Annotated in this window: 61 protein-coding genes and 1 riboswitch; of the genes, 28 read left to right on the top strand and 33 right to left on the bottom strand. The window is 30.2% G+C overall.

Annotated elements, in window-relative coordinates; genetic code table 11:
- Positions 1 to 334: 334 nt before the first annotated feature.
- The 7 genes from Q4Q35_RS08525 to Q4Q35_RS08495 form a co-directional block, all read right to left on the bottom strand.
- The gene (locus Q4Q35_RS08525; protein WP_303277545.1) at positions 335 to 958 is read right to left on the bottom strand and encodes a JAB domain-containing protein; all 624 of its coding nucleotides are present in this window, start codon (positions 956 to 958) and stop codon (positions 335 to 337) included.
- Between the two features lie 44 nt (positions 959 to 1002).
- The gene (locus tag Q4Q35_RS08520; protein WP_303277544.1) at positions 1003 to 1779 is read right to left on the bottom strand and encodes a DUF5995 family protein; all 777 of its coding nucleotides are present in this window, start codon (positions 1777 to 1779) and stop codon (positions 1003 to 1005) included.
- A gap of 582 nt (positions 1780 to 2361) precedes the next feature.
- Entirely contained in the window at positions 2362 to 2598 is a 237-nt protein-coding gene (locus Q4Q35_RS08515) for a DUF6804 family protein (protein WP_303277543.1), read from the bottom strand.
- Positions 2599 to 2638: 40 nt separating this feature from the next.
- On the bottom strand, positions 2639 to 3106 hold the full coding sequence (locus Q4Q35_RS08510; RefSeq protein ID WP_303277542.1) for a tellurite resistance TerB family protein: 468 nt from the start codon (positions 3104 to 3106) through the stop codon (positions 2639 to 2641).
- Positions 3103 to 5595 carry an Hsp70 family protein gene (locus Q4Q35_RS08505; RefSeq protein WP_303277541.1) on the bottom strand — a complete coding sequence of 831 codons (2493 nt, stop codon included), beginning with the start codon at positions 5593 to 5595 and terminating at the stop codon, positions 3103 to 3105. The genes Q4Q35_RS08510 and Q4Q35_RS08505 overlap by 4 nt, the downstream gene beginning before the upstream one ends.
- Positions 5596 to 5605: 10 nt before the next feature.
- Positions 5606 to 5974 carry a hypothetical protein gene (locus Q4Q35_RS08500; RefSeq protein ID WP_303277540.1) on the bottom strand — a complete coding sequence of 123 codons (369 nt, stop codon included), beginning with the start codon at positions 5972 to 5974 and terminating at the stop codon, positions 5606 to 5608.
- Between the two features lies 1 nt (position 5975).
- The gene (locus tag Q4Q35_RS08495) at positions 5976 to 7412 is read right to left on the bottom strand and encodes a hypothetical protein (RefSeq protein WP_303277539.1); all 1437 of its coding nucleotides are present in this window, start codon (positions 7410 to 7412) and stop codon (positions 5976 to 5978) included.
- 534 nt (positions 7413 to 7946) lie between these two features.
- On the opposite strand from Q4Q35_RS08495, the gene Q4Q35_RS08490 reads away from it, so the two are divergent.
- Complete coding sequence (locus Q4Q35_RS08490; protein ID WP_303277538.1) at positions 7947 to 8723, top strand: carboxypeptidase-like regulatory domain-containing protein; 777 nt, start codon at positions 7947 to 7949, stop codon at positions 8721 to 8723.
- Between the two features lie 39 nt (positions 8724 to 8762).
- On the opposite strand, the gene Q4Q35_RS08485 is transcribed toward Q4Q35_RS08490, so the two are convergent.
- The 3 genes from Q4Q35_RS08485 to Q4Q35_RS08475 are packed head-to-tail and all read right to left on the bottom strand — an operon-like array spanning position 8763 to position 10368.
- The gene (locus tag Q4Q35_RS08485) at positions 8763 to 9140 is read right to left on the bottom strand and encodes a VOC family protein (RefSeq protein WP_303277537.1); all 378 of its coding nucleotides are present in this window, start codon (positions 9138 to 9140) and stop codon (positions 8763 to 8765) included.
- Between the two features lie 5 nt (positions 9141 to 9145).
- The gene (locus Q4Q35_RS08480) at positions 9146 to 9673 is read right to left on the bottom strand and encodes an SRPBCC family protein (protein ID WP_303277536.1); all 528 of its coding nucleotides are present in this window, start codon (positions 9671 to 9673) and stop codon (positions 9146 to 9148) included.
- A gap of 38 nt (positions 9674 to 9711) precedes the next feature.
- A complete protein-coding gene (locus tag Q4Q35_RS08475; RefSeq protein ID WP_303277535.1) occupies positions 9712 to 10368 on the bottom strand; it encodes a TrmH family RNA methyltransferase in 657 nt (218 codons plus the stop codon).
- Positions 10369 to 10438: 70 nt separating this feature from the next.
- Here Q4Q35_RS08475 and Q4Q35_RS08470 point away from each other — a divergent pair, with 70 nt between their 5' ends.
- Both Q4Q35_RS08470 and Q4Q35_RS08465 read left to right on the top strand, forming a co-directional pair.
- Positions 10439 to 11119 (top strand): SIR2 family NAD-dependent protein deacylase, encoded by a 681-nt coding sequence (locus tag Q4Q35_RS08470; protein ID WP_303277534.1) that lies wholly within the window; start codon positions 10439 to 10441, stop codon positions 11117 to 11119.
- A 394-nt stretch (positions 11120 to 11513) separates the two neighbouring features.
- Complete coding sequence (locus Q4Q35_RS08465) at positions 11514 to 12110, top strand: hypothetical protein (RefSeq protein WP_303277533.1); 597 nt, start codon at positions 11514 to 11516, stop codon at positions 12108 to 12110.
- On the opposite strand, the gene Q4Q35_RS08460 is transcribed toward Q4Q35_RS08465, so the two are convergent.
- From Q4Q35_RS08460 to Q4Q35_RS08450, 3 genes are all read right to left on the bottom strand, one after another.
- A complete protein-coding gene (locus Q4Q35_RS08460) occupies positions 12107 to 12526 on the bottom strand; it encodes a cupin domain-containing protein (protein WP_303277532.1) in 420 nt (139 codons plus the stop codon). The genes Q4Q35_RS08465 and Q4Q35_RS08460 overlap by 4 nt on opposite strands.
- A 10-nt stretch (positions 12527 to 12536) precedes the next feature.
- The gene (locus Q4Q35_RS08455; RefSeq protein WP_303277531.1) at positions 12537 to 13769 is read right to left on the bottom strand and encodes a glycosyltransferase; all 1233 of its coding nucleotides are present in this window, start codon (positions 13767 to 13769) and stop codon (positions 12537 to 12539) included.
- A 144-nt stretch (positions 13770 to 13913) separates the two neighbouring features.
- Positions 13914 to 14387, bottom strand: a complete 474-nt coding sequence (locus Q4Q35_RS08450) for a heme-binding domain-containing protein (protein ID WP_303277530.1) — start codon at positions 14385 to 14387, stop codon at positions 13914 to 13916.
- 44 nt (positions 14388 to 14431) lie between these two features.
- On the opposite strand from Q4Q35_RS08450, the gene Q4Q35_RS08445 reads away from it, so the two are divergent.
- From Q4Q35_RS08445 to Q4Q35_RS08435, 3 genes are all read left to right on the top strand, one after another.
- Complete coding sequence (locus Q4Q35_RS08445) at positions 14432 to 14998, top strand: adenylosuccinate lyase (protein ID WP_303277529.1); 567 nt, start codon at positions 14432 to 14434, stop codon at positions 14996 to 14998.
- Between the two features lie 116 nt (positions 14999 to 15114).
- A complete protein-coding gene (gene purB / locus Q4Q35_RS08440) occupies positions 15115 to 16458 on the top strand; it encodes an adenylosuccinate lyase (protein WP_303277528.1) in 1344 nt (447 codons plus the stop codon).
- 10 nt (positions 16459 to 16468) lie between these two features.
- The gene (locus tag Q4Q35_RS08435; RefSeq protein ID WP_303277527.1) at positions 16469 to 16678 is read left to right on the top strand and encodes a hypothetical protein; all 210 of its coding nucleotides are present in this window, start codon (positions 16469 to 16471) and stop codon (positions 16676 to 16678) included.
- Between the two features lie 308 nt (positions 16679 to 16986).
- On the opposite strand, the gene Q4Q35_RS08430 is transcribed toward Q4Q35_RS08435, so the two are convergent.
- From Q4Q35_RS08430 to Q4Q35_RS08415, 4 genes are read right to left on the bottom strand one after another with little or no spacing between them, the layout of a single operon-like run.
- On the bottom strand, positions 16987 to 17529 hold the full coding sequence (locus Q4Q35_RS08430) for a GFO_1091 family lipoprotein (protein ID WP_303277526.1): 543 nt from the start codon (positions 17527 to 17529) through the stop codon (positions 16987 to 16989).
- Positions 17530 to 17544: 15 nt separating this feature from the next.
- Positions 17545 to 18105, bottom strand: coding sequence for a GFO_1090 family protein (locus tag Q4Q35_RS08425; protein WP_496559757.1), 561 nt, complete (start codon positions 18103 to 18105; stop codon positions 17545 to 17547).
- 50 nt (positions 18106 to 18155) lie between these two features.
- Positions 18156 to 18656, bottom strand: a complete 501-nt coding sequence (locus Q4Q35_RS08420; RefSeq protein ID WP_303277524.1) for a PG0215 family putative anti-sigma factor — start codon at positions 18654 to 18656, stop codon at positions 18156 to 18158.
- The gene (locus Q4Q35_RS08415) at positions 18643 to 19152 is read right to left on the bottom strand and encodes a GFO_1088 family ECF-type sigma factor (RefSeq protein WP_303277523.1); all 510 of its coding nucleotides are present in this window, start codon (positions 19150 to 19152) and stop codon (positions 18643 to 18645) included. Before Q4Q35_RS08415 ends, Q4Q35_RS08420 begins: the two co-directional genes overlap by 14 nt.
- Before the next feature lie 280 nt (positions 19153 to 19432).
- On the opposite strand from Q4Q35_RS08415, the gene Q4Q35_RS08410 reads away from it, so the two are divergent.
- Both Q4Q35_RS08410 and Q4Q35_RS08405 read left to right on the top strand, forming a co-directional pair.
- Positions 19433 to 20908: a GFO_1087 family putative carboxy terminal peptidase gene (locus Q4Q35_RS08410; protein ID WP_303277522.1), complete on the top strand. Its 1476-nt coding sequence runs from the start codon at positions 19433 to 19435 to the stop codon at positions 20906 to 20908.
- 13 nt (positions 20909 to 20921) lie between these two features.
- Positions 20922 to 21635 (top strand): Dph6-related ATP pyrophosphatase, encoded by a 714-nt coding sequence (locus tag Q4Q35_RS08405; RefSeq protein WP_303277521.1) that lies wholly within the window; start codon positions 20922 to 20924, stop codon positions 21633 to 21635.
- Positions 21636 to 21886: 251 nt separating this feature from the next.
- On the opposite strand, the gene Q4Q35_RS08400 is transcribed toward Q4Q35_RS08405, so the two are convergent.
- Complete coding sequence (locus Q4Q35_RS08400; protein WP_303277520.1) at positions 21887 to 23749, bottom strand: TonB-dependent receptor plug domain-containing protein; 1863 nt, start codon at positions 23747 to 23749, stop codon at positions 21887 to 21889.
- A gap of 66 nt (positions 23750 to 23815) precedes the next feature.
- A riboswitch (cobalamin riboswitch) is annotated at positions 23816 to 24128 on the bottom strand.
- 89 nt (positions 24129 to 24217) lie between these two features.
- Between Q4Q35_RS08400 and Q4Q35_RS08395 the strand changes: the two genes are divergently transcribed.
- The 4 genes from Q4Q35_RS08395 (at position 24218) to cobC (ending at position 27282) form a co-directional block, all read left to right on the top strand.
- A complete protein-coding gene (locus tag Q4Q35_RS08395) occupies positions 24218 to 24721 on the top strand; it encodes a bifunctional adenosylcobinamide kinase/adenosylcobinamide-phosphate guanylyltransferase (protein WP_303277519.1) in 504 nt (167 codons plus the stop codon).
- Entirely contained in the window at positions 24722 to 25765 is a 1044-nt protein-coding gene (gene cobT / locus Q4Q35_RS08390; RefSeq protein ID WP_303277518.1) for a nicotinate-nucleotide--dimethylbenzimidazole phosphoribosyltransferase, read from the top strand.
- Positions 25766 to 25963: 198 nt separating this feature from the next.
- Positions 25964 to 26725 carry an adenosylcobinamide-GDP ribazoletransferase gene (locus Q4Q35_RS08385; protein WP_303277517.1) on the top strand — a complete coding sequence of 254 codons (762 nt, stop codon included), beginning with the start codon at positions 25964 to 25966 and terminating at the stop codon, positions 26723 to 26725.
- The gene (gene cobC, locus Q4Q35_RS08380; protein ID WP_303277516.1) at positions 26710 to 27282 is read left to right on the top strand and encodes an alpha-ribazole phosphatase; all 573 of its coding nucleotides are present in this window, start codon (positions 26710 to 26712) and stop codon (positions 27280 to 27282) included. Before Q4Q35_RS08385 ends, cobC begins: the two co-directional genes overlap by 16 nt.
- A gap of 114 nt (positions 27283 to 27396) precedes the next feature.
- Here the strand turns inward: cobC and Q4Q35_RS08375 are convergent, their stop codons facing one another.
- Complete coding sequence (locus Q4Q35_RS08375; RefSeq protein ID WP_303277515.1) at positions 27397 to 27708, bottom strand: GIY-YIG nuclease family protein; 312 nt, start codon at positions 27706 to 27708, stop codon at positions 27397 to 27399.
- A gap of 88 nt (positions 27709 to 27796) precedes the next feature.
- Positions 27797 to 28453 (bottom strand): Dph6-related ATP pyrophosphatase, encoded by a 657-nt coding sequence (locus Q4Q35_RS08370; RefSeq protein ID WP_303277514.1) that lies wholly within the window; start codon positions 28451 to 28453, stop codon positions 27797 to 27799.
- Positions 28454 to 28544: 91 nt separating this feature from the next.
- Here Q4Q35_RS08370 and Q4Q35_RS08365 point away from each other — a divergent pair, with 91 nt between their 5' ends.
- The 7 genes from Q4Q35_RS08365 to Q4Q35_RS08335 all read left to right on the top strand — a co-directional run bounded on the left by Q4Q35_RS08365 (position 28545) and on the right by Q4Q35_RS08335 (position 35101).
- Positions 28545 to 29687 carry an ABC transporter substrate-binding protein gene (locus Q4Q35_RS08365; RefSeq protein ID WP_303277513.1) on the top strand — a complete coding sequence of 381 codons (1143 nt, stop codon included), beginning with the start codon at positions 28545 to 28547 and terminating at the stop codon, positions 29685 to 29687.
- Positions 29688 to 30719: a FecCD family ABC transporter permease gene (locus Q4Q35_RS08360; RefSeq protein ID WP_303277512.1), complete on the top strand. Its 1032-nt coding sequence runs from the start codon at positions 29688 to 29690 to the stop codon at positions 30717 to 30719.
- A gap of 81 nt (positions 30720 to 30800) precedes the next feature.
- The gene (locus Q4Q35_RS08355) at positions 30801 to 31595 is read left to right on the top strand and encodes an ABC transporter ATP-binding protein (protein ID WP_303277511.1); all 795 of its coding nucleotides are present in this window, start codon (positions 30801 to 30803) and stop codon (positions 31593 to 31595) included.
- Between the two features lie 180 nt (positions 31596 to 31775).
- Complete coding sequence (locus Q4Q35_RS08350) at positions 31776 to 33095, top strand: DNA recombination protein RmuC (protein WP_303277510.1); 1320 nt, start codon at positions 31776 to 31778, stop codon at positions 33093 to 33095.
- Between the two features lie 143 nt (positions 33096 to 33238).
- Positions 33239 to 33871, top strand: coding sequence for a transcriptional regulator (locus tag Q4Q35_RS08345; RefSeq protein ID WP_303277509.1), 633 nt, complete (start codon positions 33239 to 33241; stop codon positions 33869 to 33871).
- Entirely contained in the window at positions 33868 to 34560 is a 693-nt protein-coding gene (locus tag Q4Q35_RS08340) for a DUF3307 domain-containing protein (protein ID WP_303277508.1), read from the top strand. The genes Q4Q35_RS08345 and Q4Q35_RS08340 overlap by 4 nt, the downstream gene beginning before the upstream one ends.
- Positions 34561 to 34564: 4 nt before the next feature.
- Positions 34565 to 35101: an acyl-CoA thioesterase gene (locus Q4Q35_RS08335; RefSeq protein ID WP_303277507.1), complete on the top strand. Its 537-nt coding sequence runs from the start codon at positions 34565 to 34567 to the stop codon at positions 35099 to 35101.
- Here Q4Q35_RS08335 and Q4Q35_RS08330 read toward each other — a convergent pair.
- The 3 genes from Q4Q35_RS08330 to Q4Q35_RS08320 are packed head-to-tail and all read right to left on the bottom strand — an operon-like array spanning position 35098 to position 39066.
- The gene (locus Q4Q35_RS08330; protein WP_303277506.1) at positions 35098 to 37614 is read right to left on the bottom strand and encodes a TonB-dependent receptor; all 2517 of its coding nucleotides are present in this window, start codon (positions 37612 to 37614) and stop codon (positions 35098 to 35100) included. The two genes, Q4Q35_RS08335 and Q4Q35_RS08330, sit on opposite strands and share 4 nt — an antisense overlap.
- On the bottom strand, positions 37598 to 38509 hold the full coding sequence (locus tag Q4Q35_RS08325) for a FecR family protein (RefSeq protein ID WP_303277505.1): 912 nt from the start codon (positions 38507 to 38509) through the stop codon (positions 37598 to 37600). The genes Q4Q35_RS08330 and Q4Q35_RS08325 overlap by 17 nt, the downstream gene beginning before the upstream one ends.
- A 32-nt stretch (positions 38510 to 38541) precedes the next feature.
- Positions 38542 to 39066: an RNA polymerase sigma factor gene (locus Q4Q35_RS08320; RefSeq protein WP_303277504.1), complete on the bottom strand. Its 525-nt coding sequence runs from the start codon at positions 39064 to 39066 to the stop codon at positions 38542 to 38544.
- A 106-nt stretch (positions 39067 to 39172) separates the two neighbouring features.
- Between Q4Q35_RS08320 and Q4Q35_RS08315 the strand changes: the two genes are divergently transcribed.
- From Q4Q35_RS08315 to Q4Q35_RS08285, 7 genes are all read left to right on the top strand, one after another.
- Positions 39173 to 40246: a hypothetical protein gene (locus Q4Q35_RS08315; RefSeq protein ID WP_303277503.1), complete on the top strand. Its 1074-nt coding sequence runs from the start codon at positions 39173 to 39175 to the stop codon at positions 40244 to 40246.
- 146 nt (positions 40247 to 40392) lie between these two features.
- Positions 40393 to 40773, top strand: coding sequence for an OB-fold protein (locus Q4Q35_RS08310; protein WP_303277502.1), 381 nt, complete (start codon positions 40393 to 40395; stop codon positions 40771 to 40773).
- The gene (locus tag Q4Q35_RS08305; RefSeq protein ID WP_303277501.1) at positions 40770 to 41294 is read left to right on the top strand and encodes an ankyrin repeat domain-containing protein; all 525 of its coding nucleotides are present in this window, start codon (positions 40770 to 40772) and stop codon (positions 41292 to 41294) included. Before Q4Q35_RS08310 ends, Q4Q35_RS08305 begins: the two co-directional genes overlap by 4 nt.
- Positions 41291 to 42052, top strand: coding sequence for a T9SS type A sorting domain-containing protein (locus Q4Q35_RS08300; RefSeq protein WP_303277500.1), 762 nt, complete (start codon positions 41291 to 41293; stop codon positions 42050 to 42052). Before Q4Q35_RS08305 ends, Q4Q35_RS08300 begins: the two co-directional genes overlap by 4 nt.
- Positions 42053 to 42271: 219 nt before the next feature.
- On the top strand, positions 42272 to 43120 hold the full coding sequence (locus Q4Q35_RS08295) for a DUF5777 family beta-barrel protein (RefSeq protein WP_303277499.1): 849 nt from the start codon (positions 42272 to 42274) through the stop codon (positions 43118 to 43120).
- A 43-nt stretch (positions 43121 to 43163) separates the two neighbouring features.
- On the top strand, positions 43164 to 43526 hold the full coding sequence (locus Q4Q35_RS08290; RefSeq protein WP_303277498.1) for a hypothetical protein: 363 nt from the start codon (positions 43164 to 43166) through the stop codon (positions 43524 to 43526).
- 142 nt (positions 43527 to 43668) lie between these two features.
- Positions 43669 to 44217 (top strand): YceI family protein, encoded by a 549-nt coding sequence (locus tag Q4Q35_RS08285; protein WP_303277497.1) that lies wholly within the window; start codon positions 43669 to 43671, stop codon positions 44215 to 44217.
- A 288-nt stretch (positions 44218 to 44505) separates the two neighbouring features.
- On the opposite strand, the gene Q4Q35_RS08280 is transcribed toward Q4Q35_RS08285, so the two are convergent.
- Entirely contained in the window at positions 44506 to 45357 is an 852-nt protein-coding gene (locus Q4Q35_RS08280; protein WP_303277496.1) for a glycosyltransferase family 2 protein, read from the bottom strand.
- Between the two features lie 344 nt (positions 45358 to 45701).
- On the opposite strand from Q4Q35_RS08280, the gene Q4Q35_RS08275 reads away from it, so the two are divergent.
- On the top strand, positions 45702 to 46733 hold the full coding sequence (locus Q4Q35_RS08275; RefSeq protein ID WP_303277495.1) for a hypothetical protein: 1032 nt from the start codon (positions 45702 to 45704) through the stop codon (positions 46731 to 46733).
- The gene (locus Q4Q35_RS08270) at positions 46726 to 47394 is read left to right on the top strand and encodes a sulfotransferase family protein (protein ID WP_303277494.1); all 669 of its coding nucleotides are present in this window, start codon (positions 46726 to 46728) and stop codon (positions 47392 to 47394) included. The genes Q4Q35_RS08275 and Q4Q35_RS08270 overlap by 8 nt, the downstream gene beginning before the upstream one ends.
- Positions 47395 to 47414: 20 nt before the next feature.
- Here Q4Q35_RS08270 and cysC read toward each other — a convergent pair whose 3' ends face one another.
- The 9 genes from cysC to Q4Q35_RS08225 form a co-directional block, all read right to left on the bottom strand.
- Positions 47415 to 48011 (bottom strand): adenylyl-sulfate kinase, encoded by a 597-nt coding sequence (gene cysC, locus Q4Q35_RS08265; RefSeq protein WP_303277493.1) that lies wholly within the window; start codon positions 48009 to 48011, stop codon positions 47415 to 47417.
- Positions 48012 to 48272: 261 nt separating this feature from the next.
- A complete protein-coding gene (locus tag Q4Q35_RS08260; protein ID WP_303277492.1) occupies positions 48273 to 49037 on the bottom strand; it encodes a glycosyltransferase family protein in 765 nt (254 codons plus the stop codon).
- A complete protein-coding gene (locus tag Q4Q35_RS08255; protein ID WP_303277490.1) occupies positions 49027 to 49938 on the bottom strand; it encodes a hypothetical protein in 912 nt (303 codons plus the stop codon). Before Q4Q35_RS08255 ends, Q4Q35_RS08260 begins: the two co-directional genes overlap by 11 nt.
- A gap of 81 nt (positions 49939 to 50019) precedes the next feature.
- Complete coding sequence (locus Q4Q35_RS08250; RefSeq protein ID WP_303277489.1) at positions 50020 to 51039, bottom strand: sulfotransferase; 1020 nt, start codon at positions 51037 to 51039, stop codon at positions 50020 to 50022.
- Positions 51036 to 51590, bottom strand: a complete 555-nt coding sequence (locus Q4Q35_RS08245) for a hypothetical protein (protein WP_303277488.1) — start codon at positions 51588 to 51590, stop codon at positions 51036 to 51038. The genes Q4Q35_RS08250 and Q4Q35_RS08245 overlap by 4 nt, the downstream gene beginning before the upstream one ends.
- Positions 51591 to 51856: 266 nt before the next feature.
- Positions 51857 to 52975 carry a glycosyltransferase family 2 protein gene (locus Q4Q35_RS08240; RefSeq protein ID WP_303277487.1) on the bottom strand — a complete coding sequence of 373 codons (1119 nt, stop codon included), beginning with the start codon at positions 52973 to 52975 and terminating at the stop codon, positions 51857 to 51859.
- Positions 52976 to 52988: 13 nt separating this feature from the next.
- On the bottom strand, positions 52989 to 54278 hold the full coding sequence (locus tag Q4Q35_RS08235; RefSeq protein WP_303277486.1) for an HlyD family secretion protein: 1290 nt from the start codon (positions 54276 to 54278) through the stop codon (positions 52989 to 52991).
- 1 nt (position 54279) lies between these two features.
- Positions 54280 to 56493, bottom strand: a complete 2214-nt coding sequence (locus Q4Q35_RS08230; RefSeq protein ID WP_303277485.1) for a peptidase domain-containing ABC transporter — start codon at positions 56491 to 56493, stop codon at positions 54280 to 54282.
- A 570-nt stretch (positions 56494 to 57063) separates the two neighbouring features.
- Positions 57064 to 57291: a hypothetical protein gene (locus Q4Q35_RS08225; RefSeq protein ID WP_303277484.1), complete on the bottom strand. Its 228-nt coding sequence runs from the start codon at positions 57289 to 57291 to the stop codon at positions 57064 to 57066.
- Between the last annotated feature and the right edge of the window lie 149 nt (positions 57292 to 57440).

Genomic DNA, 57440 nt, shown 5'->3' with positions numbered 1-57440 from the left:
GCCATAGAGGTATTTCGCTGGTTTCATTTTGACCTAAAAAGGTCAAAAACCGAAATTCTGTATTTAGATTCCCGTTTTCACGGGAATGACAATTTCAACGGAAACCCCGAGGCAGAGCCTCGAGGAATTCTTTTCGATTAACAACAAGCTTTATTAGATTCTAGACATTGTTTTTTATGAAGCTGTTTCCAGAAAAAAGCTAGTTAATTTACTCACAGCGTTTTTCTGCTAAAAAATAGGAATAGTTTGACTTACTTAAAAATGAAACAAACACTATAATATTATAAGGTCTTAAATATTACGAAAGTTTGATATGTGTTTGCTTAGACTGTTTTTATTTTTTTCGAACTCGTAGTTTTTTAACGTCCTCGATTGAAAGTCCTGTCGATGCTGCAATCATTTCATCATCAGCACCATTTCTTTTTAATTGCTTTGCAATTTCAATTGTTTTATTTTTTTCTGCAATTTTGGTTGCTTCTTTTTTAATTCTTTGTTCCAACACGAATTTAGGTACATACTTGGTGCTTTTTTTCAATTCGTCAAACAGTCCAACATTAGAAAAACTAAAATAACTCTCATCAGATATTATCAAATGATCGATAACTTCGGTTTTTACAATAATTCCAACTTGAATTAACCTATCGGTTATGTCTTTATCTGCATCCGATGGTTTTAATTCGCCACTTGGGTGGTTATGGCATAAAACTATTTTTACAGCTCTTTTTTGCAAAGCAAAACTAAAAACCTCCATGGGGTCTGCCAGTGTTTCATTTACAGTTCCTAAACTAATGAGTTCTATAAAAAGAATGCGATTGTTATTTGCCAATCCAAGAACCCAAAAGTGCTCTCTGTTCTGGTCAATTTTACCTTCTCGCAATAAAATACGCTGCATGATTCCGTAAATATCATCGGAATTCAGGATTTTAATTTTTTCTTCTTTAGTTAGTTTTATATCCATAGCATAAATGTAAGACTTTTTTCAAAATGGAAGATCTGTTTTTGTTAGTGGTTGTTTAATTTATTTTCGATTAGCTTTTCCAGTTTCTTAGTTTTGTCTGAAGGTTTTCCTCGTTCTCCTATTCTTATTATTATAAATAATAGTTTCACTAAAATACCGGGGTTTATTATTTTTTCTGATAGTTTTGATACTTCAAGATCCTTTAACTCTATTAGTTTTTCTTTTTGTTCGCCATCGCCTTTAACTAATTGGTTTGCGAATTCCCAAGCTTTATCTCTAGCTAATTTCATGCTAAAATTTATTAAAAAATCGTCTACCTTTTTTGTGAATTTTAAAATTTTTAGAAGCGTAGGCCAGATTTCTGCTAAATCTTTTTGGACTTCTCCTACCAATGTTGCCAGTAGTTCGTTTATTTTATTAAAATCTGATTCTAGTAATTTTATGGTTTTTGCGTCTGTTACTTCTGATGCTGCTATGCCTAAGTCTAAATTTATATGCGCATTCATACCTAGTAACAAATGCTGTAATACTATTAGCATACTATTTGTCGATGATTTAAAAGCTATTGCCCACGATTTTGTTACTTCCTTTTCTTCTTTATATTTTGAGTATGCTGCTAAGTAACGGTTCGCAAAAATAACATCCAATTGTTCCATCCTTTTATCATCATCGAAATAATTTGTGCCTATTTTTTCTTTTATATTTATTGTTACATTTTGATATAAAGCCGCGAAATATCCAAGTGTGCTTTCTTCTTTTATGGACTGCTGAATGATTTGTTCTAGGTTTTCTATGACTTCGTTTATTGTTTTAGCTGTCATTTTTTTGGGGGTTGTTTTTCTTTGAATTTAGTTTTTATCGCTACATTAAGTGTTGTAGGCGACGAATAGGATCTATTGTCGTTTTAGTCTTTGCTATGTCTTATTTTTTATTCTGTATTTATTATTTCCCCCTGCTTTGCGAAGTCTCTAACTTCGTAAAATTATTATATTTATTTAGTGTGTAAATTTTCAAACTCCTTAAAAGCTGATAATTCGAAGTTTAAAATTATAATTGGTTCAATATCATCGTTGTTACAAGTCTTACATTTCATGTTTTCATAACTGTGCCAATCACTAATATTTAAATTTAAAACACTCAAGATGGTGTATAGAATTCCAATAAGAGCAAAAACGACCACCCGTTTCCTCTATAAAATATCATAATTTAAAGTTTTTCATGTCTAGTATAATAGTAACGAGTTTTGAAATGTTACTTTTCGGTTAAACACAGACCATTTTATATTTACTTATTTTTGTTTTAGCGATTAAACACTATTACTTTATGGATTGTTAATCACTAGCTTTCTGAGTTCTGTTTGGTTTTCCAAAGTTTTATATTGGTTTGGAAGAAATGTAAGGCTTTTAACTTTTTGTTTTAATCATAAACAAGCTTGCAATAAGCCCAACTCCGACAATAACGTCCACAATATTCCATATTTCTCTTCCAAGTGCGATTTTAAAAAATGGTTGAAAGAGTAGCGCTAGTCCACCATAAATAATCATTTCCGTATTCTTATTTTCTTCAATCGCTTTATATGCCAAAACTCCAAATCCGATTAATGCTATAAAACGCACCAATTGATAAAATCCGTACGACATATCTAATAAGCACAGGAAAAATAGAACCGTAAGAACTATCTTAATTATCGTTTGCCAACTCAATTTCATCTGTAAATTCTTCGTGTAAACCATAGTTTTGAAAGTCAATCAAGTATTTCATTTGTTTTGGAAATTGAGTGATTATTGTTTCTTCCGAAATACCAAGTTTCGACTTTACCATTTGAAGAAACTTTATTTCACTATCTTCAATTTTATTATCCGATTCAATTGTTCGGATTAAAACTTCAATTAATAAAAGTTCTCGCTTTTCATTAAGGTTTAGTTGACTTAATTCGCTCAAATATTCATTAATTGCTTTTTTTCCATTCTGTTTTATATATCTTAAACTTTTTTCAAAAGGTTCTTCTATATCAAAACCCATAAAATAAATTTCATTAGCAGCCATATTCTTGATTTCTGCAATTTCAGATTCATCAATTGAACCATCACAAGCCATTACAGAAATAGCAGACTTTAATAACAAATTTTGAAACGCTTCTGTTTTCATAATCCAAATCCAATTTTAGTTGTTATATCTTCTTTAGAACCTCTTGGTAATAAATCAAGCAGTCCAAAGTTTATTTCTCTTAATCTATCCCAATTTTGACTTTCAATAGCGAAATTACCTGCATCAATAAGACTTTTTGCTTGGGATAGGTCGTTCATTTTTGCTTGGTCTTGTAAAAGACTTGCAAATATTCTTTTTAGGAAATCTGGTGTTCGCCATCTGATTTGTCCAATAATACTGTGAAATTCATCTGACTTTTCTTGAATTTTCAATGGGCTTTTAGTTGACATAAAAGCACTTTCTTGAGATACAATGTCGTTAAATGTTTTACGCTCGTGGTCATTTCCTGAATTTTCAATAAGTTCTTCACAATCGGCTTTAGTTTCGTAGTAATAGTCCATTGCTTTTTGAAGGCGTTTATTTTTTGTTGCACTATCTATTTTTTGTGCAATTTTTCTTTTCTTGTCTTCCAATTGGTAACGTTTATCAGTTACATCATCATCAGTAAGTTTTTCAGCTTCATCTGCAACTGCTTCCATTTCCTTTTTTACTATAGATAAAGCACCTGCGGTTTCATAATCTTCTTTTTCAGTCGCCAACTCAATTTCTTCATCAAGTTTGGATGATAAGTCTGTTACTTGATCTTTTAGTAAAGTAATGTTTGTATCTCTTTCTTTTGGATTAAAAACGTTCTTAAATTCTTGGTCGGACATATTTAGGTAACCAGAAACAGTAACGTCTCTGCTTTCAGAAATCATAATAGTAATTTCAAGGTCAGAACCTTTGGCAATATCTCTTGAAACTTGTTTGCCCGAAATTTCAATGACACCTATAAGTTTATTGGCTTCTGGTAATAATGTTTGCGGTCCTTCATAAACATTTATCCAAAGTCTGTCAAATTCATTGCCTTTCAAAATTGGTTTGTTAATTGGAAACGTCAAAGTCCTTTTTGTAGGAAGAACAGAATTACGTTCAAAAATCAAAGCTAATCGTGTTTGACCTGGATTATCGTAGTCGTCAACCTCTAAACAAATATCTTCTGGAAGGGGTTGTCCACTTATGCCAAAGCCACTATTAATCCCAATAGGTTCAATACCAGTTTCTATAACATTATTTTGGACATCATAAACTGTCAATGTGAAGAAATTATAAGCATTCTCAACTAAAGGCAAATCTTCATTTATTCTTTCTGAAAGCTCTTTTAAACCTGAATCAAATCCACCATCTTGACGTACTATTTTATAAAATAGTCCATCGGTATTCCCTTTGATTCTTGCAGCAAAAAACTCGTCAGTTTCCTTTGATGCTTTATTGTAGCTTGCTTTTATAGAAATTGAATATTGTTTTTTATCAGATTCATCTTTTGAAATTTCTTTTTGTTTTGTTGCCGCATAATATGCCGCACCAATAGCAACAGCAGTCGTTGGGTCAATTTCACAGTTTACAGGTATTTGCAAAACTTCTTCAACACGTTGTCTTACAAAAGGTATAAATGTAGAACCACCAACCATTAAATTAAATTGAACATCATTTGATGTTAATGAGTTTCTTGTTAGTATGGTTTTTATCATTTCAATTGTTCCGTCAATTGAATCTTTAATTAAGTCATTAAATTCTGATTTAGTAATTGTAATTTCCATATCAACTTCATTGCCTTCTTCATCTTCCATTCTCTCCACAATAATTTCTGCTGATGATACTGCTGACAATCTAATTTTTGCTTCCTCTGCTTGGTTTAAAAGAGAATAATATTTTGCATTGTATTTTCCAGTAGCACTTTTCATTTGATTTTCTAAATCCTCAAAAGTATATTGCTCTGAAATTTTAGGAATTATTAATTTTTCTACAATTAAACGGTCAAAATCAGAACCACCTAAAAAGTTATCGCCTTCGTGGTCAACAACTTTCATTTCGCCATCTTTTATTCTTACTAATGCAACATCAAAAGTACCACCACCTAAATCATAAACAAGCCAATTTCCATCTGTCAGTTCTTTTGATTTTTTCATATTGGCATAAGCCAAACTTGCTGCAATTGGTTCTTGAAGTAACACAACTTGTTTAAAACCTGCTTGTTTTCCTGCTTCTTTGGTTGCGTTGGATTGTATAGAATCAAACGAAGCTGGTATTGTAATAACAACAGATTCCAATATGTCGCCTGTATTTACAAATGTTTTTAATTCTTTTAATACTTGTGCAGAAAGGTCAACTGGTGTTTTCGATTCGTTTATAGATTTTATTTGAAAACTTTCGGATGTTCCCATTTTACGTTTAAAAAGACCAACAACATTTTTAGGATCTCTTTCTAAATATTCCTTTGCCTTGTTTCCGACAACAATTCTGTCTTTTTTATAATAAACGACTGACGGCAGTGTTGAACGTCCATAGTCTAAAGGATTATTGAAAACAATTACGTCTCCTTTTACAAATTTTGCAATTGCGGAATTGGTGGTTCCTAAGTCTATTCCAATGTTGATTGTGTTTTCCATTCTATATATCTTAATTTTCTGATTCAACGACAACTACACCTTTTCTAGCAATTAAAGTGCTTCCACCGTTTTTTAATCGTACGATTGGTTTGATTACTTCTTTGATAATTAAATTTTCTGTTGAATTACCTGCGATACTCGCTTCTAAATCTAATCGAGTTTCGTTATATGATTCGCCAATAGGATTATGATAAGTAAGACCTATATCTGAACTTGTTGAACTTGAAAACAGATTTGTTTCAAATATATCTTTCATTTTATTCAGATTTCTCGAAATACTGTTTGATTCTTCTATGTTTTCAAGCTTTCTTTCAATTTCAAAAAGTTGGTCTAATAGCTCAAAATATGGCTTGTATTGTTTAAAATTTGGTTCTAACATTTTAATTATTTTCTATTATTGCGTTTATCATCAGAATTATAACTATTCCTATTAGTATATATCGCCATACTTTCTGCCAAGTATGCAATTTTAATTTACCATAAAACCTATAGCCATTATTAGTAACTTCACAATTATATCTAGCTAATGGAAGTATTGGAATATAAAAGAAAACAAAATAGAAGGTTTTACCATAAATTGTTGTACCAATTCCGTTTATTGTTGACAGACTTGGGGCTACTTTTATTGGTATACCTTGTGTTTCTCGATGCTCTTTTATTTCGAGCAATTCTTTGTAATCCTTATTTATTTTCTGATTATCAATTTCAGAAAGATTAATGTCAAGTGCAACCATTATTAATTCAATAGATGATTCAATATCTGTTTGTTTATTCCAACTCGCAATAGACATACTGCGAATCGAATAAGCAATCTGTGTTCTAATTTCGTTAGCAAAAGAAGGCAAGTTGTTTAGTTCGCTTAAATCAAACGAAGATTTTACAAAAGACAAAGCATTATTTGCCTTTAATATTTCATTTTCAACATCATCAACTTTGCTTTGAATTGCAATTAGAATTTTCGCCCATTCCTTAATTAATGGTGCATTCTTTTCTTGTTCAATTCTTTCTTCATGTTTCTTCTTTACGATGTTATAGTTTTTTTCAAAAGTTGGTTTTGAAACACTTTCAATATTTAGTTCAAGCAAATATTCTAAAAGCGAAAGTGGAACTGAAGTCGTATTAAATTCATTCCAAATATTGAGTTGCAGAAAGTTTACGGATGCTGCTATTTTGTTTATTTGGCTTTGAAAATAAATCGGTAGTTTGTTGAGAAATGCGATTGGAAATCTCTTTTTTATAACATTAGTGACATCATCAATGTTTTCGTCAGTATAATTTGTTTCTTCTTCTTTTATTTCTTTGGTAAGTTTGTCAGTTTCTGTAATTCGCTGTTGAATTTCATTACCCAAACTTTTATAAGCTTTATTCAAATCATTTTTAGAAATAAGGTATTCGGCTCGAAGAGCCGAAGAAAATAATTCTAAATCTTTATTTTGAAAAGACTTTAATAATATATGGTCAATTTTTGCTGAAAAGAAAGGGCTAATAAAATCGACAAATTCGGGTAATTTGTAAATACTTTCTTGTTTGAGGTTGTTTAGAAGTTCGTTACTTCCATTTGCCAAAAACTTATTGAGCTCTAAATTGGTTGATAAGTGCGAATAAAATTCTACTTTATTTTTATCGTCCAATTCTTCTATTGCTCTTTCGCAATCAGATTTTGTTAGTTTCTGCCCGTTGTATTCATAGAATCCGCTGTCGGATAAATCTATGTCGGCAAATAGTCTTCGCTTGGATTTTTTTATAATACTTGAATCTATTTCATTGACTTCTTTGTCTTTTAGTTCAAGTATATCAATAGGATTTATATAAACCATTTCTTATTCAGAATTTATTTTTCAGTTGTTTAAAATATTTTTTCTCTTTTTTATTTTGTTACGGTTTCCCGTATTTTGTTCAATTTTTGTTCGAGCGTTGGCGAAAAAACAGCTCTTTTGGTTTTTTCAGCGTTGGCTTGTGTGTTGAGATAAACCAAATGTGTTGTTTGTGCGGCTGGCTTTTCTGTTTGTGTACAACTAGTAAATAAACACAATTGTCTTTATTTTATTACCTACACCTCAAATATAAATAAAATCCTTACATGACAAATTATTTATTATTGACTTTCAAACACTTAAATCATTTCTTACATAGATTTTTTCTCGTTTTAAAAAATTATAACCCAACTATATCATACAAAAAACAATATAATTAAAGCATTCATAACATCATCAACCCCAATAACGAAGTACAAAGTTTATATTTTTGGTTAAACTTTTTTGTTAATTTTAAGTCAAATTGTGACTAAACTATAGCTTTTGCCATTTTGTTTAGTATTTTAGCTATTGAATTTAATAGATGACACATAACAAATGAAAAACTGCCTACTTCTTTTTACTTTTATATTAACTTCTGCTATTTGTATAGGGCAAGAAGCTAATAAAGTTATAGGTGTTGTTATTAATTCATCTAATGATTCTCCCCTTGAAAATGTTAATATTGTTAATCTCAATCAAGTTATTGGTACCATTACTAATAAAAAAGGTGAATTTGAAATTTCTGCGAAAATAAACGACACACTTCATTTTTCATATTTAGGTTTTAAATCTATAAAAGTTAAAGTTACTAATGACTGGTTAAAGTTTGGAAGTTCGAAAATAGCATTGACAGAATCGGCTTTAGCCCTTGAAAAAGTGGTTGTAAACCAATTGAGACTAACAGGGTATTTAGAAGTTGATATAAAACAACTCCCTGTAATTAATGATAACTATCGCTATAGTATTTCCGGATTACCCTCTACAGGCTATGAAGCCGGCTCTAGAGGAGCTGTAAATAAAATTATCGGATCTATTTTTAATCCTGCAGATTTTTTACATCGTATGTTTGGTAAAAAACCAAATGAATTGCGGAAGTTAAAAAAGATGAAAGAAGATGATGAAATTAGAAACCTATTAGCCTCCCGGTTTGATAGAGAAATGTTAACTGTTTTATTACAGGTAGACCGTGTTGATTTAGATGAAATTGTGAATCAATGCGATTACTCCAAAGGTTTTATACAAACTGCCAATGACTTACAAATACTCGATGCTATTAGCGAATGTTATGAAGAGTACAAATTGCTAAGTCGAGGTAGAAGCAAAAGACTATAAAGAATAAGAGGTTATCAATTAGGATAACTAACCTGTTTTTTATGCTCTGGAATGTAATGCTATTCTATTACCTTCACTATCAATAAAAATACCCATATATCCAACATCTGGCGAAATTTGTGTTTTAGATTGAATTACTTTACCTCCAGCATCTACGACCCTATTTAACTCAGTATTCACATCCTCAGAATGGAAATATATTAAAACGCCTTCTTTATCATTTGGTTTATAAGCTTGGTTTTGAATTAACGAACCTGCAGCTCCGGGTTTTTCCTCATTAAATGGAAACCATCCCATTAAAGTACCTTGAAAATCCTGTGACTGTATTTCTATTTTGAATACCGTATTGTAAAAGGCTATAGCCCTGTCCATATTGGTTACAGGAATCTCGAACCAGCCTACCATATTATGCTCCATAATTTCTAATCTTCTAAAATCTTTTTTAAACTTGTTAAACCTTCTTCAAAATCTTTCCCTACATGCTTGTCTACGTTATAAAACATCATAAAAATATTTGCGGGGATTTTATTAATTCCAGAAAATCCCCAAGTAACTTTTGTGTTTCCATTTCCGACATCTTCTACTTTTAAAAGGGCATCAGACTCAGATTTCCATGGTTTAAAAAACCGTAATCTAGACACGACGCTTTCATTCTCAACAATATTTGTAATTTCTTGTTCTCCTAAACCAACATCTTTATTGCCTTCCCATTTCACTATAAATCCAATATTACCATCATTTCCAATAAATTCTTGCTTCATATTTGGGTCTTTCTTTTTCCAAGGAGACCAATCATCTTGGTTTTTTATATGCTTTAAATATTGAAAGACTTCGGGTAATGGTTTATTAATTACAATACTTCTATTTACCTGAATTTTTTTAGGAGCAATTAAGGCTAAAAGAACAAATAGCCCAACGATTAATACAATTACATAAAAAACTATATACATGATTATTAACGAGTTAGTTAGCACTAAAATTACAAAAATTATTGCTTACTATAAAAACGCTCAACAATCTCATCGTAGCTTTTTATTGTTTTTTTAACCCAATCTAAACGTTTTTCTAATTTTTCTTCATTTGTTAGCTGCCAATTCATAGTAGTCTGCCTTAGCCTGGTAGTTACTTGTTGTAAAATAATTGCTGCTGATACTGATATATTTAAACTCTCTGTAAAACCAACCATAGGTATTTTTAAATAACAATCTGCTGCATCCAGAACTTCTTGAGATACCCCTTCGGTTTCTCTTCCAAAGAAAAAACATGATTTTTTTGTAATATCAAATTCATGTAATTCACAATCGTTAGCGTGAGGCGTAGTAGCCACTATTTGATATCCTTTCTGTTTTAAATCTGAAATACAACTTTTTACGTTATAATATCTATTTAAATCCACCCACTTTTGTGATCCCATGGCAATTTCCTTATCAATACGCTTCGTATTTTGTTCTTCTACGATATTGATTTCCTGAATCCCGAAAACGTCACAACTCCTAATAACGGCACTGGTATTATGTAACTGATATACATCTTCTGTAGCTACTGTAAAATGCTTAGTACGCTGAGATAAAACATTATTAAAACGCTCTTTTCTATTTTCTGTAAGATAGGTTTCTAAATATTCTAAAAGCTTTAAATCTATCATACACCAAAGTTAATAAAGTAAAATAAATGTTTTACTTTGTTCAAAATAATCGGTTAATTACCTTTATAAAATGAAAAAACATATTGTTGTACTTACTGGTGCTGGTATGAGTGCAGAAAGTGGCATTAAAACCTTTAGAGATGCCGATGGTTTATGGGAAGGACATGATGTTATGGAAGTGGCTACACCCGAAGGTTTCGCTGCGAATCCAGAACTGGTTCTGGATTTTTATAACCAACGTCGTAGGCAATTGCAAGAGGTTGAGCCTAATTCTGCCCATCTTGATTTGGCTAAACTCGAAAAAGACTTTACCGTAACAATTATTACCCAAAATGTAGATGATTTACATGAACGTGCAGGAAGCACAAACGTTGTTCATTTACATGGTGAATTATTAAAAGTGAGAAGCACAGGTAATGAAAAAGACATACAGGATTGGGAAACGGATTTGGTTTTAGGTGATACATGTTTAAATGGCTATCAACTACGACCACACATCGTTTGGTTTGGTGAGGATGTACCTATGATTGAAAAGGCCGTTTCCATTTGCGAAACAGCCGACATTTTACTCATTATTGGTACCTCCATGCAAGTGTATCCTGCTGCTAGTTTGATACATTATGTGCCCGAAAATACAGCAACCTATTTTATAGATCCGAAACCAAATATTAGTAGTAAAGAAAATCTAACTGTTATTGCGGAACCTGCTACAGTTGGTATTACAAAGGTTTTAAGTTTACTACTTAAATAACCATTTTATTAACTCTGCTATAAACCAATAAATCTAGAATAGTGTTAAGTTTTCACGGTTAAAGATATCATCCCCCAATACTTCAAAGGTTTATTTGCTTAATAAACATCTGTATTAGCCAAAATCACATTATATTAAATCGACTATACTAGAACTATCGGGCATTGCTCTAAAACCAATTAATAACTTATGAAACATGGACAGCATTTATTGCTACTGGTTCGCAGAAATTGAAATTCACTCCTACTACTGAATCAAAATACCACAAAAAGAGAGTTATTTCCTATTTTTTTTATTAATTGAAAATATTTTACTACTTTTGTTTAATATTATTCCCTCCAAAAGATTATAACGTTAATAATCAAAACATTATTCTAAACAGTTATTTTTAGTTATGAAAACGTTATGTTGTTTTACATTGGTAATATTGCCTGTTTTTGTTTTTTCTCAGGTAGGCGTTAATACAACAAACCCATTAGAGACATTACATATAAATGGAACCGTTAGGGTTGTTAATACCAGTTCTTCTACAGCAACCAAGCTTATGGGAGCTGATAATGACGGTACTATGAACGATGTTGTTGTTGGTGAAAATCTGGCATTAACTGCTGGTACTCTTCATGCCTTTGGGTCGGCAACGTATGGTATCACATCATTTGCTATTGCCGATGGTCCTGTAAATGAAGAATTTCATGATCAAGATTTAGGAATTGATGGAGCAAACCAAGATAAAACTGTATTTAGATTAACCGGAAGAACCAATAACTATAGGTTTACAGGTATAGAAGGTGGAACAGATGGAAGACATATTGTTTTACTTAATATACCAGCTGTAAATTTTAGATTAGAAAATGAAAGTACATCTTCTCTTGCGGAAAATAGAATTATAACATTAAGTGGTGGTTTTGAATCTACTTCAGGACAAGGATCTGCCGAGCTCGTTTATGATGGTACTTTACAAAGATGGTTTTTAATAAATATTAGAAATTAATCTTTTTCAATAACAGTGATGGGTAAGTCTTCAGTTCCCGAATAAAACACTATAATTTCTGCTGGTTTATTACTTTTATTGATTCCGTAATGTACTTTGTTTACCAGTTCCACAATAACATCACCCTCCTTAAGCTCTAAAACATTATTATCTATATCAACTACAGTTAATTCTCCTTTTAATAAAATACCCGAATTAATAACAGGGTGGTAATGTTTATGTAGTTTCGTTTTTGGTGGAATGGTAATTTTTAAAACAGTTATTTTTGGGTTCCCTTCTGGATAATTTGGAAGTTTATCTCCGTTCCAACTTTTAGTTGTTTCGGCCAATTTTACAACTTGTATCTCTGTTATTTTACTAACTCTACAGGACGATAAGACTAATACAAAACTTAAAAAAATAATTATTCTTTTCATTCTCAATTGGTTATTTATTCTTTTCCTCAATCCATTTGCTCATAAACTTAGTACTTTGCATATGGTGATGTTGCAACATTTGTCCTATAAAGTTATTAAGTCGCTTGTTACTGAGTTCTTCTGTTATTTGTTCTATTTTATTAGATAGTTCTTTTTGAAAAGCCTCTTTGTTAAAGCGTTTATTTACAATTTGAAATCCGTTTTGTTGCTTTTCTTTCCAAAGACTTTTATCGGTATATAATGTAACAGCTTTATTAGCAAAATTTTCTGGGGTATCTTCTATAAATCCATTCATTTCAAGACTGCCAAGCATACCCTCTGCTCCTACCGTAGTCGTAATACATGGTGTTCCATTTTGCATGGCATCGACCAATTTACCTTTTAAACCAGCCCCGAATCTTATAGGCGCTAAACATACTTTAGCTTGTTGCATAGCATCACTTACATGTTCTGCAAATCCTTTTATTAAAAAACCTTCTTTTTTATTGTGTAGCTGATTTACTTTTTGAGAAGCATAAGCTCCATAAATATGTAATTCTGCTTTTGGTAATTGCTTTTTTATTAATGGCCAAATAGCATCTTTTAAATATAATACAGCATTGTAATTGGGGTTATGTAAAAAATTACCAATGGTTATAAAATGTTGACGGGCTTCAAAATCTGGAAGATTTTCAATAATTCCTTCAGGAACATCATCTAACAAAAAAGGCAAATAATGCAATAATGCGTCATCTATTTTAAACTTATTTTTAAGAATGTCTATTTCGGCTTCAGAGATAATCAAACTTAAATCACTTCTATAAATACTAGCTATTTCTCGCTTTGCGGTATCATTAAATAAATATGACCTATCAAACGCTTTGTCATCCTTAAAAGCTTGTTCTCGTCCTTTTCGTAAACAATGCAAATCTTCGGTATCTATAATTCTTAAAGTATTCGGACAATGTTCTGCAACCCGCCATCCAAATTGTTCTTCCATCATAAAACGATCGAATAAAACTATATCTGGATTTAACTCTTTTATAAAAACATCGAAACTGATATTATTTAATTCGATGGAAATTTGGTCAATTCCTATAGTACTTAAATTAAAAGCATTATCACTTTTAGCACAAGGGCTAGAAAATGTTATTTGGTAATTGTATTCTTGAAAAAACCGAATCAACTGCATCATCCTACTACCTGCTGCAGAACTTTTAGGCTCTGGCCATACAAAGCCTATTATTAAAAGTTTTTTTGCCATTAATTCACGAATCTTTTTTATTTAAGATGTTATAATCTCAATCATGTATTACAAATAACGCTCCTCACCGAACACTGTTTACTGCCCACTGTTTACTGAATACTGCTTACTGATCACTGTTTACTGCCCACTGAACACTGATAACTATTCCGGCTTAGACTCTAAACTATACTTAAAACGCACTTGTTTAGCCCAATCGATAATAGCTGTTATTTGATCTTCTGTGAGTTTTGCTTCCGTATGCATCCAGGTATACGAATTGAGAGGCATACTCTTGTCTTCTACCATTTCTATAAGTTCTTCAAATTTATGATCTTTTCGTTTTATAGAATTCCCTTCCCACTTAGATACATTAAAATGTTTCTTCCCGTGATTTATATGGTTTTCCAACCAATAATTTACTGGCGTAATATAATTGTACCAAGGATATCTTGTAACATTACTATGGCAATCAAAACAACTTTCCTTTAAAATAACTTTTATATCTTCCGGTGGGTTTGTTTCATAAAAAAAAGCCTCTATAGATGCTAAATCACCTTCATTCTTATCTGGACCAAAAAATTGAGCAACAACAAACACAATAAGTAATAACAAGAATATTTTTTTTATTATTTTCATAATAACTACTATTTTAGAAATCTAAAAATAGACAAAATTATTATATGACCTTAGAAGAATTCTACAAAGAATTAAGCTATATAAACGCCTCTCGCGAAAACCGTACAAAATATGCCAATATTGTTTTAAATGATATGAGTTTGCTCCCAAAACTAATAGACATCCTATTTATGGTAGACGATAAAGTATCGTGCCGTGCAGCCTGGGTTCTGGAGTTTGTTTGTGCAAAATATATTTATGCCATAGTGCCCTACTTAGACATATTTACTAAAAACATTGGTAAAGTTCATTTAGATTCGTCTGTACGCCCTGTCTCTAAAATTTGTGAACATATTTCTAAAGCATATTATTCTAAAGAACCTAATACCATAAAAAAAACATTAAATCCAGAATATAGAGAACGTATTATTGAAGCCTGTTTTGATTGGATGATTAGTGACCAAAAAGTAGCACCAAAAGCGTATGCCATGGATTCGTTGTTTCTTTTTGGAAAAGACTATGATTGGATTCATCCGGAATTAGTGCAGATTTTAAAACAAGATTTCCCAAAACAAAGTGCTGGTTTTAAAGCACGAGCTCGCCGTATTCTTCAAAAAACAAAAATAGCATAAGGTTAAAAACACAAAACTCAAAATAATTACTAAATTTTGAATAAACTTCTGCAACTTCTATATTCCTTCTTCAGGCTAAAAAACGTATCTTTGCAACTTCAAAAAATTGTACTACAATGTCATTATCATCATTAAATGCCGTCTCTCCAATTGATGGACGATATAGAAATAAAGTTAACGAATTAGCGCCTTATTTTTCTGAGGAAGCACTTATAAAATATCGTGTTTTAGTTGAAATTGAATACTTTATTACGCTTTGTGAAATTCCATTACCACAGCTAAAAAATATTGACACTGCTATTTTTGATGACTTAAGAAACATTTATAAAGATTTCTCTGAAGCAGATGCCTTAGCTATTAAGAAAATAGAAAGCGTTACAAACCACGATGTTAAGGCTGTTGAATATTTTATAAAAGAAAAATTTGATGCTTTAAACCTTTCTGAGTATAAAGAATTTATTCATTTCGGATTAACCTCTCAAGACATTAATAACACAGCTATTCCTTTAAGCATTAAGGAAGCGATGAACGATGTATACGTTCCCGAATATTTTAATGTTTTAAATAAATTAAAAGCACTATCTCAAGACTGGGCATCAATATCTATGCTTGCCAGAACACACGGGCAACCAGCTTCCCCTACCCGTTTAGGAAAAGAAATTGAGGTTTTTGTAAAACGTTTAGAAGAACAGTTTAATTTATTAAATGATATACCGGGTGCTGCTAAATTTGGTGGGGCTACCGGTAATTTTAATGCACATCATGTTGCGTATCCTAATATAGATTGGAAAGCATTTGGTTCTAAATTTGTACAGGAAAAACTAGGATTACAACATTCATTTCCAACAACTCAAATTGAGCATTACGACCATATGGCTGCATTGTTTGATACCTTAAAACGCATAAATACTATTTTAATTGATTTAGACAGAGATATTTGGACTTATGTCTCTATGGATTATTTTAAACAAAAAATTAAAGCAGGTGAAGTTGGTAGTTCTGCTATGCCTCATAAAGTAAACCCTATTGATTTTGAAAATAGTGAAGGTAATTTAGGTATTGCCAATGCTATTTTCGAACATTTATCGGCAAAACTTCCTATTTCCAGATTACAGCGTGATTTAACAGACAGTACCGTTTTACGTAATGTTGGAGTGCCTTTTGGACATACACTTATAGGTTTTAAATCCACTTTAAAAGGTCTTGATAAATTGCTTTTAAATGAAGCTAAATTTGCTGAAGATTTAGAAAATAACTGGGCGGTTGTTGCTGAAGCGATTCAAACCATTCTACGTCGTGAAGCATACCCTAATCCTTATGAAGCATTAAAAGGTTTAACCAGAACGAATACAAAGATTAATCAGGATTCTATTTCTAATTTTATAGATACTTTAGAAGTCTCTAATACAATAAAAGAAGAATTAAAACGTATTACACCTAGTAATTATACAGGAATTTAAAAATTAGATTATGCTAACCGATAAACAGTCTTTATTACTTTGTGGTCTTACGGCCAGTGGTATTTTTATTGCCGGAATTTTGGATATCCTGAATAATTTTATTGTTTTAACAATTCTTACCCTTATATTCTTTGCTGTTATTGGGAATCTGCTTTATATAAAAATGAATCCAAAAGAAGACGATAAAAAAGAACTAGAAAATCAAAATGATTCAATATAACTTGAGTTCGACATAAAGATAATCGTATTTCATTAAAAAATAGCAATTTACAATTTGTGTCAGGTTGAGCGCAGTCGAAACCTATTTAAACTTGTGAATTTTAATGACCTTTCGACTGCGCTCAAGGCGACAAACACCTTATAATATTGGCTTTCACACCTTAAACAGACTTGTTCTTATATCATAGAAATCAGGTTAATATAAAAAAGGCTTGTCAAATCGACAAACCTTTCTTTTTTCCTGCAACGCAAGAATGGTAATCTTTAAATAAAAGAGACATCCTCTTTTTATATTAACATAACTATATATTATTTAAAGAATTTCATAATATCTTGTATTTGGTTCTCATCAACATTAGCTGTTTGCAAAGCGGTAAATAGCGTAACCATTCTATCTGGACTCATATTATCTCCCAGCACCCGAACAATACCAAAACCTAATTCTTTAGCACTTCCAAAAACAACGACTTCATCCGCTTCATCATCTGTTCCAATATATTTTACAACAATTTTTCTTCCCTTATCACTAAACTCCATAAGATCGTTGTACTTACCATCATTTAAAATAGTTTTAACTTTAGCTAATTCCGCATGATAAGTTTCTGTATTTGTTTCAGTCGTTTTATAGGCTAAAAAATTTAATCGTTTTACCGAATTATAAGCATCATTTTGCTCTTCTGTAAAATTAGATTTGTCTAATTTAACCATAGATAATGGTACATCTTGAGATATAAAATTGTCCGATTCCTGATTATCTACAAAATAGCGTTGTAAGCTTACTCCATTCCCGCAGCTTGTTAAAATAACTGCTGTAAATAAAGTGTAAAATATACGTTTGATTGATTGTTGCATGATTGATGATTCTTTTTAGTTCTTTTTTTCCAGATGTTTACCTCCAGGAATATTCATTTTATCGGTAAGCTTAGAGATTTCATTTAAATTTATGTCTCCTGTAAGCGATACAACTACTGTTTCTATTTTCCTGTTTTCTCCATTAATTTCTACTCCTTGTCCTTTCATGACTTTATCAATACCATTAACAAAGATTAAAAGTTCTTTTACATGGTCTGAATCTTTACCTTCTTTTACATAAAACTTGACTTCGGTTCCATCATCTTTTACTTCCATTAACTCTTCTAAAGAGCTTGAACGAGATCTTACCCATTTTTGAATATCTCCCGAAATAGCCTTGTTATCTGTTACAATGGTTTTAAAACTGGTGATGCTTTTTACCATATCCATATAAGCTTTAGCCTCTGCATCTTCTACATTAATACCCATTTTTGCTATCATTTGAAACATTTTAGGTTTAATCGATACATAAGTAACATCAGAATTATCACTATACTTATCAAAAATATTTTGAGCCATCCCCATCAATGGTAATAACATCAATGCCGATATTAATACAATTACTTTCTTATTCATCTTTTCTTTATTAAAATTTATTATTGTTTTCATTTTCTTGTCTTTAATCGTTAATTTTTAAAAATTATACTTGTTGTGTTTTCAATTTCATTAAGGTAACCAAGTGTAGATGTTCCTTTGTTTACTTCGTTAAGATACCCTACCGTAGAAGTTCCTTTATTAAAATGACTTGAAATCATTGCTAACGATTTTGTTACTTCGTTAAGCGCTTTTTCAGGTTTATTAAAAGTTCCATATGCGTATGCTTCATACGAAGAAACTATTGGTTCTTTAAAATAAAACCCTAACATAAGAACAGCTACTGCAGCAACGGAAATCCATTTGTAATTAAAAGTACGTTTGTCCCGATAACTATCGGGATTTAATGGTACGTCCTTAGTAAATTGTTCTTGTTGGTTTACCAAAAAATATGCGAACATAGGTTTATACATTTCTAAATGTGGCGCTACAGTCTCTTGTGAAAAATAGTGTTTTAACTGCTGCTCTTCTTTTAGGCTTGTTTCACCGTTTTCATACTTATCTAGTAATTTTTCTATATTATTTAATACCATACTTATGTGTACTAGTTAATTTTTCTCTTATTGTTTTTCTTGCTCTCGATAAGTTTACACGTACTGCCGTATTATTCATATTTAGCATTTTAGCAATCTCATCTAAATCATATTCTTCTATATCTCGCAGTTGAATTATTATTTTTTGTTGCTCGGGTAATTCTTCAATAATTTTCGATACCCAATCGACACTATCATTCAATTCTACTTGCTTTTGCAATGATGTATTACCGTCCTCATAATTACTATGTACAATTTTTAAATTTTGTGCCTGTTTAGATTTTAATTTATCAAAACAAAAATTTTTAGTCATAGTCATAGAAAAAGCCTCTACATTTTTATACTCCTGTATCTTCTTTTTATTATTCCATAATCTTAACAAAACCTCCTGCGTAGCATCCTCGGCTTCTTCAGTAGATACAAGTAATCGTTTTGCTAAACGAAAGACTTTATCTTTAAAAGGCATTACAATATTTAAAAACTCTACTTGAGTCATTAATGGTTTTGTTTAGTTATAAAAAGCTTATTATTGCTATTTGGTATTACGACGAACTAGTTTCAGATTTGTTACAATATTTTTTTTATTATACAATAATGTAAGTAAATTTATGGTTTTAAAGACTAAAGAACTTATTTAAAGTTTTTGTTTTATGCAAAGATTTAAAATTTTGTGTCTTTATAGAGTCTTTTTTGAATAGCATATACGTTACGATAAAAAGTCAAAATAAGGATGCTGCAAAAAAAACGTTAAACGAGTTCCCCTATAAAAAACAGCTATGAAATATTTTAAAGCCCCAATTTTACTAGTTACACTTGCCTTTTTAACAACAAGTTGTTTTGAAGATAATGATGATATTACAACTTCTACAGTTGATATAAACGATTTTGTTTGGAAAGGCATGAATTCATGGTATAATTGGCAGTCTCAAGTTTCTGACCTAGCAGACACTAAAGATGATAATAATGCCGAGTATCAAGCTTATTTGGGACAATTCGATACTCCTAACGATTTATTTAACAGCCTAATATATCAACCAGAAGTAACCGATAGGTTTTCCTGGTTTATTGACGATTATATCGTGCAACAACAACAATTTCAAGGTATTTCGTTATCTCACGGTATTGAATATCAATCTGTTCAAATAAATAATGATGGTGATGTTATTATATATGTAAGACATGTTGCAGATAATTCTCCTGCAAGTGCTGCAAACATTAATAGAGGTGATATTATTAATGCCATAAACGGTGTTACAGTAAACACGACAAATTTTGAGGATATTACAGAGAGTTTGTTCGACGAGACAGTTACCCTTTCTTTTGTTTCTGAAAGTGGTGGAACATTAACATTTATTGAGGAAAAAACTATTACAGCTGTTGTTTTGGTTGAAGATCCGGTTTTTTTAACAAAAGTGTTTGACAATATAAATGGCAAAAAAGTTGGTTACTTGCTCTATAATGCCTTTAGGTCATCATATAATGATGAACTGAACGACGCTTTTTTATTTTTCAAAAATGAGAATATTGAAGAATTAATACTTGATTTGAGAATTAATAGTGGTGGTTCTGTAGGAACTTCTGCATATTTAGCTAGTATGATTTATGCTGGTGCCGGTACAGACAGGTTTGCAGATTTAAAATTTAATTCTAAACATAGTGATAGTGATGGTTTTTATGATTTTCAGAATACACTTAATGTATATGATGCAAATGGTAATAAAACTGGAGAACAAGCAATTAACAGGTTAAATACACTTAGTAGTAGATTGTATATTTTAATATCTGGTAATACAGCTTCAGCTAGTGAAATGGTTATAAATGGGCTTAGACCTTTTATTGACAACGTAACACTAGTTGGAACTACAACGTATGGGAAAAATGTTGGTTCCATTACATTGTATGATTCGCCTTCGTCCGATTATATAGAGCAATCTACTGCCAACCCTAATCACCTAAACGCCATGCAACCTATCGTTTTTCAAATATTTAATAAAAATGGAGAAAGTGATTACACCCAAGGATTTTCTCCTGATATTGAAGTGAAAGAATACGAATTCTGGAATGCTATTTTACCATTTGGTGATGAAAATGAAGCTGTTTTAAAAGCGGCACTTGATGATATAAGAGGTGTTACAACTAAATCTAGCATAGCAAAGAAGGCAGCTTCTTTTTCTAAAGAAATAGATATTAAAGCTCTTGATAATAAATTTGAAAGAGATATGTATATAGATAGTGATTATTTTGTGAAATAATAAAAATAGTTACTTGAATAAAATAAAAACCTATTTTAATTGGAGTTCTGGAAAAGACTCTGCATTAGCACTTTATCATTTACTTCGAGACAAACGTTATGCCGTTGATGAACTAATTACTACAGTAAATAGCCATTACAATCGGGTATCTATGCATGGGCTTAGAAAAGAGTTATTACTAGCGCAAACAAATGCATTAAATATAAAATCGAGCCTTATTGAATTGCCCGAAATGCCAAGCATGGAAATTTACGAGCAAAAAATGACAGAAACTGTTACCCGTTTAAAGGATGACGGATTTACTCATAGTGCATTTGGTGATATTTTCCTTGAAGATTTAAAGGCATATCGCGAAAAGCAATTAGCAGATGTAGGCCTAAAAGCAGTATTTCCTATTTGGAAGCGTGACACCAAAGAACTTATTTATGAATTTTTAGATCTGGGTTTTAAAACGATTATTGTTTGTGCAAATTCTAAATATTTTGGTGAAGATTTTGTGGGCACCGTTATAGATAAACATTTTATTGACAACTTACCTAAAGATGTAGATCCATGCGGCGAAAATGGCGAGTTTCATACCTTTTGTTTTGATGGCCCCATCTTTAATAAACCAGTTTCGTTTACTATAGGTAAAAAAGTATACAGAGAATATAATAATCCGAAAACAGATGATTCTATTTGTAAAGCAGATGCTTATGGTGTCTGGTATTGTGACCTGCTTCCCTAAGTGCATCATAAAATAAATATAACAGATTATTTGTACAGTAGTGAATAGTATGAATTCATTTTTAGACCTGCCAGGTTTTAAAAACCTGGCAGGTCTTTATTGTGATCTAGTCGCAAAAAACTCCTAATTTATCTTGTAACAGCCATTTAAATTATCATTTCCATACGGTCACTGGGTGACTTGTACCGAGCAAAGCCGAAGTGAAGTGAAAATAGAAATCTAAAAAACAAAAAAGAGCGTCTAAAAAGTATCTATAGAGTCAATTGAAAACCTAACCTAGCATTTCTTCCTTTAGTTACATACCCCGGAACATCTTCATAATCTTCATTTAGAATATTATCGATACCTCCAAAGAATTTTACTTTATTTTTAAGAGCAGTATGACTTATATAGAAGTTAAACAAGCTAAAACTCTCCAATAGAGGTACAAAACTATTTTCGAATCTATCATGTGTATATTGGTACGATAACGATGCAAAAGTCGTCTTGCAAAAATCGTAGCCTATTTGCAAATTCCCTTTATGTTTTGGTATTCTACGTGCTAAACTTTCTTTGTATTCTGTAAACGTATAATTAGCAGTAACAGATAATTTTTCAATAGGTGTTGCATTAACCTCAATCTCTACACCCCTAGCATGTAATTTATCTGTTGCGTTTAAATAACCACTATCAATCCATAACACGGTATTTTTCTCTTCTCTATTAAAGAAAAGTCCTGTTACTCTAAAATTGTTATTTAGCTTAAATTCAGCACCAGCCTCTATAGTCCTATTTTCTTCTGGGTCTAAATCTGGATTAGCTCCGAAATTACCAAATAATTGAGACAAAGATGGTGTTATAAAAGAAGTACTAAAAGAACCGAAAACTTTTGTATAGCTGTCATCATCAGATTTTAGAATGAATGATGGATTTAAGTTATATGTGAAATGAGACCCGTAGTCACTATGATTATTTAAACGTGCTCCGGCATTAACATTTAAACCAAAATCTGATACATATACAAAATTAGCATACGGATCTACAATAGTAAATCTTACATCATTTGCAAATACAGCTTTGTTTTCAATAGCGTTTAAACCAACTATAGTATAAAACATTTTATCAAAAACATATTTATTGTAAACATCTAATACATAGTTTTTTGATTTGAATGTAGATGGAAAATTAGATATAAATTCTCTATCATATTCACTATATGCAGCATTTATATTAATACTACCATTTCTATATTTAAATTTAGATGAAAGTCCAACTCTGGATTGCTCATTATTAAACTCATCATTAGTATCAACTAAATTAAAATTAGAATCATACCCATCAATTTCTGAATTTGTATCAGTAAAGTTACCGTATACATTTAAAGAAAAAGCGTTATTAAACTTATAGCCTAAATTAACATCTACACCATATTTTGAATAAACATCTTTCTCATTAGAATCGCTAATTGCAGCCGAAAGACCGTCAGAAAATTGATTACTAAATGCGGCACGATATGTAAACTTATTTAAAGTTCCACTAATAGCGACACTATTATTAAAATCGGCAATATTATAGTTTTGGTCAGACTCGGACTGATTTGTTCCAATACTTGACGCAAAAATTGCATTTACTTTTTTAGCACTGGCCTTTTTAGTTGTAATATTTATTACTGCCGATGCAGCACCACTACCGTATAAAGTACTCGCAGCACCTTTAATTATTTCAATAGACTCAATTTGATTTAAATTTAGAAGTCTAAGATCATACTCAATATTAATTTGAGATGGATCACTTACTTGAATACCATCAATTAAAACTAAAACTTGGCGATTACGACCACCACGAGCATATACACCTAAATTCTGACCTGCATTACTTCTACTACCGTTAATTTCGATACCAGACTGTGCATTTATTAATTCTGAAACCGTTCTTCCTTGGTTTCTTTCAATATCGATCTTCGATATTTTAATAACAGATTTTCCTGAATTTTCACGCTTTAGCGCAAAACGCGAATCTGTAATAACAACTTCTTCTAATTGTTCTACTTTTGTTGAGTCTTTTTGCTGTTGTGCGAACCCAATCATAGATATACCAAAACATAGTACACCAAAAACGTTTGTCTTTTTGTTCATTTAAATGACTAATTAATCGAGAGTGGTATGGATGTCATACGCAAACTTTTATCCCGAAAGTTTAACTTAATTGTTTCGAAAATGGCAGGTCTCCTGACTTATTTTATGTTATTAGACCTTCCCAGCGCGAAGCCAGTGGCTTTTTGAAGTTAATAACATCTTCCGTAGAAGTACTGATTAATCCCAATAACTATCGGGTACAGTATAAATTTACAGTTGCGGGAACAGTTCAGGACTGGAGATTTTCAGATTTTAGACTTTAGATTTTAGAATTCAAAAATTCGTAAATCAGCAATCTACTATCATCAATCACTTCACCTGATTCCCTTTTAATCCATTCAATTAAAACTGAATAGAACCAAAATTCGCTGCAAATATACTAATCAATTTTAGAATTATAAGTACACTTTTCGCTTTATTCATATAAAATATTTAATCTTTGCAAACTCATTAAATAATTCTCTTCGTATGATTTTTTACATAACAGGAGGCGAACGCTCAGGAAAAAGCAGCTACGCACAAAACTTAGCTTTATCACTATCAAACACACCAAAATATGTTGCTACATCACGCATTTGGGGCGATGACCATAGAAAACGAATTGATAGACATATTGCCGATAGAGATGAAAGATGGACATCTATTGAAGAGGAAAAAATTGTTTCTAAAGTAATAAAACCAAAAGATGTGGTTGTAATTGATTGTGTTACCTTATGGCTTACAAATTTCTATGTCGATACAAAAAATGATATTGAGAAAAGCTTAGAATTAGCTAAAATTGAATTTGACAAACTACTCGATATAGACGCAACAATTATTATAATTTCTAACGAAATTGGTATGGGTGTACATGCCCAAACTGAAATAGGCAGGAAATTTACCGAACTTCAAGGTTGGATGAATCAACATATAGCCAAACATGCAGACAAAGCAACTTTAATGGTGTCTGGAATACCAGTAAAACTTAAATAAATGACCTACCAAATAGACCCAATTGCAAACCCTGAATTAGAAGCAAAAATTCAACACAAAATAGACTTAAAAACAAAACCTATTGGGGCTTTAGGTAAGCTAGAACATATCGCTTTTCAAATTGGGCGTATTCAGCAAACCGAAAACCCAAAAATAGAAAAACCAACTATTGTTGTATTTGCAGGCGATCATGGTATTGCTACTAAAGGTGAAGTAAACCCTTTTCCGCAAGAAGTAACCTCACAAATGGTTTATAATTTTATTAATGGCGGTGCTGCAATAAATATTTTTAGTAATACTAATAATCTAAGCTTAAAAATAGTTGATGCCGGAGTAAACCACACCTTTCCTAACGAACTTGATATTATTAATGCTAAAATTGATTTTGGTACTAAAAACTATCAAGAAGAACCCGCTATGACATTAAAACAATGCGAAGAGTCCTTTAATAAAGGGAGTGACATTATTTCTAAACTTAAAAATGAAGGTACAAATACCATCGGATTTGGAGAAATGGGAATTAGCAATACCTCTTCTGCGGCTTTGCTTATGTCTTATTTTACAGAAATTCCTATTTCTGAATGTGTTGGTTCTGGTACAGGATTAGATAATGAAGGCATTAGTAGAAAACAGCAAATCTTATCTAACGTTTATAAAAAATATAATCCACAAAATGCCTTAGAAGCTATGGCTGTTTTTGGAGGGTTTGAAATAGCTATGATTAGTGGTGCTATTTTAAAAGCAGCCCAACTAAAAATGACTATAATTATTGATGGTTTTATAGTAACTGCAGCTCTATTGGCTGCTCAAGCAATAAACAAAAACGTTTTAGACTATTGCGTATTTGCCCATAATTCTAATGAAAAAGGACATATAAAAATGCTAGAGTTTTTAAATGTAAATCCTTTATTATCTTTAGGTTTAAGATTGGGTGAAGGCACAGGAACTGCATTAGCGATCCCTCTGGTACAAGCCTCTGTAAACTTTTTAAATGATATGGCTAGTTTTGATTCTGCCGGAGTAAGCGGTGAAACTAAAGACTAATAAACCATGGACTGGAAGTTCATAGGTTCATTTTGGCAGACTGAAAGTCTCCTTCGTGAAATACCGAAACAAAAGAAAAAATAAACATTGTAAAACTGAATTAGTGTCAATTCGTGAAATTCGTGTCAAATTTTTTAGAAGCTCAAAGCGAAATGCACTAAAACACATAGTTTTAACTACAGTTGAGACCAATAAATTATGAAAAGAGAACTCCATATTTTCTTAACAGCCATCATGTTTTTCACAAGAATCCCTTGTCCGAAATGGGTAGACCATAACCCAGAGTATCTTTCAAAAAGTGCTAAATACTTTTCGTTAGTTGGTATTATTGTTGGTAGCGTTGGAGCTTTAGTTTTTTATGGTTTTTCTTTTATGCTATCTACAGAAATAGCACTTCTGTTAAGCATGGCTGCTACCATATACATTACGGGAGCTTTTCATGAAGATGGCTTTGCAGATGTTTGCGACGGATTAGGTGGCGGATGGACCAAAGAAAAGATTCTGCTTATCATGAAGGATTCTCGTCTTGGAACCTACGGCGTTATAGGGGTAGTTTTAATACTTGCTATTAAATTTTCTGCATTAAGAGAAGTTTCATTTCATTTTATTCCTATTACAATTATTGCAGGACATAGTCTAAGTAGGTTTATAGCGACTACATTAATTTACACGCATCCTTATGTTCGTGATACCGAAGACAGCAAAGCTAAACCCGCTGCAAAAAACATATCTATAAATATGCTAATTTTTAGTGGTGTTTTTGGAATAATACCATTATTCTTTTTTAATAAACCTTTAATTTTTATAACAATAATCCCATGTTATTTAGCGAAAGTTTACCTAGGCATTAAATTTAAAAAATGGCTGGGAGGACAAACAGGAGATTGTGCCGGAGCTGTACAACAATTATGTGAGGTAATCTTTTATTTAAGTGTTATTGCATTATGGAAATTTATATAATTAGGCATACAACTCCCGATATTGAAAAAGGAATTTGTTACGGACAAACCGATTTAAACTTAAAAGACACTTTTCTAGATGAGTTTAATGCAGTAAAAAAGCAAATCCCGAATAGCAAAACCTCCTATATCATAAAGAGTAGTCCATTAAAACGATGTGCTCTATTGGCAAATTATCTGGGAACACCTGTACTTTTTGATGATCGTTTAAAAGAACTCGATTTTGGAGACTGGGAAATGCAACGATGGAATCATATTCCTGAAGAAAACTTAAATCCATGGATGAAAGACTTTGTAAATGTTAGAGTTCCTAATGGCGAATCTTATACAGACCTGGCTTCTAGAGTATATAATTTCTTTGAAGACATTATAAATTCAGACAACAAACAAAACCTTATCATAGTAACCCATGCTGGACCGATAAGAGCACTTTTGGCTTCTGTTATGGGTCTTCCTCTAGAAAAATCATTTGATATTAAAATTCAATATGGAGACGTTTTTCATCTTGAAAAAATTGGAAATTCTTTAAAACTCATTTCTGAAATTGAACTAATTTAAGTTTACTTTCTGAAATAAGTTTATTTATTATTATTCGGATTTGAAGTTAATTGTCATTCCTGCGAAGGCAGGAATCCACTCGTATATTGATAACATTAAAACCACCTCTTATTTTCATTCAATCAAATAAGTCCAATCTTTAGATAAATCTTTCCAATTAGGATTATCTTTTTCTATTAAATCAATTTTCCATTGACGCTTCCACTTCTTCATATTCTTTTCTCTTTTTATAGCATCTTCAACGTATTGATAGGTTTCAAAATAGAGTAATTTATTTAATCCATATTTCTTTGTAAAACCTTCAACTAATTTATTTTTATGTTCGAACATTCTGCGTTCTAAATCGTTTGTCACACCAATGTATAACGTTCCACAAGTTTTATTGGTTAAAATATAAAGATAATATTGATGAATCGTTTTGTACATGAAACATTCTATTTAACTAGTGGATTCCTGCCGTAGTTTATCTTGAGCGAAGACGAAAGGCAGGAATGACAAAACTTAATAAAAAGCATCACCCCTCAACAAGTTCTAATTCAGCGAAATTATAATTACTAGACACCGATTTTTTAACCATTTCTACATGGATTCTATTTTTAAAAAAAGGTGCATTCACAACCAAAGTATGGTATTCACCATTTTCTCCACAAGCATCAACACCCATAGATTCAAAAGTTTCAATAATAGATGTATCTATGGTACTTCCTAAAAAATCAGGTCCTAAATCTTGATTACAAGAAACAATAATAGCTTCTAAACCGGCATCAATCATATCTAAAACCAACTGTTTTCTATTTCCTTGCCATAAAGGTAAAATAGCTTCCAAGCCTGCCGATTTGGATACTTTTTCTTCCCAATCCCGGTGCGATTCAATATCAATATCGCCAAAAACAGCATGAGAAAGTTCGTAGTCTTCAGCTAAAACATTTAAATGCTTTATATAGTTCTCTTCATAAGCTTTCCAGGTGCTATTAAAAAAATGAATAGGTAAACTTAAAGCTTCAGCCTGTGCTTTTAAAATAGGTTTTGTAATACCATGAGATCGGGATCTGTCTCCAAACTCATTCATAACATTTAATAAAACAGTGGGTTTGTACCCTAACTGTAAGGCCTTATAATAAGCAAAGCAGCTATCTTTACCACCACTCCAGGAACACAAAAAATTATTCATAATTCATTTTAAGCACCAAAAATAGCTTTAATTACTATATACCTATAGTTTTACAAAAAAAATAAAGACCTTTATACCTTAATTTTTTTTCATGCGATTTTTAATCCTTTTAGTAACATACACTGTGCTTCTTTCATCTTGTAAAGAAGAAAAAAAGCAGGAAACAATATCCTTAAACCAATCAGAAGGAATTAAAGAAACTCTAAGTTATGCTAAAGGTTTCTCTATAACCAATTATAAGAATTACAAAAAAGTAATCGTCAATTCTGCATGGCCAAACAGCAATAAAACGTTTACTTATTTATTAGTGAAAAAAGGTGAAAAACAACCAGATCATGATGCCAATACTAAAATAATAGAAATCCCCATTAAAACGCTTGTTGCTGTTTCTACAACCAATATTCCTGCCTTAGAATATTTAGGAGTAGATAATAGTTTAATTGGTTTTCCTAATACAAAATACATTTGCTCTGAAAAAACCAGAGTAAGAGTAGATAATGGAGCAATTAAAGATTTAGGTAACGATACATCGATCAATATCGAACTACTTTTAGAATTAAACCCAGAACTGGTGATTGGTTTTTCTGTTAATGGTATTAATAAAAAATTAGATCAAATAGAAAAATTAGGTATTCCAGTTGTTCTGGATGGTGCTTGGACTGAGCAACATCCTTTAGGAAAAGCCGAATGGATAAAATTTATAGCGGCTTTCTATAACAAAGAAAAGGAAGCCGATTCTATTTTTAAAACGATAGAAACCGATTATTTAAAGGCAAAAGCGATAGCAAAAACAATTACCAGAAAACCAACAATTATGTCTGGGTCGGCCTTTAAAGATGTATGGAACGTCCCTGGAGGTAAAAGTTTTATCGCAAAATATTTAGAAGACGCCAATACTGATTATATTTGGAAAGAAAATAACAACAATGGAAGTTCACAATTAAACTTTGAAAACGTATTGGAAAAAGCTCAAAATGCAGAGTTTTGGATAGGCGCTGGAAACTTTGACACTAAAAAACAAATGCTAGGTAATCATAAAGGTTATAGTGTTTTTGATGCTTATAAAAACAACAAAATATATACCTATACCAAAAGAAAAGGCGCCAAAGACGGTTTACTCTACTACGAATTAGGAACTTTACGACCAGACCTTATCCTAAAAGATATTATAAAAATTGCGCACCCCAAATTACTAAATGACTATGAAACTTTCTTTTTTAAACGTTTAGATTAGTTGCCATATACAAAAACATATAAACTACCATTTGTAGCATTAATTTTAGTGCTTTTTCTGTGTTTTTTTGCAAACATTAGTTTAGGATCTGTCTCTATTCCTTTTCAAGATGTTTTTAATAGTTTAATTGGAAATTCAACCGGAAATGAATCTTGGCAACATATTATCCATGAATACAGGTTGCCTAAAGCTATTACTTCCATAATCGTTGGTTCTGGTTTAGGAATCTCCGGATTACTCATGCAAACACTATTTAGAAACCCGTTAGCTGGTCCTTTTGTTTTAGGAATCACCTCTGGTTCCAGCTTAGGAGTTGCTTTAGTTATTATGGGCGCTTCTGCTTTTGGAGGTACTTTAGCCAGCGTATTGGTTTCGAAATGGAGTATTGTAATCGCAGCCAGCTTAGGGAGTTTTACAGTGCTATTGGTTGTTTTAATAATATCTAATAGAGTTAGAGACACCATGGCAATACTAATTATAGGCCTTATGTTTGGTAGTATTACCTCAGCAACAGTTAGTGTGCTCTCCTATTTTAGTTCTGCAGAAGAATTACAACAATATATTTTTTGGGGGTTTGGTAGTGTAGGGAATCTTACTTGGTACGAATTATTTATTTTATTTATAATTTATGCTATAGGAATACTAATAAGTTTATCATCTATAAAAGCATTAAACACTTTATTATTGGGAGAAAATTATGCAAAGAGTTTAGGTTTAAATATAAAAACAAGTCGGCTATTAATAATTATTGCAACTAGCTTATTAGCTGGAACCATTACAGCTTTTGCTGGTCCTATTGCGTTTATTGGTTTAGCAATCCCGCATATGACCAGACAAATTTTTAACACCTCGAATCATAAAATATTATTACCCGCTGTTTTTTTATTTGGAGCTATTACTATGCTTATTTGCGATAGTATTGCACAATTACCGTCCAGTGATCTTACATTGCCAATCAATGCCATTACCTCTTTAATTGGTGCGCCGGTTATTATTTGGTTATTAGTTAGAAAACGAAAAATGATGTTTTGAATATAGACGAGAGATGAAAGACGTAAGACAAAAGACTAATGCCGAAACTATTTGGAATTTGAAGTTTTCCTATTGGAATTTATGACAAAAAACAAACCACATATCGTTTTAAAAACTCAGGATCTTACCATTGGCTATGCTTCTAAAAAAGTTAAAACAGTCATTGCCTCTAACATAAATATTGAATTACATAAAGGGGAACTTGTGGGACTTATAGGTGCTAACGGTATTGGGAAGTCTACATTACTGCGAACGCTTACTAATGTTCAGCATAAACTAGACGGAAACGTCTCAATTAATAATTTACCCATAGAAAACTATTCTAATATCAATTTAGCAAAAGTACTCAGCTTAGTTCTTACAGAATCTTTGGGGTCAAAAAACCTGACTGTTTTTGAATTGATTGCTTTGGGGCGTCAACCTTATACCAATTGGGTTGGAAATTTAACTGTCGACGATTTTAAAATTATTAACCAATGTTTACTTCAAACAAATATCGAAGAATTAAAACACAAAAAATGTTATGAATTAAGTGATGGTCAGCTGCAAAAAGTAATGATTGCTCGTGCTTTAGCTCAAGATACCGACTTGATTATTCTGGATGAACCTACTACACATCTGGACATGTACCATAAAGCTTATATTTTAAAACTGCTTCAAAAACTAGCTAAAGAGACCAACAAGACGATTCTATTTTCTTCTCACGAAATAGATTTGGCCATTCAATTATGCGATACTTTAATTGTTATGACTAAAGATACTGTTACTATCGATCAACCATGTAACCTTATAGAAAAAGGTGTTTTTAATGATTTATTCCCAAAAGATTTAATTGTTTTTGATAATAAAATGGGGAGTTTTCGGGTGAAGAAATAACAATGTTCGACTAAGGACATTAAGACCGCTTTCGCTATTAGAATAAAGACTTAATTATAACTAACCGACTAACTAAATTCGATAATTTTAATCGGAAAACAACAATTCCAAAATATTTAAAAGCCTATCTTCTGTCTTCCGTTCAAAAAAATTATCTTTGGTTATATTTTTTTCAGATACATGAGCGACAATCTTATTCTTATAATTTCTATACTTATTTCCGCAGCAATTGGTGGTTATTTAGGCATTTTATTTACTAAACTTAAAAGCAAAAGTGAAAAAAGCACACTTGAAGAACGTCAAAACCAAATGCATGCCACCATTGAAGATTTAAAACAAAACCTGAGTAAAATTGAAAATGAACGTGAAGAGATTAGAAGAGAGAAAGAGTTTTTAAATTCTGAGTTAATCAGAAAAAATACCGAATATGAAAACCTCCAGCAATTAAATTTAAAACGAGATAAAGAGGTAGAAGAGCGCCAGGAGCAGTTACGCAAAGATTTCGAATTACTAGCCACCAAGATATTAGATGAAAAATCTGAGAAATTTACGCTTCAGAACAAAGAGAACATCAAAAATATTTTAAACCCTTTACAAGAAAAAATCAAGACTTTCGAAGAAAAAGTAGATTTAACTCAAAAAGAAAGCATTAGTATGCATTCCGCTTTAAAAGAACAGTTGTTGGGCTTAAAAGACCTTAACCAACAAATGACAAAGGAAGCGACCAACCTAACCAGAGCCTTAAAAGGTGATAGTAAAATGCAAGGGAATTGGGGCGAATTGGTTTTAGAACGCGTACTTGAAAAATCTGGATTAGAAAAAGATAGGGAATATTTTGTACAGCAAAGTTTCACCTTAGATGATGGTTCCAGAGTATTACCCGATGTTGTTTTGCATCTTCCAGATAGTAAAAAAATGATTATTGACTCTAAAGTATCGTTAACAGATTACGAGCGTTTGGTTAATGCTGATGATGATGATAAAATACCATTTTTAAAAGCACATGTTAATTCTATTAGAAAGCACGTCGATCAACTTTCAGAAAAAAACTATCAAGATTTATACGATATAGAATCCCCGGATTTTGTACTCATGTTTATACCTATTGAACCTGCTTTTGCTGTGGTAGTAAACGAAGACAACTCTATATACAATAAAGCATTCGAGAAAAACATTGTTATAGTAACACCTTCTACCCTATTAGCTACGCTTCGTACCATTGATACCATGTGGAATAACGAAAAGCAACAACGAAATGCTATAGAAATAGCCAGACAAGCAGGTGCCTTATACGATAAATTTGAAGGTTTAGTGAAAGATCTAACGGGTGTTGGCAAAAAAATTGATGCAGCAAAAAGCGATTATTCTGCAGCTATGAACAAGTTAGTTGATGGTAAAGGTAATCTGATTACAAGTGTTGAAAAACTCAAAAAAATGGGTGCTAAAGCGAAAAAAGCATTGCCAGAAACCATTATAAAACGTGCTGAAGAAGATCTTTAGAGATTATAAATATCACGTAATTACGTGATATTATCAATTATCACATAAAAACACGATATTTAAATATATCACTTAATTACGTGATATATTTGTTTATCACGTAATTAAGTGATATATTTGTTTATCACACAAAAACGTGATATATGATACCAAGTATAACAACAAGCGTCATAACAGGCGACATTATCAAGTCCAGATCTCAGGTAACCCCAGAAGTTTGGATAAAAGTGCTTAAAGAAGCTTTATCTTATTTAAGTAATGATAAAGCGTATTGGGAAATATATCGTGGAGACAGTTTTCAAATAGAAATTAAAGATATTAGTTCCTGTTTTTTAGCCGCTCTATATATAAAAGCTTGTATAAAATCCATTCATGGTCTAGATGTACGCCTAGCTATTGGTATTGGTAATAAAACCTATGAAGGCGAAAATGTAACAGAGTCTAATGGAGAAGCTTTTGTGTTTTCTGGAGAAACACTAGAAACATTAAAAAAAGAAAAACAAAATCTTCGAATTAAAACAAATCATTCTGAGATAGATCATGAACTTAATTTATACTTTAAGTTAGCGTTAATAACCATGGACAATTGGACTATTAATTCTGCTGAAATAGTTAAACTAAGTATTGAAAATCCTGAGGCACTACAAAGTGAGTTAGGTAAACTTACTGGTATTAATCAAAATGCTATAAGTTCTAGACAAAAACGAGCCCGTTTAGACGAAATCATGGAGCTAGAATTTATGTATAGAAAAAAAATATCTACTTATTTATTATGATACTACTAAAACTTTTATTGGCACACTTAATTGGTGATTTTTTTCTGCAACCCCAAAAATGGGTACAAGAAAAAGAAAAGAAAAAATTAAAATCATCAAAACTATACTTACATATATTAATCCATGTTGTACTATTAATAATAATACTTTGGGATATATCGCTATGGCCATTTGTTGTAACAATAGGTATTTCACATTTGTTTATTGATGGTTTAAAACTTGTATTACAAAATGAAAAAACAAAAAGATTACTGTTTTTTATAGATCAGTTACTTCATATTTTAGTCATTATTTGGTGCTACTTTTTCTATTTCAATAATACATTTCACCTAGAACCTTTTATAACCGAAGACAATCTTTTATTAATAATCTGTTTATTATTTTTAACAATTCCAGTGTCTATAATTATGAAAACCATTTTTTTAAAGTGGAATATTTCAGAACTCACTAAAAATAACGAATCGCTTAAGGATGCAGGTAAATATATTGGTATTTTAGAGCGTATTTTAGTGTTTATATTTATAATTGCTGGTCATTGGGAAGCCGTAGGCTTTTTAATTACAGCAAAGTCAGTTTTTAGATTTGGAGATTTAAAAGACAGACAGCTTACAGAATATATTTTAATAGGCACTTTAATTAGTTTTGGAATAGCAATAACCACAGGTATTTTATACTCTGTACTAACTTAAACACATGTTTAAAAGCATAAAAGAATCCCAAATTACTATCTCGGAATTAATGTTGCCATCACACTCCAATTTTAGTGGTAAAATTCATGGTGGTTATATTTTAAATTTAATGGATCAAATTGCATTTGCCTGTGCATCTAAACATTCCAGAAACTATTGCGTTACTGCATCTGTAAATAAAGTTGATTTTTTAAATCCTATAGATGTTGGCGAATTAGTAACGTTAAAAGCATCGGTTAATTATACAGGAAGAACCTCTATGGTTATTGGGGTTCGTGTTGAATCGGAAAATATTCAAACAGGAGAAACAAAACATTGCAATTCTTCTTATTTCACCATGGTTGCCAAAGATGAAAACGGAAAAAATGCTCCTGTTCCAGGTATTATATTAGATTCTGAACAAAGTATTAGAAGATTTTCTAGAAGTATCACCAGACAAGAACAGGCAAAAAAACGGTCAAATAGTTTTAAAGCCTCTGAGTTTAAAATAGATGACTATATAGAACTTTTAAAAGGACATAATACAAAAGTTGAACTTTAAAAATAAACCCTAAAAACAGCATTAGGTGTAAACCCTAAAGATTTTTGCACAGTTTCCATAACACTGTCATCTTTTACACGGTAGAAATTATTAATTTCATTTTCTTTATCTAAAACATTCCAGACCGAGACTCCTAAATTAGCCCTTGTTTTATCGCTAAATTTAAAATTATAAATTGCAGAAATATCTAAGCGCAAGTAATCATTCAAATTTGAAGCATTTGTAGCTTCATAATTTATCTGTCCATCTATAATTTGATTCCCAAAAACTGGCTGCGTAGTAGGTTTTCCAGAATGCCAATTTAGTCCTGCAGAAAGTTTTAAATTATGTAATGCATAAGTCATTCCTAAAGTCGCTGTATGCGAAATATCGTAATTACTAGAAAAATAATCTGTTTCCAGATCCTTAAAAAGATAACGATTGTTCATATAAGAATAACTTAACCAAGTACTAAATTTTTCAATATACTTTCTTAATAATATATCTAAGCCCTTTACATCGTAACGTCCACTACTCTTAACAAATTCATACTGATTTTGAAATCCTTGACTTTGGGTTGTTATGCCATTAACAATTTTATAAAAACCATCTATACCAACTAACCACCCATTATAACTATAGTTTAATCCCATAGAAATTTGTTTACTTGTAATAACCGGAATATCATTATTGTTAGATAATTGCCACCTGCGTTTTTCAATTCCTAAAAAATCATTTTGAAAATTAATGACCTGTGATGCATTTTGATGTTTAAATTCTCCAAGTATTTCAAGAGTGAAATGATCAAAAAACCGGTGATTAAAACTTAATCGAGGCTCCCAGATAGATTTACTAAATTTACTAATGTAGTTATACCTAAGCCCTAAATTTAAGTTGGTTTTATTATTTAAAGTTTTATAACCTACTTGAGAAAAAATGCCATGCGTTCTTACGACTTCTGAAACTAAAAATCTAAATAACGGATTATCTACATCGTCTAAATTGGTAACTTCTGTCTCAACAAAATGATAACCGTTTAAAAGCTGCAACCTATCGTTTAGTTTATAATTTACTTTAAGTTTAGTACTTGTTTCAGATACTATATTTTCTTGTAAAAAACGTTGTGAATCGAGTATATTGGCATTTACAGCCCTGAGTTTATAATCGGTTTCGTAAATTTCGAAATCTGTTTTTAATCTATCACTCCAGACCCTATTGTAATGCAAAGCTCCAGCAATACTATTTTGTGTTAATTTACTATCGCGGGATTCTTCTTCCTGATTTATTATAGCATTTTCATTGAACTGTAGTTGATTATGCACATTAATAAAATTGACCCTAACTTTGTCTTTATCACTTATATTATAAATCCACCTGAATGATGTATCATAAAAGTCAAAAGTTTTATTGGTATTTGTGATGGTTGTTGAATTAGATGCCACTTCTGTGTTTTGCGAAATTCTATCAAAAAACGCTGTGTATGTTGGTGTTTCAAAAAAATCACTAATCGATTTCCTGGCCGCTATTTGTATTGATGATGACTCATTAACAGGAATATCTGCAAACCCATTAACATCAGTCAAATTCATTCCAATAATACCTTCAAATTTTCTATTTACCTCGTTATCTGTTTGCATCTCTATAGTTCCAGAAACACCATCGGTATAACTCACATCGCTCCCACTCTTTCTTAAAGAAACTTTTTGAGTAATATGCGGGTTATACATAGAAATTAAACCAAAAAAATGTCCAGATTGATACATTTTTATATCATCCCATAGAATTAAATTCTGATCATGAGTTCCGCCTCTTATATTAATATTTGAAACTGTTTCATTAACACTCTGAATACCTGGAAATGCTTGTACAGATTGCAAAACATCATGATCGATTAACCCCGGAAGGATTTTTAAATTAGAAAAATCTATCTGAAAAGAACCATTGTCAATTTTATTAATACCACTTGTTATGAAGTTTGAGATAATAACTTGAGATAACAGTTGAAAATCTGATTGTAAATACACGTCCGAACAACCAGACATAGCAAATTGACTATAAGCTTTCGTAACTGTTTTATAACCTAAATGGCGTATTGTAATTAACTGCGATGCGTTTTTAACTTTAATTTTAAAAAAACCATTTTCATCACTGGTTGCAGAACTGCTTGGGGTTTGAACTGTTGCAAACGGTAGTACTTCTAAATTATCTTTATCTTTAAGGTATCCGCATAATATAACATCTTCTCTAGGTTTAACAAGAATAAAACTATCGTTCATTAAAGTAAACGATAAACCTGTATTTTTTTCCAAATACTTTAAAACTTCTAAAAGTGATAACTTTTTAGTTGGAGGCTTTAACGAAATACCTTCAATAACATCTTCTGCATAATTAAATTGAACCTTATATGCTTCTTGAAGTGTTGCAATTATTTGGGATAAAGTCCTTGTATCTGTTTGATCTTGTGCATAAACACCATTGGAAATAAAAAACAAGAAGCTAAAAAAAATAGCTGTTTTTTTAATTCTCTTTTCCATGAATTATTACCAAATTTGAAGCACGTAATTCAAAAGTCATATTCATTGGCTGCGTAATAGAAATTAGTGCGTCCTGAAGTTCGTCATGTACAAACCCACCTGTAAACAAGCGGTTAGCATCTATGCCTTTGCAGGTGACTTTTATATTATATTGTCGTTCTAACTCTGCTAAAACTACTTTAAACGGAATAGCTTCAAAATTACTTATATTATGAGTCCATTTTGGAGATGAAACACGCGTCTTTGTTTCAGAGAATTTCCCATATAAAATCTGAAAAACATCTCCAGCATGTAATTGTCTTGTAATAGTATCTGATGTTACTTTAACTATACCTTCAAAACACTTAACTTCAAAATAGTGATCGCGCTGTTTCACATTAAATTGTGTACCAACTACTGTTACGGTACCATCCTGTGTTATAACATCAAAAACATTCCCTTTAGCGACTTTAAAAAACGCTTCCCCTTCCAGTTCCAGTGCTCTTTTTTCATTCCAATCTTCAGCATTAAACCAAACCTTTGTCAATGCATTTAATTCAACTTTTGAGTGATCTGGAAGTTCTATAATTGTTTTTTCACTCGCCATAGTTTCAATATACGTAAGTTTATTGAAAAAGAATGCAAAATATATTCCTAGACCTATTATAACAATACTTGCTATTTTCAATAAGGGATACACCCAATGTAATTTCTTAACAGACGTTTTATGTGAGTTATAACGCTGCTTAAACGTTTCAAAATTATCTACTTCAGAAAAATGAGAAACCTTGAAATGCTGCGCAGCATCAATAATATATTGATTAAACTGGGCATCATCCAACTTACTAAACGCTTCTTTTTCAGCATCAGTTAAGTCTCCTTTTAGCCATTTTTCAAGTAAATAATCTTCGTCCATTATATATATAACAACTTCATTAGTATTTCTCCTTATTTTATTTTAAATCCGTTCAATTCTTTTTTCAGAATATTAAAAGCACTATAAATCCTATATTCCACAACTTTTTGAGTTACTCCTAACATCTCTGCAATTTCACTGTGTTTCTTTCCCTCTGTTTTACTTAGTAAAAAAGCAACACGTTGTTCTTCATTTAAACTAGCTAACACTTTATTATAACGTTCTAAAAATTGTTCTTTTTCCAAAAGAAATTCCGGAGTTTCATAAGTATAATTCTTAGATGTTGTTTGTTTATGCTTCAAGACCACGTTTTGATGTTTAATATCATTTAGCACCATATTATTAGCCACGGTATATAAAAAAGATTTAGCCTTATTTAATGTTACTTTTTTACAATTGCTCCAAAGTTTTACAAAAGCATCTTGAATTTTGTCGTTGGGATTAAACTGTTCACCATACTTATAATATAAATAGGCATATAAGTCTTTAGAGTATTTATTATAAATACGTTCAAAAACTGTTTCGTTACAAATTGAATCGTTAAGGTCTTTTTCCAAAATATTTTTTTGTGTCGCTAAAGTTATATAAAAAATTATTTAAAAATTTGAGGAGAAATACTAATGAAGTTGTTATAGATATAACTTAAAGACAGAAAAAGAATTGATGGACAAAATATTTAAGACTCTTTTTATATTCCCAATAGCAGTAATCATGCTATTAAATTCTTGTAGAACTGAAGAAAGTGAACTCATAGAAGCCCCGGATGATGAAGTTTTAGTCGCCAACTCAAATATTGCAAACTTGATGTTAAAAACGGCAAGCAACGATGGATCTAATGATAATATCATTGATAAATCTAATTGTTTTAATATCGATTTCCCACTTGCAGTAACAGCTAATAGCCAAAGAATTGATGTTACTTCTAAAGAAGATTACAAAATTATTGAATACATTTTTGATGAAGACGATGATGATACTGATACTGTAGATATTACGTTTCCCGTAACAATAACTCTTAAAGACCACTCTAAAGTTACTATAAACAATTATACTGAGTTATTGAGTTACTCGAACAATTGCAAAGGTGAAAATGAACAAGATAGTGACATTGAGTGTCTGGATTTTAAATACCCTATCACTACATCAATTTTTAATACCAATAATGAACTTATAGATGTTATAACAGTGAACTCTGATAATAACTTATATGAACTTGTCAATAATTTGGATACCAACGATTATGTAACAATTAATTTCCCAATAACAGTTATTCTTCTTGATGAGACTGAATTAAGCATTGACAATTTGGTAGAATTAGAAACTATTATTGAGACACATAGCAATGATTGCGATGAAGATGATGATTACGATTATAATGATGATGATTGCGATGATTGCCTCCCCGATCAATTAACCAATATTCTAACAACTTGTACAGATTGGACTGTTGATAAACTAGAGCGCAATAATAACAATCTTGATGATGTGTACGACGGCTATACTTTTAACTTTTTTACAGATGGTACGTTATCAGTATACTGGTCTAATACATCTGCGTATGGGACATGGACGGCAAGTGGTTCTGGAAATAATATCACCGTAACAATAAATGTCCCAGGTCTACCATATTGTAATAATGATTGGATATTACGTGAAATATCTAAATATACTGAAACTAAAATAGATTTAAGAGTTGGAGGCGATGACAGGTTACGATATGACAACGGCTGCAATTAAATAACAGAATTATAAAAAAGCTAGTAGAAATACTTTTATGAAAAAGAAAAATTTCACTAGTCAAATATCCTTTTTAGGCTATTTGATTGCTATACTAGCAAAACTGCTTCAGTCTTAGTACTGGAGCAGTTTCTAAACTAATTTATATGAAAAAGTGGAAAATTTTAATAATCCTTATAGGCTTGTGTATAGCTGCTTATTTATATATATATAAAGACCACAGAAATATTGAAACAGAAGCCCCTGTTTTTACGGTTACTGCAAGTTTAATTAGCTCAGAGTTTTCAAAAACACCTTTAGAATCGGAAAAAAAATATCTAAATAAAACAATTCTTGTTTCTGGGGTTATTTCAGAAGTTAATCAAAATGACTTGACTTTAAACGATATTGTTTTTTGCCAATTTAGTAATTCCGTTAACTCCTTAAAGATTGAGTCAAAAATAAAAATTAAAGGACGCGTAATCGGTTACGACGATTTGCTAGAACAAATTAAACTAGATCAATGCTTAATAATTATATCAAAATGAAAAAAAAGCACTTACTAATTTTGTTAATTTCCTATGGTACATTGCATGCACAAAAAAATATATTCGACGTTTCCCGCAACGGAACCGTTGAAGAAGTTTTAAGACTTTACAAAGAAAACCCAGATATAATAAATAGCGTAAATGACTCAGGTCATAGCCCTTTAATTTTAGCTTGCTACCATGGTAATGAAGCAGTCGTTAAATTTTTAATCGAAAAAGTTAAAGACATTAATGAATCTAATGATTATGGAACCCCTTTAATGGCTGCGGTTGTTAAAGGAAACATAAGTATAACAAAATTATTATTAGATAAAAACGTCGATGTAAATATTTCAGATATTAAGGGAACTACTGCTCTACACTATGCCTGTATGTATCAAAACATAGAAATGGTAACTCTTTTAATAAATGCAAATGCTAATTATAATATAAAAAATAATGTAGGCAAAACTGCTATGGATTTTGCTGTAGCTACTAAAAATAAAAGTCTAATAACAATCCTAAAAAATAAAAAACCATGAAAAAACTTGTACTATTACTACTATTAATGCCTGTTTTGCAAAACAATTTTGCTCAAACTTACTCTACTGGAGTTGTTGCTTTAGACACTGATTACACTGTTCAATTTGATGTTAATACAACTTCTAACATTGTTACCATGACTATGATTGGGCCAGACAATATTTGGTTAGGAGTAGGCCCCGGCATTTCTACAGGCTTGGGTATGGGAAACCTAGGAGATGATGCCATTGTATATAACTCAATTGGCTTACAAGACAGAAATATGCCTTCAGGAACAGGTACACCCAATTTAGATAGTAGTCAAGACTGGAATATATCAAGTAATACAACAAATAGTAATGTGCGTACCTTAATTGCTACAAGAGCCATTAATACAGGGGACTCCAATGACTATATTTTTCCAAGTACTGCTACATCAATTCCTATATTATGGGCTAAAGGCTCCAGCCTCACTTTTGGGTATCATGGTTCGAATAAATCTGGAACAGTAGCTAATTTAACTTTAGGAACAGATGATTACGTATTAAACCAATTTAAAATATTTCCTAATCCAGGCAAAACTATCATGAATTTTCAACTTCCACCTTCTATTTCAGAAGCTAATATAGAGGTTTATGATACTTTGGGAAAACAAATTTATAACTCTTATCATATTGATGATTCTAAAATAGATATTTCAAAATGGGGTACTGGGCTATATCTTATTAAAGTATCTTCTTTAGGAAATACTAAAACCAAACGGTTTTTAAAAATTTAACAACAGAGTAAACTATTTAAACAAAATTTAATTAACATATTGAACTCGTTTAAACTTTTTGGATTTAAGCGAAAATTAGAAGTTTTTAGTTCTGTTGAAGGCTTTTATGAGTTGCATAGCAGAGTTACGGAAGGAAAAAAAGACAAAAACAGAGTTGAAAACAGCAATTTTTTAGCAAACTGAAAAAGTTTAAACGAGTTCATCAATAAAATCAGCCAAATGAAATACATATTAGCTTTCCTTTTTTTACTTCCAATGCTTACATTTTCGCAAAACGATCTATTAGATGAAATAGATACAGACTCTAAAGGGACTCAACATGCTACAGCCGCTTTTAAAGGTTTAAAAATTGTGAATTTTGAATCTACAAAATTAGTTGCAAAAAAGGAACTCACTCTTATAGTATCTCACCGTTTTGGTAGTTTAAAAGATGGTATTGACACCTTTTTTGGATTAGACGAAGCCGTAACGCGATTAAATTTTGTATATGGCATTTCTGATGCGGTTAATATAGGAATATCCAGAAGTTCTTTTTTAAAAATTTACCAAGCATCAGTAAAATATCGACTTTTTAGACAAGAAGAAAATGGTTTCCCTTTTACAGTTGTTGGCTATAATGCCATTTTAGTAAATACTGCTTTAGACAAAGAAGACTTGCCACTTATTGAGTTTGAAGACCGTCTTGGGTATACCGTACAATTATTAATATCGAGAAAAGTTAATACAAATTTTTCGGTACAATTAGCACCTACCTTTTTTCATGACAACTATGTATCTTTAAATGAACAAGACAACAGCCAATTTGCATTAGGTTTTGGTGGACGTCATAAACTTGGTAAACGATGGTCGGTAAACGCAGATTACGGTTTACACTTAAATAGAGCCGACAATTCCCCTTTTAAAAACCCGTTATCTATTGGTATAGATTTAGAAACAGGAGGTCATGTGTTCCAAATGCATTTTTCTAACGCTCAGGCCATGAATACCAATGGTTTTATTGGACAAGCATCTGGAGATTGGAGCGATGGAGACGTCTACTTTGGATTTAATTTAAGTAGAAGGTTCTAATTCGAATTATAAAAAAAAGAATAATTAATAAATAAAAAAAGCTATGAATTTTAAAAAACTAATTTACGCCTCAATAATTTCCATTTTTCTTTTTAATTGCTCAAGCAATAGTAATGATGATCTTAATCCGGATCCAGATCCGGATCCAGATCCAAGCGGAGAAATCACCTATAATGGTAATGTACAAAATATTATAAATAGTAATTGCGTGCAATGTCATGCTGCAACTCCTGTTAATGGAGCCCCATTTTCTTTAGTAACTTTTACCCAAGTAAAAGATAGAGTAGATGCTATAATAAGTCGAATCAATAACAGTTCTAGTCCTATGCCTCCTAATGGGTTAATGCCATCTGGAAATAGAGATCTTATTCAACAATGGAAAGATGATGGTCTTTTAGAAAATTAATTTTCTGTTTTATAATCCAATAACAAGTTAAAAAAATAATGGAGCATTCGTGATTGAAAATTTCTCTCATAGTCATAATTAAATGAATATTATACCTGCCGGTAGGCAGGTATACTCCATGTAAAACAATAATTATAAACACATGAAAAATCTACTTTATTTGTTCGTCTTTATAAGTTTAAATGGCTTTGCACAAAGCAAGTACTTAACAAAAACTGGACATGTTAATTTTGAAGCTTCTGTACCTTCTTTTGAAGAGGTAAAAGCTACTAACAATACAGTTACTGCCATTTTAAATTCTGAAAATGGAGAATTTGCATCACTAGTATTGGTTAAAGGTTTTCGATTTAAAAATGCGCTTATGGAAGAACATTTTAATGAAAATTATGCTGAGTCTGATACATACCCAAAAATGACTTTTAAAGGTAAAATAGGCGATTTTTATTTTAATGAATTATCAGAAATACCTAAAGTGCTAAAAGTTAATGGTGCATTAACGTTTCATGGTATAACAAATCAATTAGAAAATATTCCTTTAAACATTTCAATAAATAATCAAGGTGATGTTATAATATCTGGAAGTTTTACAACAACCCCTTCAGACTATGATATCGAAATACCAAAAGTAGTTAGGAGTAAAATTGCAAAAAGTATTGATGTTACGTTTAACTTCCAATTGAAGAAGAAATAAAAAGGAGCTGTCTAAAAAGTGATGAACTTTGCTCATTCAGAGCAAAGCGAAGAATCTTATTTAACGTAAATCTTGGATAAGAAAATTTGTGTCAGTTTGAGTGATTTTTTGCAAAAAATCGTATCGAAAACCTGTCTGCCGACAGGCTGGCAAGTAAATTTTCGACTAAAAAAAGCTTCTCGATACAAAATTCTTTCAGAATTTCACTCGAAGTGACTTCTGAACTCTTAAACAAGATTCACGTTATTTATCTAAAAATCTAAACATTGTTTCACTAGTAAATAATATTTATTTTAAATTTTTAGCTTTAGGCTTCAAATAATCCTTCGTCTTATCATGTAATGTCAAATCAATAATCTCGGGATGATCAGTTGACATTAAATCTTGAAGATTATAACCATCATCTATATACCACTTATTTGTTTTTAGTTTGTTAATGCAATTCTCAATTGAAATAATTCTGTAATGATAACACAAAAGGTAACCAATTCGAATTTCTTCTTCTCTTAGGTTAAAATAAAGGTGGCTTAATCTACTAGGTTTATTTCTAATACCATCAGATACAGCTATTTTTATACTTTTTATAGGGTTGATTGGATGGTGGCATTTTAAATCTTCAAAAAAAGCAGGTCTAAAAATGCTCTTTACTTCTATTGCATCATACCTACATCTAAATTTAGGGCGTGTGCTTAGTTTGTTTTCATGCCGCAAATCATGATTCCATCTGTATGTATTAGTTTTTAAAATACTTTTTGGCGATTTTTCAAGAGAATTACAACTCATCATTACCCAAGGTACTTTTACGCAATGACTATCTTTAAAAGTTGTAAGAAGTTCTTCCCGAATCGTTTTTGTTGAATTCTTTTTAGTAGTAATAAACTCATCTGCATCAACATATATCATCCAATCATAATCATCCTTAATACTTTTATATAATTTATTGGAAAATTTAGTTGGTATGATATTTTTTTCGAAAAGAATGTTAACCTTATCATTCTCTAATAAATTGTTATATATAGATTTATCATTTGAATCATCATCAATTATATATATACAATCTACGCCTTCTTTAATGTAATAATGGACAAACTCTTCAATGAAATATTCATCTTTACACCTACAAATTAAACCAAGTTTCATATTTTTTTATTAGTAGATAATTATGGTTAGCCTTGAAATATGGCTACAGTTTAAAATTAAAATTTATATTCATGACTTGCATACCACAACTAGTTGTTTAGAGCTTATAATATACAAATAATAATTATTTAATTATATAATTTAATTGCATTTCCACAAGCCTTTTTCACCTATTAGTCATAGGAAATAATTTTGCAGTTATAAAATATCATTTACACTTTTTTCAAGAATATTTTTTCGAGTTAATTATGTAAAAATTATTCTATATCTAATTAGAAAACTTAATTTTTTTTTACATTTTTTGTTTATATTGTAAGTGAAGATTCATAAGTAAATTATATTAAATGGTTAAAAAAAATGAAGTTTTAAATTGGTGTTTTGAAATTATTAGCGAACATGCTCCAAGTGTCTCAGGTTTAGGTTTAATGAATGGAAAAACAGGAATTGCTTTAGCTCTTTATAAAGCACAATTTTTAAATCAAAGCAAAAATATAATAACAATTGGTGAAGATTTAGTTGAAGATGTGTGCGAAAATATTAAAAACAATTTGTCTTTAAATTTTTCTAACGGCCTTGGAGGCATAGGCTGGGGATTTGAATATGGGTTTCAACAAGATTTTTTTGAAGGAGACTCTGACGAGTTTTTGATAGACATAGATAGAAAACATATTCTTTCTTTAGTTTATAAAAAACCTAATTCTTTATGTCTTCATGAAGGTATTCTTGGGTATTGCTTTTATTTTCTTAACAGATTACAAGGAACTAATTCTCATGAAGAAAGTTTTTCCACAATAACGAATATGCATTGCCTAAAATTATCGTTAGAAGAATTAAAACTAATTTTAATTGAATTAGATTATGGCATAGATGAGCCAGAATCGTTTTCAATACTTTCGGATCTACCTCTAATATTTATTCTATTAGGTGAATGCATTGAAAAAAAATATTTTGTAGATCAGGCAATAGAAATAGCTGAAAATTTAATCAAAAAAACTCAAGAAAAATTACCAAGAAAAGCTTCTTTCAAATTAATTCTTTCTTTAGTTCTAGAATATTATCAATTAAAATCTAAAACAATTTTAAAAATCAATAACTTATCTGTTGTTAATTTTAAGGAGTTAAAGGAAGATTTAAAAGGGAAATATGGGCTTAATGGCTATTCTGGAATAGCGTTACTGAGTTATAAAATATTTAAAATGAATAACAATGAAAAATTCAAAAATGATGCTTTTGAGTATATACAGCTTGCTGAAGATATAATAACAAAAATAAAAGATAAGGCTAAAAAAAATCCCGAACAAATTATTAACCTAGGATTGAATAATGGTTTATCGGGATTTATTTTTTCTCATGCTATAATTAATAAAAATGAATAACAAAAAATATATTTATGTGCTTTCTAGTATGAGAGCAGGCTCTACTTTATTAAAGTCATTACTTTCAACTAGAGAAGAAATTGTAGATCTACCAGAAATACCAGTTCATTTAGCTGATGAAATTGCTTCTTTAGTTAAAGAAGATATGGTTTTAATAAAACGACCAAGGTATTATCTCAACACCAAATATCCGTATTTTGAATTTAAACCAGAATCAAAAATTATTATCTTAATTAGAAAACCTTACGATACCATTTTATCATTACATAAAATGAATTTAGAAAATAATTTTGCTGACATACAATACCATGATGAGCAAATGCTTCTTAATTATTGGATTACAACTTATCAATTATTATACAAATCCATTAATTTAAATTCCGATAATGTTATATTAGTTCGATATGAAGATTTGATAGAAACCCCATTAAAAACAACTGAAAATATTTTTAAGTTTTTAGATGTTTCAAACACGAAAGGTATAGATACATATGAAAATCCTAAAGGTTATAAATGGAAATGGGGATTTGGAGATGGCGGAGATGTACTTAAAACATTAAAAGTTGTAAACAGGCAAAATAAATATTTAAATAAAAAGTTAATTAATCTTATTGATACTAATAAAGCTGTGAAAGAGATATTAAAAAACTATGGATACTAATTAATATAAAAACACCTAATTTAGATTTTTAGTTTTAGTTTTTCTGCTATTTTGGCATAAATTATGTTTACAGACTCTTCAATAGTATTTAGATGAGAAACCTTTATATCTGGGTTTTCTGGAGTTTCATAAGGTGCTGATATTCCTGTCATATTTTTAATTTCTCCTGTTCGGGCTTTTTTGTAAATACCTTTTATATCTCTTTGTTCGCATACTTCAAGACTTGTGTTTACGAAAACTTCAATAAAGTTTTCAGAATTTACAGTTTGTTTTATACGTTCTCTATCAGATTTATAAGGTGCAATAAATGTAGCCAACACAACAAAGCCTGCGTCTATAAATAATTTAGAAATTTCGCCAATACGTCGACTGTTTTCAGAACGATCTTCTGGCGAAAACCCTAAATCCTTATTTATTCCAGTTCTAACATTATCACCGTCAAGAATATAAGTACGTATTTTCTCTTTATATAAACGTTCCTCTAAGCTATTTGCAATAGTAGATTTTCCAGCGCCAGACAATCCTGTAAAAAAAACTAAAAAAGAATTATGGCCATTTAACAGTATTCGCTCTTTTTTACTTAAAGTAAATACACTAGGGAACAAATTATTATTCATCTGTATAAATTTTATATGATTTTAAATTCTTTTAATGATATCAAAACATATCATGATCAGAATTACTATTATAATTAATGTTTTTTACAAATATCAATTGCAACTTGTTTGTCAATATTCTTTATTGAACTAGAAATAAATAATAAGCCTAAAAAACAAGTTATATACACTCTAAAAACAAGAAAGTATAGGCAAAAATCAAATTAAAAGAATCAGTTAATTTCAATTATATTTCTGCAACCGTCTTCAATAATGAACAGTTCATGGCATAAAGACTTTTAGATATTCTATATTATTTTTAGTTGTCAAATTTATGTCTGATGGTTTTGAATTTTTTTTTCTTATATGATATAAATGAAAAAGGGGATAATCAAAACGTACCACTTTGAATCCGTTTTTTTTTAATCTATAATACCGCTCCTTATCATCTGGACCCCAACCATAAATTTTTTCATTATCAATGGTCTGTCCTAAATAATCGATTATTCTACCACCAAAAGCCCCTCCCACTGAATATTTGTGCATATATGTAAATTCTTTTTCTCTTCCTTGAAAAAAATCATAATCAAGTATTTTAGAAAATTTATTTCTATCATTTTCGAACACCTGATGAAAATCGCCATTGTAAGGGTATACTAGAGTAGGTAATATAGTTGTTCTTAGATATTCAATAGATTGCTCAATTGCTTTTGGAGATAAAATGATATCACTATCACAAATAAAAAAAAAAGGAGTTTTACATTTCGTAACAAGTAAGTTTCTATATTTTGTTGTATGAAATATTTCCGATGAATCTTGGATAAATTCATATTCAATATTTTTATTATTTAAAATATATTCATCATCAATTTTTGGAACTGCATCAATTTCTAATAACAAGATTTTAGTTTTAAAATATTTGTGGATGTAGTTAATGACTAAGCTTAAATTTATTCTTCTGTCTTCTGACTCAATTTGAGCATAAATTAAAAAAGAAGTGTCCATTAAATCTATTCGTTTTGTTTTCATTATCAATTTATTTTTCATTTATATCATATAAGAAAAAAACACCCAATACAATTAACTCTAATATCAAAATTTCTTTATTATTGCTTTCAGTTTCACAAAGTTGTTTTTGAATTTTTTGAATCCTAATTTTTAAATTTGATTTATTTGTATTTTGTAATACTGAGGATGGTTTTTCTAGAGCCATAAATAAATCTAAGGAATCTTTAAAATTAAATCCTTTTAAAAGTAAAGTTGTTTTCTTATTTAAAGACTCTCGTAGATCGAATAATTGAATATCATTAAGGTGTTTAAATATATCTTCTGAAAAATGTTTTAGGTAAGGAGTATTAGCAATATTCTTTAGAAGTATTTTTATCTGTAAAATCAATTTTTCATTAGTTTTTGAAATTGAATCAATATGCAATGAAATTTCGAAAAAAGTAATTAAGGTAAGTTCTTTAATTTTTAAAAAATAAATAACATTTTGCTTTATATGATCAATACGTTCGTTTAAATAAAAACCAATAAATACTAGATCTCGCATAAATTCGGTTCTGAACTCCGTTCTAGAGAGCCTTCCTACTTCTATTATGACAGTAGAATCAATAGCTTCTAATAAATTATCAATATCTTCATCAAATTCAAAAATTTCTTCTTTTTTAAATTTTAAAAGCCACCACACTATATCTACAAATTTTAAAGGCAAGTTTTTTTCATACTTTTTTAAATCACTAAATTCCTCAGTTAAAATTTCTTCTAATAAATTAAAAGCAGATAAATAATAATCTTCATTCTGAAATTGTTTCGAAAACTTAAATAAAAAACATATCAATGACATTTTACCATTTAGATTGGTGCTCGACAATAGTTTATAATTGACTAATAGTGATTTTGCAACGGCATCAAGATCCTTTGATATGGTTATATTACTTTGCATCATTCTTACATACTAATTTTAATTGAATAACTCGTATTTATACAGTTCCTTTTTTTTAAATCATCCTATATAATTTGATAGATTTTATATATTTATTTGCGCTAAAATTAAATTATTACTGTTCTTTAGGTTTTTAATACTCAGTATGTATACTTCATTCTTAGTTACATTAATGTCATTAAAATTAAATTTAGTTTGATCTTTAGCTATTAGATGATTAAAAATATCCATTCGTAATGGAGAATTTATTTGATTTACATTAACTATTTTTTTTTGTAAATAAATCTCAAAATCCTTCATGTATTTTTTTTCTTTTAAAATCAATGTCCCTTCAATATCTAACTTACTATTATTTATATTAAGGGTATCAATAGTAAAATGTTTTATTAAATTTTTAAAATAAAAAGGATGTGTGTATAATATTTTTTTATTTTTTTGTAGTTCGCTTCTGGGGTTAAAACTATGTTTTATTTGAAGCGTCTCTTTTACTTTTTTATCATCATATGGTATATCTAAAAATGAAAATAATTTTTCTAATTTAGAATTTTGTTGAATTACATCTTCATAATTTATAATAAAAGTATCCTCATAATTAGAATGGAATTTTCTCATTTTTTCTATGAAATAATTTAACTTTCTCTTTGTTTTTTTTGGATTTTTTTTTGCCCACCAGTCACTGTATATAGTTTGTTCAACACTTCTAAGATTAAAAATAATAGCGCAATTAGGAAGGATAGTTCTTAAAAAAAGTAAATACTCATCTAAATCTTCAACTACTTCTAAAAATCTAATTTCTTTAAACCCTAGTGTTTTTATGTTTTTATTATCTCCAATTAAAACATTATCTATAACCTTTTTTATATCATTAAAATACGTCTTCATATTAATTTCATTAGCTCCATACCATGCCGAGTTTAGTTTTTTATTTCTGGGGCCTTGAAATTCCTTTGCTGCTTTTAAACGAAGATAGCTATGATATAATGCATATATAAAATTGTAATTTTCTCCTCGTATCAAAACATCTTCACAACTGTTTAATAAACCTTGTAATAGAGTAGAACCACTCCTGCCGTATGTACAAATTATTATATATTTATATTTCATTTTAATTCTTTTAATGCTCTTAAAAACAAATCTTGAGCAGTAATGCTATTGTAGTTTATATTTTTACTTATATCGATTATAACGTTTCTCTCAATATTTTTTATTGAACTAAAAGTTACTAAATCATAAATTTTTTTTTCAAAACCTTCAATAGGTGTGTTGGTTTTATCAATTAAAACCTCTTTTAAATATTCAAGAATAAATTTTCTATTATTATTGAAATTTTCAGAATTTACTTTTTTTTGATTAGTTAAAGATTGCTCACTATACTTCTTACTTTGTACTTTAAGTATTTCTTCTAACATAATTATTAAATCATCAATGGTCTTGTTTGATGCTAAACTTATTATGGCTAAGGCCTGAATTATTATTTCAGTCAACGAATCTATTGTGTCACTCTTATATTCATTATAAATTAAAAGAACTATTAATGTTATTTGATAGTTATAATTTGTGTCACTCTTATCATTAAGTAAATTCAAAACATCATAATCATCAACACCATAATGAACGGTATTGTTTGGAAAGTCTTTAAATAACTTATGTGGCATTGTTTCGATACCAATACTACTTGATTGATTTTTATTTATAAAGCTTTCAATCTGTTCTGAAAAATAAGATGCTGTTTGAAATTTTGTGTTTTCATTAACTCTAATAGTAAATTTTATGTGAGATCCCCTTTCGTAGCTTAATTTGATAAAAAAAAATATTTTTTTGTCGTATTTCTTAACACACAAGTTAATATGTTTTAGTAGCTTGAACCACTCTTTTTGGTTATAAAAAATTGAATACGTTATATTATTTGTTAAAGTCATATCTAATTGAGTATAACTGGTTCTTTAAAATTCTTTACTAGTGTAGCTTGACCGTAAGATTTTTCATTAACGATTATATTTTTTGTTCTCTCATTTTCTTTCATTATATTCCTATTTGTAATTTGGGAGTAAAACATAGTCAACATTAAAATATCCTCATATTCATTAATATTAATAAATTCAACATCATTAATAATTGAAAAAGAGTCTTTACTGTTTTTTTGTTCTATCCATTTATTTCCTATAGAATTTAATATTCTTGAAGTCTTATTTAAACAATAATGTCCATCAATATTGTCCCAAATATAAGTTTCCCATTTATCACCTAAAATGGAGTATTCATCATCATCTTTTCGATTTTCAATGAATAAATTGTCAATAGATTCTGAGTTAATCAACCTATTTATTATAACCTCTCCTATAAAACATTTTGAATTTTTAAATAAAAAAACAACTAGTGAAGATTTATGATCAACTTGTCTTAAAAACACGCCCTCAAACTCCAAAAAACTCTTGTCATTTTCCAATCGTTCAGTATCGTTATGGGTTATGGCTGACAAGAAAATTCTATTGTCTATGTTTACTCTACTAAGGGCAAGTAATTGCAACCTGTTTTTTAAATCGTTATCTTCAAAGCCATAGCTTTCCATATTTTCATCATAGCCACAAATTTTATAAAAGTCATCTTTCTTCATACATATTCTTCCACAACAATCTCTAATGGCATGGTAAGCATCTGTAGCTAGAAAAATATCCTTATTTTCAAGAAACATTTGATTCACATAATCAGCAAACCCTTCACCTGTAAAATTATCAGCATCTATGTTGCAAATAATATCACCTGTTGCACACCTTGCAACCACATTTTTAGAGTGGCTCATGTGAAAACTTTCTGGCTCTGTAGTTTTGTAATAAGTTAATATTCCAGAGTCAATATACGTTTGCATTTCAGATTTGACCCATTCATCTAAATCATCTTTCGAATTATAATTTAGCAAAACAAATTCTATATTTCCATAATCTAGATTGTCCTTTATATTTTTAAGTAAAGTTTGTTTTAAATGATGAAGGCGATTCATACATACGGTACAAAAAGAAATTTTATGTTTTTTATTCTTCATTTTCAAAGCTATTCTAGTATTTAAACAAATCGTTAAACTTATAAAACATACGTTCTGCAACACTTAATTCTTCTGTTATTATTTCTGCATTTCCTAATAATTCTTGAGTAAAGCTGAACACCTTGTTATAAGATGTTTTTGTGCCATCTGGTAAAGAAACATAAACAACATAATTTCCTTCATTATTTGGAGAAATAGAAAAATTAGTCACTTTACCTATTAACATTCCATATTGCTGATATGGATAATTATCTAGTTTGATAAACACTTTTTGCCCAATAGTTACTTTTCCTGCGTTTTGTGAGGGTAAAATCAGCTTACCTACTAAGTCTGAAGTATTTGTCGGTAATATTGAAAAAACGATACTGCCAGAATTTACAAATTGATTTTCACCCCAATAATCTTGGAAACTAATAACACCATTTATTGATGAGGATAACACATAATTATATTCCCAATTCCTGATGGCATCCTTAAGTAAATCGTATGATTGAATTAAATTTCTTAAAAGCCTAGTGTTATCATTTTGTTTATTTATTCGTGTATTTTTTAAAGTTTGATTTGCAGAAGATATGGCTTCAGTCATTTGCGAAATAGAAATAGCCAAGCTATTAACGCTTTTTTGCATTTGAATAAATTCTAACTGTTTTAATTCGTAATCACTTTGTGAAATATCTCCTTTGCTTAATAAGCTTTTATCTCTTTCTAAATCTTTTTCTTTTAACTTAAACTCTTGTTCAAGTAATTTTTTTTGAGTGATTTGATTTTTTAATCTATTTTTTAGTTCTTTTAAAGAAACTTGATTACTTCCTAATTGATTGGTATAAGGATCTAATTTTTTTAACAAAAAATAATCCGTATAATTATTTTGAAAATTAATATATGATGTATTAATATCTCCTAAAACCAAATAAGAAGTTTTTTCAAATGGAAATTCAAAATTTTCTGAATTAAAAGGAAGTGTATCAATTATACTAGTTAATAAATGTACATCATCAAAATTAGCTGTATTTTTAATGATTGCTAATTTTTGATTAATCTTTACAGTATCTCTATTTTTTATAAATATTTTTTCTAATTGACCAGAGTATCTAGAAATAACCATTTCAGTAGGTTGTTTAGTTGTTACAATTATTTTTGCAGCAACAAAATCGGGATATCTAATCATAAAAGACAAACAAAGAATAATACAAACAAATATAAAAATAAGTGTAATACCCCAACGTACTATCCATGCAGGTGGATTTGATAAAATTTCCTGCACCTCCTCTGACCTTAATTCGATATTATCTTCTTTCTTCATTTCAGTCATTTTTATCACTACTTAATTTCTCTAATTCAAGTTGATTTTTTACCAAATTATAATACGCTCCATGCATATTTAATAATTCTTGGTGCTTTCCATGTTCTACAACCTTCCCGTCATCAATTACAACAATTTGATCCGCATTTTTTACAGTACTTAATCTATGGGCTATCACAACTACTGTTCTGTTCTTAAAAAAGAGATTTAAATTCTCCATAATTATACGTTCATTTTTAGAGTCTAAAGCAGATGTTGCTTCATCGAAGAACAAAAAATTTGGATCTTTATAAACTGCTCTAGCAATAAACAAACGCTGTTTTTGACCAGTACTTATACCCACACCCTCATTACCTATTTTTGTATTAAACCCTAAAGGTAAAGATTGAATAAAATCATAAATATTAGCTATTTTAACAGCGTGTATTAAGCGCTCTTGATTTACAATATCTTCTCCAATAGCTATATTATATGCTATAGTATCATTAAAAACAAAACCTTCTTGCATTACCACACCGCAATTAGATCTCCATGTTTTAGGAGAAATTCCTTTCATATATCGTTCACCATATTTTATGCTTCCTTTTTCTGGCAAATAAAATTTTAACAAGAGTTTCATTAAAGTGGATTTACCACTTCCGCTTGCCCCAACTATTGCCGTAATTTTATTAGCAGGAATACTCATGTTCAACCCTTTAATTACATTTTGATCGCTACCTAAATATTTATACTCTAAATTTGTAATTTCAATATCTTGATCAAGCTTAATGTTTGTAATTAATTGGTTTTCATTACTCTCTTCATCTTCTTTATCATGAATCTCTCCTAAACGTTCTAAACTAATTTTGGCATCTTGAGTAGCTTGAATAAAACCAACTAACTGTGTTATTGGACCATTTAATTGCCCAATAATATATTGAATGGACAGCATCATCCCTAAGGTAATGTTACCTTCAATAACTAATAATGCAGAAGTAAATGTTATAAATATATTCTTTGTTTGGTTAATAAAAGAAGAACCAACACTTTGTGTTTGCTCTAGAGCTAAACTTTGCATTTTTACTTTAAAAAGTCGTGCCTGTACATATTCCCATTTCCAACGTTTTTGTCTTTCTGCATTATGCATTTTAATTTCTTGCATACCATTAATCAACTCCATAACGGTACTTTTCTCTTGACCACTCTCTGTAAACCGCTTGTAATCAATCTCTTTTCTTCTTTTTAAGAAAAATAAAATCCAGGCTATATATATAATACTACCTATAGCAAATATGAAAAATATGGAAGTACTGTAATAAATTAAAACAGCTCCAAACACAAACAAATTAAACATTGAGAACAACGTATTTAATGTAGTACCTGTTAGTAAAGTTTCAATTCGCTTATGATCATTAATGCGTTGCATAATATCTCCCGTCATACGGGTATCAAAATAGGCAATGGGAAGATTCATCAATTTAATAAAGAAATCTGATACCAAGGATATATTTATTCTTGTACTAAGGTGTAACAATATCCAACTTCTAAAAACACCAACACTTGTTTGGCCTATAAATAGCATAACTTGTGCTATTAAAACAATATAAATAAAATCGATATCTTGATTTTGTATACCAACATCAACAATACTTTGTGTTAAAAATGGAAATATAAGCTGAAAAATACTACCTACAAGCAAGCCTATAACAAGCTGCAACAACAAGTTCTTATATTTAAATAGATATTGAAACAAAAATCGGAATGATTTTTTATCAGTTTCTTTCCAGTTTTTTAGATTATGAAATTTTGGGGTAACCTCTAATAGTAAAACAACTCCTTCTTTTGTGTTATCTGTAGCATTGTTACCAATCCAACGCTTTATAAAATCTTCTTTAGTATAAGTAATTAACCCATATGAAGGATCTGAGATATAAATTATATCATTTTTTATTTTATAAACTACAACAAAATGATTTTTATTCCAATGTATTAGTATAGGTAACGGAGTTTCTTTTAATTTATCATAGTCAATTTTAATACCTAAAGATTTAAACCCGATAGCTTCAGCTGCTTCGCTCAGTTTAAGTAAATTACTACCTATTCTTGTAGTTTCAGATAATTCTCTTACTTGTTGTAAAGATATAAGTTTGCCATAGTGTTTTGCTATAATACGCAAGCATGTGGGACCACAATCTTTAGAGTCTGGTTGTTTATAAAATGGAAATTTATTTTTCAAATTTAAATTTTGTGTGAATAATTATTTACAAAGACCAAAAAGGTTATTAACATTGAGTCTTTAATTTCTTTTTTCTAAAAAATATTAAAGAGCTAAAAAAGAATATCCTTTAATATTTCTTGTGATTTGATTTTACAGACGTAGATTTTTTAATAAAAAACACATTAATAATTTTACTTAAAAGAAATTCTTTTAAATAATTTAGAATGTAAAATAATTGTTGACTTTTTGCATTTTTTCCAATAAAAAAATTCTTGAAACTGACTATCCACGAGGCAAGCCATAGGGGTATACTTCGGCTCCGCTCAGCACAGGTTTTCGCCAGTTTCATTTTGCCTTTATAGAGGCAAAAATCGAATTTTGTTATTTTGCCTCACCCAGAACTGCCTTTTTTTGCAGTTCTGACCTCTCCAAAGGAGAGGTTAATTGGAAACCCCGACCCAAGGGTCGGAGAATTTTTAGATTAAAACAATTAAGTATATCTTTTAATTATTGTGTTTTATTAATATTTTTTAGTTGATTTTAAGAAAAGTAGAAACCTGCCATTGGCAAGTTTCTACTAATAAATAATTATCCTTGGTATGAACAATTCCACGCGCAATCTGCACAAGGTATATTTCCAAAATTTTGATATGGTGGAAAATGGCAAATACACTCGATTATACCCTGAAAATCATCACCACAACCTTCAGAGGCACCTTCACCTAAGCCATAGCCTCCTAAAACAGATTTTAATTGGTTGCGTTGTAGCATATCATCAGCTCCCAATTTCAAATTTTTTAAACTTAATTTTTTCATAATAAAATTTATTAATAATTATATTTGCCTTGAGCATTTAAAGACCATCAAGGTTTTGGTCTGCCTTTCGCGAAAAGGGTATTGTTCATGCCCAAAGTGTTTGCTTTGGGCTTTTTATTTTTATTGTAAGATCTCTCTTAAATCATCTA

It is taken from the genome of Flavivirga aquimarina (assembly GCF_030540835.1).
GTDB lineage: Bacteria > Bacteroidota > Bacteroidia > Flavobacteriales > Flavobacteriaceae > Flavivirga > Flavivirga aquimarina.
The sequence above is the reverse complement of the archived record's forward strand: the minus strand, read 5'-3'. Positions and strand labels throughout refer to the sequence as shown.

Coding starts and splice junctions, on each gene's coding strand:
- Q4Q35_RS08525 (WP_303277545.1), bottom strand. CDS start 958: ATGGATATAAAACTAACTAAAGAAGAAAAAATTAAAATCCTGAATTCC.
- Q4Q35_RS08520 (WP_303277544.1), bottom strand. CDS start 1,779: ATGACAGCTAAAACAATAAACGAAGTCATAGAAAACCTAGAACAAATC.
- Q4Q35_RS08515 (WP_303277543.1), bottom strand. CDS start 2,598: ATGTCGTACGGATTTTATCAATTGGTGCGTTTTATAGCATTAATCGGA.
- Q4Q35_RS08510 (WP_303277542.1), bottom strand. CDS start 3,106: ATGAAAACAGAAGCGTTTCAAAATTTGTTATTAAAGTCTGCTATTTCT.
- Q4Q35_RS08505 (WP_303277541.1), bottom strand. CDS start 5,595: ATGGAAAACACAATCAACATTGGAATAGACTTAGGAACCACCAATTCC.
- Q4Q35_RS08500 (WP_303277540.1), bottom strand. CDS start 5,974: ATGTTAGAACCAAATTTTAAACAATACAAGCCATATTTTGAGCTATTA.
- Q4Q35_RS08495 (WP_303277539.1), bottom strand. CDS start 7,412: ATGGTTTATATAAATCCTATTGATATACTTGAACTAAAAGACAAAGAA.
- Q4Q35_RS08490 (WP_303277538.1), top strand. CDS start 7,947: ATGAAAAACTGCCTACTTCTTTTTACTTTTATATTAACTTCTGCTATT.
- Q4Q35_RS08485 (WP_303277537.1), bottom strand. CDS start 9,140: ATGGAGCATAATATGGTAGGCTGGTTCGAGATTCCTGTAACCAATATG.
- Q4Q35_RS08480 (WP_303277536.1), bottom strand. CDS start 9,673: ATGTATATAGTTTTTTATGTAATTGTATTAATCGTTGGGCTATTTGTT.
- Q4Q35_RS08475 (WP_303277535.1), bottom strand. CDS start 10,368: ATGATAGATTTAAAGCTTTTAGAATATTTAGAAACCTATCTTACAGAA.
- Q4Q35_RS08470 (WP_303277534.1), top strand. CDS start 10,439: ATGAAAAAACATATTGTTGTACTTACTGGTGCTGGTATGAGTGCAGAA.
- Q4Q35_RS08465 (WP_303277533.1), top strand. CDS start 11,514: ATGAAAACGTTATGTTGTTTTACATTGGTAATATTGCCTGTTTTTGTT.
- Q4Q35_RS08460 (WP_303277532.1), bottom strand. CDS start 12,526: ATGAAAAGAATAATTATTTTTTTAAGTTTTGTATTAGTCTTATCGTCC.
- Q4Q35_RS08455 (WP_303277531.1), bottom strand. CDS start 13,769: ATGGCAAAAAAACTTTTAATAATAGGCTTTGTATGGCCAGAGCCTAAA.
- Q4Q35_RS08450 (WP_303277530.1), bottom strand. CDS start 14,387: ATGAAAATAATAAAAAAAATATTCTTGTTATTACTTATTGTGTTTGTT.
- Q4Q35_RS08445 (WP_303277529.1), top strand. CDS start 14,432: ATGACCTTAGAAGAATTCTACAAAGAATTAAGCTATATAAACGCCTCT.
- purB (WP_303277528.1), top strand. CDS start 15,115: ATGTCATTATCATCATTAAATGCCGTCTCTCCAATTGATGGACGATAT.
- Q4Q35_RS08435 (WP_303277527.1), top strand. CDS start 16,469: ATGCTAACCGATAAACAGTCTTTATTACTTTGTGGTCTTACGGCCAGT.
- Q4Q35_RS08430 (WP_303277526.1), bottom strand. CDS start 17,529: ATGCAACAATCAATCAAACGTATATTTTACACTTTATTTACAGCAGTT.
- Q4Q35_RS08425 (WP_496559757.1), bottom strand. CDS start 18,105: ATGAATAAGAAAGTAATTGTATTAATATCGGCATTGATGTTATTACCA.
- Q4Q35_RS08420 (WP_303277524.1), bottom strand. CDS start 18,656: ATGGTATTAAATAATATAGAAAAATTACTAGATAAGTATGAAAACGGT.
- Q4Q35_RS08415 (WP_303277523.1), bottom strand. CDS start 19,152: ATGACTCAAGTAGAGTTTTTAAATATTGTAATGCCTTTTAAAGATAAA.
- Q4Q35_RS08410 (WP_303277522.1), top strand. CDS start 19,433: ATGAAATATTTTAAAGCCCCAATTTTACTAGTTACACTTGCCTTTTTA.
- Q4Q35_RS08400 (WP_303277520.1), bottom strand. CDS start 23,749: ATGAACAAAAAGACAAACGTTTTTGGTGTACTATGTTTTGGTATATCT.
- Q4Q35_RS08395 (WP_303277519.1), top strand. CDS start 24,218: ATGATTTTTTACATAACAGGAGGCGAACGCTCAGGAAAAAGCAGCTAC.
- cobT (WP_303277518.1), top strand. CDS start 24,722: ATGACCTACCAAATAGACCCAATTGCAAACCCTGAATTAGAAGCAAAA.
- Q4Q35_RS08385 (WP_303277517.1), top strand. CDS start 25,964: ATGAAAAGAGAACTCCATATTTTCTTAACAGCCATCATGTTTTTCACA.
- cobC (WP_303277516.1), top strand. CDS start 26,710: ATGGAAATTTATATAATTAGGCATACAACTCCCGATATTGAAAAAGGA.
- Q4Q35_RS08375 (WP_303277515.1), bottom strand. CDS start 27,708: ATGTACAAAACGATTCATCAATATTATCTTTATATTTTAACCAATAAA.
- Q4Q35_RS08370 (WP_303277514.1), bottom strand. CDS start 28,453: ATGAATAATTTTTTGTGTTCCTGGAGTGGTGGTAAAGATAGCTGCTTT.
- Q4Q35_RS08365 (WP_303277513.1), top strand. CDS start 28,545: ATGCGATTTTTAATCCTTTTAGTAACATACACTGTGCTTCTTTCATCT.
- Q4Q35_RS08355 (WP_303277511.1), top strand. CDS start 30,801: ATGACAAAAAACAAACCACATATCGTTTTAAAAACTCAGGATCTTACC.
- Q4Q35_RS08350 (WP_303277510.1), top strand. CDS start 31,776: ATGAGCGACAATCTTATTCTTATAATTTCTATACTTATTTCCGCAGCA.
- Q4Q35_RS08345 (WP_303277509.1), top strand. CDS start 33,239: ATGATACCAAGTATAACAACAAGCGTCATAACAGGCGACATTATCAAG.
- Q4Q35_RS08340 (WP_303277508.1), top strand. CDS start 33,868: ATGATACTACTAAAACTTTTATTGGCACACTTAATTGGTGATTTTTTT.
- Q4Q35_RS08335 (WP_303277507.1), top strand. CDS start 34,565: ATGTTTAAAAGCATAAAAGAATCCCAAATTACTATCTCGGAATTAATG.
- Q4Q35_RS08330 (WP_303277506.1), bottom strand. CDS start 37,614: ATGGAAAAGAGAATTAAAAAAACAGCTATTTTTTTTAGCTTCTTGTTT.
- Q4Q35_RS08325 (WP_303277505.1), bottom strand. CDS start 38,509: ATGGACGAAGATTATTTACTTGAAAAATGGCTAAAAGGAGACTTAACT.
- Q4Q35_RS08315 (WP_303277503.1), top strand. CDS start 39,173: ATGGACAAAATATTTAAGACTCTTTTTATATTCCCAATAGCAGTAATC.
- Q4Q35_RS08310 (WP_303277502.1), top strand. CDS start 40,393: ATGAAAAAGTGGAAAATTTTAATAATCCTTATAGGCTTGTGTATAGCT.
- Q4Q35_RS08305 (WP_303277501.1), top strand. CDS start 40,770: ATGAAAAAAAAGCACTTACTAATTTTGTTAATTTCCTATGGTACATTG.
- Q4Q35_RS08300 (WP_303277500.1), top strand. CDS start 41,291: ATGAAAAAACTTGTACTATTACTACTATTAATGCCTGTTTTGCAAAAC.
- Q4Q35_RS08295 (WP_303277499.1), top strand. CDS start 42,272: ATGAAATACATATTAGCTTTCCTTTTTTTACTTCCAATGCTTACATTT.
- Q4Q35_RS08290 (WP_303277498.1), top strand. CDS start 43,164: ATGAATTTTAAAAAACTAATTTACGCCTCAATAATTTCCATTTTTCTT.
- Q4Q35_RS08285 (WP_303277497.1), top strand. CDS start 43,669: ATGAAAAATCTACTTTATTTGTTCGTCTTTATAAGTTTAAATGGCTTT.
- Q4Q35_RS08280 (WP_303277496.1), bottom strand. CDS start 45,357: ATGAAACTTGGTTTAATTTGTAGGTGTAAAGATGAATATTTCATTGAA.
- Q4Q35_RS08275 (WP_303277495.1), top strand. CDS start 45,702: ATGGTTAAAAAAAATGAAGTTTTAAATTGGTGTTTTGAAATTATTAGC.
- Q4Q35_RS08270 (WP_303277494.1), top strand. CDS start 46,726: ATGAATAACAAAAAATATATTTATGTGCTTTCTAGTATGAGAGCAGGC.
- cysC (WP_303277493.1), bottom strand. CDS start 48,011: ATGAATAATAATTTGTTCCCTAGTGTATTTACTTTAAGTAAAAAAGAG.
- Q4Q35_RS08260 (WP_303277492.1), bottom strand. CDS start 49,037: ATGAAAAATAAATTGATAATGAAAACAAAACGAATAGATTTAATGGAC.
- Q4Q35_RS08255 (WP_303277490.1), bottom strand. CDS start 49,938: ATGATGCAAAGTAATATAACCATATCAAAGGATCTTGATGCCGTTGCA.
- Q4Q35_RS08250 (WP_303277489.1), bottom strand. CDS start 51,039: ATGAAATATAAATATATAATAATTTGTACATACGGCAGGAGTGGTTCT.
- Q4Q35_RS08245 (WP_303277488.1), bottom strand. CDS start 51,590: ATGCCACATAAGTTATTTAAAGACTTTCCAAACAATACCGTTCATTAT.
- Q4Q35_RS08240 (WP_303277487.1), bottom strand. CDS start 52,975: ATGAAGAATAAAAAACATAAAATTTCTTTTTGTACCGTATGTATGAAT.
- Q4Q35_RS08235 (WP_303277486.1), bottom strand. CDS start 54,278: ATGAAGAAAGAAGATAATATCGAATTAAGGTCAGAGGAGGTGCAGGAA.
- Q4Q35_RS08225 (WP_303277484.1), bottom strand. CDS start 57,291: ATGAAAAAATTAAGTTTAAAAAATTTGAAATTGGGAGCTGATGATATG.